This window comes from Streptomyces sp. KL116D, from assembly GCF_030766975.1.
Classification (GTDB): domain Bacteria; phylum Actinomycetota; class Actinomycetes; order Streptomycetales; family Streptomycetaceae; genus Streptomyces; species Streptomyces longispororuber_A.
Genome location: NZ_JASERH010000030.1, coordinates 217,052 through 274,722, shown reverse-complemented (window position 1 = coordinate 274,722; position 57,671 = coordinate 217,052). Strand labels below are relative to the sequence as shown.

Annotated in this window: 38 protein-coding genes (2 of these 38 running past the window's edge); 24 read left to right on the top strand and 14 right to left on the bottom strand. The window is 72.6% G+C overall.

Features of this window, described 5'->3' with window-relative positions; translation table 11 throughout:
- Together tgmA and RBJ77_RS11390 are read right to left on the bottom strand one after the other, a co-directional pair.
- A protein-coding gene (gene tgmA, locus RBJ77_RS11395; RefSeq protein WP_255983191.1) for a putative ATP-grasp-modified RiPP crosses the window boundary here: on the bottom strand, positions 1–53 show its 5' portion. Its footprint begins 139 nt before the window's first position; 53 of the gene's 192 nt are visible here — the first part of the coding sequence; its start codon is at positions 51–53; the stop codon falls past the left edge of the window.
- Positions 54–299: 246 nt separating this feature from the next.
- Complete coding sequence (locus tag RBJ77_RS11390) at positions 300–1,628, bottom strand: 6-phospho-beta-glucosidase (RefSeq protein WP_372344890.1); 1,329 nt, start codon at positions 1,626–1,628, stop codon at positions 300–302.
- Between the two features lie 59 nt (positions 1,629–1,687).
- Here RBJ77_RS11390 and RBJ77_RS11385 point away from each other — a divergent pair, with 59 nt between their 5' ends.
- Positions 1,688–2,512 carry a hypothetical protein gene (locus tag RBJ77_RS11385; protein WP_372344889.1) on the top strand — a complete coding sequence of 275 codons (825 nt, stop codon included), beginning with the start codon at positions 1,688–1,690 and terminating at the stop codon, positions 2,510–2,512.
- Between the two features lie 81 nt (positions 2,513–2,593).
- Complete coding sequence (locus RBJ77_RS11380; protein ID WP_372344888.1) at positions 2,594–3,919, top strand: MFS transporter; 1,326 nt, start codon at positions 2,594–2,596, stop codon at positions 3,917–3,919.
- Between the two features lie 54 nt (positions 3,920–3,973).
- Here RBJ77_RS11380 and RBJ77_RS11375 read toward each other — a convergent pair whose 3' ends face one another.
- On the bottom strand, positions 3,974–4,819 hold the full coding sequence (locus RBJ77_RS11375) for a siderophore-interacting protein (protein ID WP_372344887.1): 846 nt from the start codon (positions 4,817–4,819) through the stop codon (positions 3,974–3,976).
- 9 nt (positions 4,820–4,828) lie between these two features.
- Positions 4,829–5,521: a DUF2470 domain-containing protein gene (locus RBJ77_RS11370; protein WP_372344886.1), complete on the bottom strand. Its 693-nt coding sequence runs from the start codon at positions 5,519–5,521 to the stop codon at positions 4,829–4,831.
- A 284-nt stretch (positions 5,522–5,805) separates the two neighbouring features.
- Here RBJ77_RS11370 and RBJ77_RS11365 point away from each other — a divergent pair, with 284 nt between their 5' ends.
- Positions 5,806–7,329 carry a glycoside hydrolase family 43 protein gene (locus RBJ77_RS11365; protein WP_372344885.1) on the top strand — a complete coding sequence of 508 codons (1,524 nt, stop codon included), beginning with the start codon at positions 5,806–5,808 and terminating at the stop codon, positions 7,327–7,329.
- Here RBJ77_RS11365 and yicI read toward each other — a convergent pair.
- The gene (gene yicI / locus RBJ77_RS11360; protein ID WP_372344884.1) at positions 7,308–9,533 is read right to left on the bottom strand and encodes an alpha-xylosidase; all 2,226 of its coding nucleotides are present in this window, start codon (positions 9,531–9,533) and stop codon (positions 7,308–7,310) included. The two genes, RBJ77_RS11365 and yicI, sit on opposite strands and share 22 nt — an antisense overlap.
- Positions 9,530–12,355 (bottom strand): glycoside hydrolase family 3 C-terminal domain-containing protein, encoded by a 2,826-nt coding sequence (locus RBJ77_RS11355; RefSeq protein ID WP_372344883.1) that lies wholly within the window; start codon positions 12,353–12,355, stop codon positions 9,530–9,532. The genes yicI and RBJ77_RS11355 overlap by 4 nt, the downstream gene beginning before the upstream one ends.
- Positions 12,356–12,565: 210 nt before the next feature.
- Between RBJ77_RS11355 and RBJ77_RS11350 the strand changes: the two genes are divergently transcribed.
- The 6 genes from RBJ77_RS11350 (at position 12,566) to RBJ77_RS11325 (ending at position 21,387) form a co-directional block, all read left to right on the top strand.
- The gene (locus RBJ77_RS11350) at positions 12,566–14,242 is read left to right on the top strand and encodes an extracellular solute-binding protein (RefSeq protein WP_372344882.1); all 1,677 of its coding nucleotides are present in this window, start codon (positions 12,566–12,568) and stop codon (positions 14,240–14,242) included.
- On the top strand, positions 14,242–15,279 hold the full coding sequence (locus tag RBJ77_RS11345) for an ABC transporter permease (protein ID WP_372344881.1): 1,038 nt from the start codon (positions 14,242–14,244) through the stop codon (positions 15,277–15,279). The genes RBJ77_RS11350 and RBJ77_RS11345 overlap by 1 nt, the downstream gene beginning before the upstream one ends.
- Positions 15,276–16,202 carry a carbohydrate ABC transporter permease gene (locus RBJ77_RS11340; RefSeq protein WP_372344880.1) on the top strand — a complete coding sequence of 309 codons (927 nt, stop codon included), beginning with the start codon at positions 15,276–15,278 and terminating at the stop codon, positions 16,200–16,202. The genes RBJ77_RS11345 and RBJ77_RS11340 overlap by 4 nt, the downstream gene beginning before the upstream one ends.
- A 103-nt stretch (positions 16,203–16,305) precedes the next feature.
- Positions 16,306–18,285 carry a beta-galactosidase gene (locus RBJ77_RS11335; RefSeq protein WP_372344879.1) on the top strand — a complete coding sequence of 660 codons (1,980 nt, stop codon included), beginning with the start codon at positions 16,306–16,308 and terminating at the stop codon, positions 18,283–18,285.
- Positions 18,286–18,292: 7 nt separating this feature from the next.
- Positions 18,293–20,632 (top strand): glycoside hydrolase N-terminal domain-containing protein, encoded by a 2,340-nt coding sequence (locus RBJ77_RS11330; RefSeq protein WP_372344936.1) that lies wholly within the window; start codon positions 18,293–18,295, stop codon positions 20,630–20,632.
- A gap of 38 nt (positions 20,633–20,670) precedes the next feature.
- The gene (locus RBJ77_RS11325) at positions 20,671–21,387 is read left to right on the top strand and encodes a hypothetical protein (protein ID WP_372344878.1); all 717 of its coding nucleotides are present in this window, start codon (positions 20,671–20,673) and stop codon (positions 21,385–21,387) included.
- 27 nt (positions 21,388–21,414) lie between these two features.
- Here RBJ77_RS11325 and RBJ77_RS11320 read toward each other — a convergent pair whose 3' ends face one another.
- The 5 genes from RBJ77_RS11320 to fxsT form a co-directional block, all read right to left on the bottom strand.
- Entirely contained in the window at positions 21,415–22,431 is a 1,017-nt protein-coding gene (locus RBJ77_RS11320) for a LacI family DNA-binding transcriptional regulator (protein WP_255976436.1), read from the bottom strand.
- A 201-nt stretch (positions 22,432–22,632) separates the two neighbouring features.
- Positions 22,633–23,553 carry an LLM class F420-dependent oxidoreductase gene (locus RBJ77_RS11315; RefSeq protein ID WP_372344877.1) on the bottom strand — a complete coding sequence of 307 codons (921 nt, stop codon included), beginning with the start codon at positions 23,551–23,553 and terminating at the stop codon, positions 22,633–22,635.
- Between the two features lie 88 nt (positions 23,554–23,641).
- Positions 23,642–23,788, bottom strand: a complete 147-nt coding sequence (locus RBJ77_RS11310) for a hypothetical protein (RefSeq protein ID WP_372344876.1) — start codon at positions 23,786–23,788, stop codon at positions 23,642–23,644.
- 33 nt (positions 23,789–23,821) lie between these two features.
- A complete protein-coding gene (locus RBJ77_RS11305; RefSeq protein ID WP_372344875.1) occupies positions 23,822–24,283 on the bottom strand; it encodes a tetratricopeptide repeat protein in 462 nt (153 codons plus the stop codon).
- A gap of 6 nt (positions 24,284–24,289) precedes the next feature.
- Positions 24,290–26,344 carry an FxSxx-COOH system tetratricopeptide repeat protein gene (gene fxsT, locus RBJ77_RS11300; protein WP_372344874.1) on the bottom strand — a complete coding sequence of 685 codons (2,055 nt, stop codon included), beginning with the start codon at positions 26,342–26,344 and terminating at the stop codon, positions 24,290–24,292.
- Between the two features lie 648 nt (positions 26,345–26,992).
- Between fxsT and RBJ77_RS11295 the strand changes: the two genes are divergently transcribed.
- The 8 genes from RBJ77_RS11295 to RBJ77_RS11260 all read left to right on the top strand — a co-directional run bounded on the left by RBJ77_RS11295 (position 26,993) and on the right by RBJ77_RS11260 (position 41,268).
- The gene (locus RBJ77_RS11295) at positions 26,993–27,721 is read left to right on the top strand and encodes a YoaK family protein (protein ID WP_372344873.1); all 729 of its coding nucleotides are present in this window, start codon (positions 26,993–26,995) and stop codon (positions 27,719–27,721) included.
- 275 nt (positions 27,722–27,996) lie between these two features.
- Positions 27,997–28,224 (top strand): type A2 lantipeptide, encoded by a 228-nt coding sequence (locus tag RBJ77_RS11290; RefSeq protein WP_255977152.1) that lies wholly within the window; start codon positions 27,997–27,999, stop codon positions 28,222–28,224.
- A 142-nt stretch (positions 28,225–28,366) separates the two neighbouring features.
- Complete coding sequence (locus RBJ77_RS11285; protein WP_372344872.1) at positions 28,367–29,167, top strand: DUF2118 domain-containing protein; 801 nt, start codon at positions 28,367–28,369, stop codon at positions 29,165–29,167.
- Positions 29,164–31,392: an NHLP family bacteriocin export ABC transporter peptidase/permease/ATPase subunit gene (locus tag RBJ77_RS11280; protein ID WP_372344871.1), complete on the top strand. Its 2,229-nt coding sequence runs from the start codon at positions 29,164–29,166 to the stop codon at positions 31,390–31,392. Before RBJ77_RS11285 ends, RBJ77_RS11280 begins: the two co-directional genes overlap by 4 nt.
- A 1-nt stretch (position 31,393) precedes the next feature.
- The gene (locus RBJ77_RS11275) at positions 31,394–34,246 is read left to right on the top strand and encodes an NHLP bacteriocin export ABC transporter permease/ATPase subunit (RefSeq protein WP_372344870.1); all 2,853 of its coding nucleotides are present in this window, start codon (positions 31,394–31,396) and stop codon (positions 34,244–34,246) included.
- An 81-nt stretch (positions 34,247–34,327) separates the two neighbouring features.
- On the top strand, positions 34,328–34,999 hold the full coding sequence (locus tag RBJ77_RS11270) for an SLATT domain-containing protein (protein WP_372344869.1): 672 nt from the start codon (positions 34,328–34,330) through the stop codon (positions 34,997–34,999).
- Between the two features lie 28 nt (positions 35,000–35,027).
- On the top strand, positions 35,028–39,200 hold the full coding sequence (locus tag RBJ77_RS11265; RefSeq protein WP_372344868.1) for an FtsK/SpoIIIE domain-containing protein: 4,173 nt from the start codon (positions 35,028–35,030) through the stop codon (positions 39,198–39,200).
- A gap of 58 nt (positions 39,201–39,258) precedes the next feature.
- Positions 39,259–41,268 carry a metallophosphoesterase gene (locus RBJ77_RS11260; RefSeq protein ID WP_372344867.1) on the top strand — a complete coding sequence of 670 codons (2,010 nt, stop codon included), beginning with the start codon at positions 39,259–39,261 and terminating at the stop codon, positions 41,266–41,268.
- A 17-nt stretch (positions 41,269–41,285) separates the two neighbouring features.
- Here the strand turns inward: RBJ77_RS11260 and RBJ77_RS11255 are convergent, their stop codons facing one another.
- Positions 41,286–42,542 carry a hypothetical protein gene (locus RBJ77_RS11255; RefSeq protein WP_372344866.1) on the bottom strand — a complete coding sequence of 419 codons (1,257 nt, stop codon included), beginning with the start codon at positions 42,540–42,542 and terminating at the stop codon, positions 41,286–41,288.
- A 377-nt stretch (positions 42,543–42,919) separates the two neighbouring features.
- Between RBJ77_RS11255 and RBJ77_RS11250 the strand changes: the two genes are divergently transcribed.
- From RBJ77_RS11250 to RBJ77_RS11240, 3 genes are read left to right on the top strand one after another with little or no spacing between them, the layout of a single operon-like run.
- The gene (locus RBJ77_RS11250) at positions 42,920–45,811 is read left to right on the top strand and encodes a peroxidase family protein (protein WP_372344865.1); all 2,892 of its coding nucleotides are present in this window, start codon (positions 42,920–42,922) and stop codon (positions 45,809–45,811) included.
- Positions 45,798–47,192 carry a hypothetical protein gene (locus tag RBJ77_RS11245; RefSeq protein WP_372344864.1) on the top strand — a complete coding sequence of 465 codons (1,395 nt, stop codon included), beginning with the start codon at positions 45,798–45,800 and terminating at the stop codon, positions 47,190–47,192. The genes RBJ77_RS11250 and RBJ77_RS11245 overlap by 14 nt, the downstream gene beginning before the upstream one ends.
- A 58-nt stretch (positions 47,193–47,250) precedes the next feature.
- Positions 47,251–48,387, top strand: coding sequence for a serine hydrolase domain-containing protein (locus RBJ77_RS11240; RefSeq protein WP_372344863.1), 1,137 nt, complete (start codon positions 47,251–47,253; stop codon positions 48,385–48,387).
- Here the strand turns inward: RBJ77_RS11240 and RBJ77_RS11235 are convergent.
- On the bottom strand, positions 48,353–48,841 hold the full coding sequence (locus RBJ77_RS11235; protein ID WP_372344862.1) for a beta-galactosidase: 489 nt from the start codon (positions 48,839–48,841) through the stop codon (positions 48,353–48,355). The two genes, RBJ77_RS11240 and RBJ77_RS11235, sit on opposite strands and share 35 nt — an antisense overlap.
- A gap of 147 nt (positions 48,842–48,988) precedes the next feature.
- Here RBJ77_RS11235 and RBJ77_RS11230 point away from each other — a divergent pair, with 147 nt between their 5' ends.
- Positions 48,989–51,631, top strand: coding sequence for a TIM-barrel domain-containing protein (locus RBJ77_RS11230; protein ID WP_372344861.1), 2,643 nt, complete (start codon positions 48,989–48,991; stop codon positions 51,629–51,631).
- A gap of 61 nt (positions 51,632–51,692) precedes the next feature.
- Here the strand turns inward: RBJ77_RS11230 and RBJ77_RS11225 are convergent, their stop codons facing one another.
- On the bottom strand, positions 51,693–53,351 hold the full coding sequence (locus tag RBJ77_RS11225; RefSeq protein ID WP_372344860.1) for a cytochrome bc complex cytochrome b subunit: 1,659 nt from the start codon (positions 53,349–53,351) through the stop codon (positions 51,693–51,695).
- 112 nt (positions 53,352–53,463) lie between these two features.
- Here RBJ77_RS11225 and RBJ77_RS11220 point away from each other — a divergent pair, with 112 nt between their 5' ends.
- From RBJ77_RS11220 to RBJ77_RS11210, 3 genes are all read left to right on the top strand, one after another.
- On the top strand, positions 53,464–54,702 hold the full coding sequence (locus RBJ77_RS11220; RefSeq protein ID WP_372344859.1) for a CynX/NimT family MFS transporter: 1,239 nt from the start codon (positions 53,464–53,466) through the stop codon (positions 54,700–54,702).
- A 1,105-nt stretch (positions 54,703–55,807) separates the two neighbouring features.
- Complete coding sequence (locus RBJ77_RS11215) at positions 55,808–56,836, top strand: type VII secretion protein (protein WP_372344858.1); 1,029 nt, start codon at positions 55,808–55,810, stop codon at positions 56,834–56,836.
- Between the two features lie 172 nt (positions 56,837–57,008).
- Positions 57,009–57,671, top strand: the 5' portion of a protein-coding gene (locus RBJ77_RS11210) for a class I SAM-dependent methyltransferase (RefSeq protein WP_372344857.1). The gene runs 423 nt beyond the window's last position; 663 of the gene's 1,086 nt are visible here — the first part of the coding sequence; the start codon lies at positions 57,009–57,011; its stop codon lies beyond the right edge, outside the window.

The window sequence follows — 57,671 nt, the reverse complement described above, 5'->3', positions numbered from 1 at the left end:
CTGACCTCTGCCTCTCGCACGGGGCGGGCATAGTTCAGGGCGAACGGTCGCATGAGTACTCCTAGTTGGGGGGCGCACCAAGTCAAGCGCATGGTGACTCTCCGGCGTCACACTCCTAGCGAATTTCTCAGATTCCCTCTGTAGGACGCGTCACACCTGCGGATGAGTTCATTCCGCCACGCTCCGTGATGACACAACGTCAGCAAGGGAAAAGGGGCGGCCCATTGGGCCGCCCCTGCCTATACCTCGCCTTTACGCGCCTTTACAGTTCCTCACACAGTCCTCCACACTCCGAACAGCTATGCGCCCAGGTACGCGAGTCCGGGGTGCGCCGCCACGTACCCGTCGAGGAGCCGGCGGGCCACGGTGACGGAGTCGACGAGCGGATGCAGGGCGAACGCCTTCACGGCGGAGGCCCGCGCTCCGGACTCCGCCGCCGCCAGCACCTCGCGCTCCACGGCCTTCACCGCGGTGACGAGACCGGTGGCGTGGTCCGGCAGCGGGTCGACCGCCACCGGGTGGGCCCCGTTGGCGTCCACCAGGCAGGGCACCTCGATGACGGCGTCCGCGTCGAGGGCCGCGAGGGCGCGCCGGTTGCGGACGTTGAGGATGAGCGTGGCGCGCTCGTCGCGGGCGATGGCCCGCATCAGGGCGAGGGCCACCTTCTCGTAGCCGCCGGACTCCTCCAGGTCGGCGGCGTCCCGCTCGCCCGCGCCGGACGCCTCGCGGTTGTGCGCCATGTACGTGGCCTCGCGCTCGGCGCGGGTGCGGTCCCAACTGGCGTAGGAGGGTGCGGAGTAGAACGCGGACTGCTGCTCGGCGAGGAACGCGCCGCGGGTCCGCTCGGCCTCCTGGTAGGCGCGGACGGTCTCGCGGTTGAAGTAGTAGTAGTGCAGGTACTCGTTCGGGATCGCGCCCAGCGAGCGGAGCCAGTCGGTGCCGAAGAGCCGGCCCTCCTCGAAGGAGCCGAGCAGCGTCTCGTCGGCGAGCAGGCGCGGCAGCTCGTCCCGCCCGGCCACCCGCAATCCTCGAAGCCAGCCGAGGTGGTTGAGGCCGACGTAGTCGATCCACGCGTCCGCCGGGTCGGCGCCGAGCACCCGGGCGACCCGGCGCCCGAGGCCGACCGGCGAGTCGCAGATCCCGATGACCCGGTCGCCCAGGTGCCGGGACATGGCCTCGGTGACCAGGCCCGCCGGATTGGTGAAGTTGATGACCCAGGCGTCGGGGGCCACCGCCTTGACCCGGCGCGCGATGTGCTCGGCGACCGGCACGGTCCGCAGCCCGTACGCGATGCCGCCCGCGCCGACCGTCTCCTGCCCGAGCACCCCCTCCGCGAGGGCGACCCGCTCGTCGGCCGCCCGTCCCGCGAGCCCGCCGACCCGGATCGCCGAGAACACGAAGTCGGCGCCGCGCAGGGCCTCGTCGAGATCGGTCGTGGAGCGCACGGCCGGCGCGTCCGGGACGTCGCCGGCCTGCTCCGCCAGCACCCCGGCGATCGCCTTCAGCCGGTCGGCGTCGGTGTCGTACAGGGTGACCTCGGTGACCCGGCCCGGAGCATGGTCGCCCAGCAGGGCCCCGTACACCAGGGGCACTCGAAATCCGCCACCGCCGAGAATCGTCAGCCTCATGGCCCGATCGTAGGGCAGCCTGGTCCCCGACCCGATCTTCGACCGGCGGAGGACCCCCCATGATGCGACGGACGAGACGCCCCCTCCTCACCCTCGCGGCCGCTCTCGGCGCGCTCACGCTCGGCGTGGGTACGGCGACGGCCGCACCGAGTTGGACCGAGAGCGGTACCGCGTACGTGAACTCACTGACCGGCGGCCAGGGGCTGGCGAGCCGCGCCGACGGTTCGCTGGTGTACCGGGGGCTCGCCTCGATCCCCCTCGACCTGCGGATAGCCGGCTGGTCGCACGTCGGCGACCCGGACGTGGCGGGCGGGTACACCTTCGACGCGTACCAGGGCGGTGACGCGGCGACGCGCAAGATGTACGCGGTGACGGCGCCCGACGGGAAGCGGACCACGTACGAACACGCTCTGGAGCAGGGTGAGTTGCTCAACAACTCGTTCGCGTCCGTGTCGCCCGACGGGCAGTGGCTGGTGTCCGGCGAGTGGGGCACCATGAACCGGCTGCAGGTGTTCCCGACACCCGTGCTCAACGCCTCGGCGCCCGGGCCCGGCGCGAACCTGCCGCAGGCCGGGCAGATCGGCCTCGACCGGCCGGTGGAGGACATCCAGGGCTGCGACTTCACCGACGCCACGCATCTGCTGTGCTCCTCGGACGGCGCCGCGAAGGAGGTGCTGGAGGTGGCGCTCGACCGGCCGCTCGACGGGAAGCCGGTCACGGGCCGGGTCACGAGCGTGTTCGCGGTCCCGCAACGCAGCGTCTGCACGGGCACGTTCGAGACCGAGGGCATCGACTACGACGCGGCGCGCGGCACCCTGCGGGTGGAGATCGTGCCGCCGTCCCCGTGCCTGGTGACGACCGCGGTGATCTCGTACAAGAGGTGAGGGCGGTCTCCTCCCGGAGGTGATGCGGCGGGCGTGACGGGTGAGGTGTGGGGTGCCGGGGTTCGGGGGATGGTCGCGGTCATGACAGATCGCACGTCCCCCTCCCCCGCCTCCCCGGGCTCCCCTGGCTCCCCGTCACCCCACACCTCGGTGGCCGCTCCCCCGCACCGCCCGGTCCGCCAGCTCCTCGCCGCCTCCGTCGGCAACGCCGTGGAGTGGTACGACTGGTACGCGTACACCTTCCTCGCCACGTACATCGCGGCCGAGGTCTTCCCGCGGAGCGCCGACAACTCGCTCGTCCCGCTGCTGTCCACCTTCGCCGTCTTCGCGGTCGGCTTCTTCATGCGGCCGGTGGGCGGGCTGCTGATGGGGGCGGTCGCCGACCGGCACGGCAGGCGTGCCGCGCTGACGGTGACCATCCTGCTGATGGGCGGCAGCAGTCTGCTGGTCGGACTCACCCCGACGTACGCCGCCGTGGGCGTGCTCGCGCCGGTGGTCCTGGTGCTGGCCCGGCTGCTCCAAGGGCTGTCCGTGGGCGGCGAGTTCGCGGCGTCGACGACGTTCCTCGTGGAGTCGGCCGGCCCGGGCCGGCGCGGTCTCTTCTCGTCCTTCCAGTACGTGTCGACGTCCATCGGCCAGCTGATCGCCTCGGGCGTGTCCGCGCTCCTGGTGAGCGTGCTCGGCGACGGGCAGATGGACGGGTGGGGGTGGCGCATACCGTTCCTCGCCGGTGCGCTGCTGAGCCTGGTCGGGTTCTGGATCCGGCAGGGCGCGCAGGAGACGCGGTCCGCGGACCACCACCGCCCCGGCCTCTTCGACGCGCTGCGCCAGTACCCCCGGCAGTCGCTCCTCATCGGCGGCATCACGGCGGGCGGCACACTCGCCTACTACACGTGGACGTCCTACCTGCCGACCTACGCGGAGCTGAACACCGGCATCGACAAGTCCGACGCGCTGCTCGTCGGCACCGTCTCGCTCGGCTTCTTCGCGCTGCTCCAGCCGGTCGGCGGGCTGCTCTCCGACCGGTTCGGACGCAAGCCGCTGCTGCTCTTCTTCGGGCTCGGGTTCGCCCTGCTGAGCGTGCCGCTGCTGCACTCGCTGTCCGGCTCGGTCCTCTCGTTGCTGCTCGTGCAGTGCGGCGGCATGGTGCTGCTGACGGGGTTCACGTCGATCTCCGCGGCGGTCAACGCGGAGGTGTTCCCGGCGCGGGTGCGGGCGGCCGGGATCGGGTTCCCGTACTCGCTGACGGTGGCGCTGTTCGGCGGCACGGCCCCGTACATGGGGACCCTCTTCAAGGAGATCGGGCACAGCGGGCTGTTCCCCTGGTACGTCGCCGCGCTCTGCCTCGTGTCGTCGGCCGTGTACCTGCGGCTCCCGGAGAGCGCCCACCGGGAGCTGGAGCGGTGAGCCCTTCCTGGGTGAGTCCTGGGTGAACCCTTCCTGAGAGAGCCCCTCCTGGTCCTAGTGGGAGCGGCCCGCCTTCCAGTAGCCGCAGAACGTGATGTGGTCCTTGGGTACGCCCTGTTCCACCCAGTGGCGGCGCAGTCCGGTGGCGAGGCCCGATTCGCCGACCACCCAGCCGTAGAACGGCCCGTCGGGCAGCGGCAGCCGGCGGGCCCGCTCCAGGGCGGCCGCGCCGGGGACGGCGGGACCCGTGGCACCGCGCTCGACCCAGACGACCTCGACGCCGGGCGGCGCCGTGAGGTCCTGGCGGTCCTCGGGCGTGGGGACCTCGGCGACGGCGGTGCCGGTGGTGTCGTCGGGCAGCGAGGCGAGCACGCCGGCGAGGGCGGGGAGGCCGGACTCGTCGGCGGCGAGGGCGACGCGGTGGACGCCGTCGGGCGGGTTGAAGCCGATGCCCTCGTCGACGAGGACGACGGCGTCGCCGGGCGCGCAGCCCTGCGCCCACGACGCGGCGGGGCCCGGCGCGGCCGCTTCGGCGTGGTCGTGCAGCACGAAGTCGACGTCCAGTTCGGGGCCTTCGGGTCCGTCGGGGCGGTGGGCGCGCACGGTGTAGTTGCGCAGGACGGGCCGGTCGCCCCTGGGGGCGGTGAGGAGTTTCAGGTAGCTGAGGGTCGTCAGGCGGTCGGGGACCCGGTCGAGGGAGTCGGCGGTGCCCCCCGGCGCGGGCAGGAAGAGCCGGAACCACTGGTCGTGGCCCATCGGGCGGAAGCGGTCGATGTCGCCGCCGCCGAGGGTGACCCGCATGAAGTGCGGCGAGAGGCGGGTGCGCCGCAGGACGTGCAGCCGCAGGGGCGCCGTCGTCTCGGGCTTGACCCGGGTGGTGGTGAGGTTTCCGCGCGACATGACGACTCCTCAGTGGTGGATGTGGGCGGGGTCGAGGAGTTCCTGGATGCGGTGGCCCACGTCGTGCGGGCCCCGCGCCTCGGTGAAGAACGGGACGCGCACGTCGTCGTGGCCCGCCGCGCGCTCCAGCCGCAGCACGAGGCCCTTGCGGTCGAGCCGTACGGGGCGGACCCGTTCGACGCCGGTGAGGCCGTCGGGGCCGTAGAGGTCGGCGAGCTGGACGAGGACGTCGGCGTGGCCGGTGTCGAGGTGGCCGAGGAGTTCCGGTTCGCGGGCGGTCAGCGGGTCGGGGGCCGCGGCGGCCAAGGCGGCCGCGTCGAGGGAGCGCACCGTGTCGTCGTCGGAGAACGCGGCGCGCGCGGGCCGGAAGACGAGGGTGCCGGGCCCCGCGGTGGTGAGGCGGCCGCTGAGGGTGAGGCGGGCCCTGACCCGGTCGCGCACGGCGACGGGGGCCACGTCGGTGAACTCCGCGTAGGCGGCGAGCCCGGAGCCGGGGGCGCCGGCGAGCTGTTCGGTGAGGTGTGGGTCGGCGGGGTCGAGCAGGACGAGCCGGGACGCGGCGTCGACGGCGTGCAGGGCGACGCAGTCGATCCGGTGGTCACCGACGGTCGTGGTGAGCGACAGGGAATCGGCGGCGGCGAGGACCGTCCGTGCGCGCTCGGCGTCGGTGGGCTCCGGGTGTGTGTCTGGGGCGGCGGCCATGCTCACTCCAACTCCTCCACTGCAAGATTAGGTAAGGCTCACCTTACTTAATCCTGGAGTGCGGGAACACCCGGGGTGCGGATCAGGTCGCTTTCGAAGCGCATCGACCAAGAGCAGCGGGACGAGGATGGTTCAACTGACCTACCGCTCAAGCCTTGTCGTGACTTCGCGGCGCTGACTAGCCTCTCCATGATCGAGGCGGGATCACATCTTGATCGAAGCGCTTCGAAACCACGTCGACACCACGACTCCACGACTCCACGACTCCACGGAGAGGTGCCCGCATGTCAGGCGGACCCCCTGTCACTCCCGTCACTCCCGTCACTCCCGTCACCCCGGTGATCCCCGGCTTCCATCCCGACCCGAGCGTCTGCCGGGTGGGCGACGACTACTACCTCGCGTGCTCCAGCTTCGAGTACGTGCCCGGGGTGCCGCTCTTCCACAGCCGCGACCTCGTGCACTGGACGCAGATCGGCAACGTCCTCGACCGGCCGGGCCAGTTGCGGCTGCCCGTGGACTCGCCCTCGTCGGCCGGGGTCTACGCCCCGACGCTGCGCCACCACGACGGCCGGTTCTGGCTGATCGTCACCGTCGTGGGCAGCGGCGGGAACCTGATCGTCACCGCCACCGACCCGGCGGGCCCCTGGTCGGACCCGGTCCTCCTGCCCGGCGTCCCGGGCATCGACCCGGACCTCGCCTGGGACGAGGACGGCACCTGCTGGTGCACGGTCGCCGGGGTGTCGCAGGTGCGCATCGACCCGGTCACCGGCGAGACGTTCGGCCCGCCCCGCCGCCTCTGGTCGGGCACGCCCGGCGCCAAGGCCCCGGAGGCGCCGCACCTGTACCGGATCGGCGCCTACTGGTACCTGCTCATCGCGGAGGGCGGCACCGAGCGCGGGCACGGCGTCTCGGTCGCCCGCGCCCGCACGCCCGAAGGACCCTTCGAGCCGTGCCCGGCCAACCCGGTGCTGAGCCACCGCTCCACGGACGACCCCGTCCAGAACACCGGCCACGCCGATCTGGTGCAGGCGCCCGACGGCTCCTGGTGGCTGGTGTTCCTCGGCGTCCGGCCGGGCGGCGGCACCCCGGGCTGGCACGTGCTCGGCCGGGAGACGTTCCTCGCACCGGTGACGTGGGAGGACGACTGGCCGGTCGTCGGGCCGCTGACCAGTGGTGAGCGGGCGCCCGCCGCGCCGTTCACCGACGACTTCGACGACTCCGTCCTCGGGCCCTGCTGGATCTCGCCCCGCCACCGCTCCCCCGAGCACTGCACCACGAAGGAGCGCCCGGGCCGGCTGACGCTGCGCGCCGTCGGGGAGTCGCTCGACGCCCCCGACGTCGTGTTCGTCGGCCGGCGCCAGCAGGACCTGTCGTGCCGGGTGCGGGTCGGTGTCGATCCGGCGCAAGGGCGCGGCGGACTCGCCGTGCGGCTCGACGAGTCCCACCACTACGAGATCGAGGCGGACGCCGGGGAGGTGCGGGTGCTCGCCCGGATCGGCCCGCTGCGCACCGTGGTGGCGTCCCGGCCCCGGACGGGCGCGGGGCCACTGGTCCTCGGCGTCGACATCACCGCGACCGAGGAGCTGCGGGACCCCCGCACCGGCCCGGACACCCTCACCTTCGGGATCGAGGAGCCGGACGGCACCTTCACGGGGCTCGGCACCCTCGACGGCCGCTATCTGTCGACCGAGGTGGCCGGCGGGTTCACCGGACGCGTCATCGGCATGTATGCCGCGTCCGGCACGGTCCACTTCGACCGGTACGCCTGCACGCCCGGATCCGACCGCTACAACTCCCGCACCTCATAGGGGAGTTCCGTCCCGGTCACCTCGACCGACAGGCCCCCGTCCGCCCCGCCCCGGCGCACCCGGTACGTGGCGCCGGGGGTGCCGTCGTGGTCCGGCACCGTCACCGTCACGTCGGCCGCGTCCGGCGTGACCAGGAGCGTGAGTCCGTCCGGCCAGTCGCCGTCCGGGCGCTGCTCGTCTGCGCCGAGCGGCAGCACCGCGCCGGGCCGCACGTACAGCGGCAGGCTGTCGAAGCCGTGCGTCTCGCGGCGCCAGCAGGGGCCCTGCACCCGCTCCCCGGTGAGCAGCTGCGTCCACGTCCCCTCGGGGAGGTAGAACTCGACGTCGCCGTCCTCCGTGAAGACCGGGGCCACGAGCAGGTCGGGGCCGAGCAGGTACTGGCGGTCGAGGGTGCGGCACGTCGGGTCGTCGGGGAAGTCGAGCAGCATCGGCCGCATCACCGGGACGCCGGTGCGGTGCGCCTCGACCGCGGCGCCGTACAGGTACGGCATGAGGCGGTGCTTGAGGAGCGTGAACTGCCGTGCCACGTCGACCGCTTCCTCGCCGAACTCCCACGGGACGCGGTAGGAGACGTTGCCGTGCAGCCGGCTGTGCGAGGACAGCAGGCCGAAGGCGAGCCAGCGCTTGAAGACGGCCGGGTCGGGGGTGCCCTCGAAGCCGCCGATGTCGTGCGACCAGAAGCCGAACCCGGACAGCGAGAGGGACAGGCCGCCGCGCAGCGACTCGGCCATCGCCGTGAACGAGGCGAAGCAGTCGCCGCCCCAGTGCACCGGGAACTGCTGCCCGCCGGCGGTCGCCGAGCGGGCGAAGACGAGGGCCTCGCCGCTGCCGCGCTCCTTCTCCAGGAGTTCGAAGACGGTGCGGTTGTAGAGGTGCGTGTAGTAGTTGTGCATGCGCTCCGGGTCGGAGCCGTCGTGCCAGACCACGTCGGTGGGCACGCGCTCGCCGAAGTCGGTCTTGAAGCTGTCGACGCCCTGGTCGAGCAGTCCGCGCAGCTTGCCCGCGTACCAGTCGCGGGCGGCCGGGTCGGTGAAGTCGACCAGGGCCATGCCGGGCTGCCACAGGTCCCACTGCCAGATGTCGCCGTTCGGCCGCCGCACCAGGAAGCCCCGGTCGGCGGCCTCGTCGAAGAGGGCGGACTTCTGGGCGATGTACGGGTTGATCCACATGCTGATCCGCAGTCCGCGGGCCTTGAGGCGGGTGAGCATGCCGACCGGGTCGGGGAAGACGTCGGGGTCCCAGGCGAAGTCGGACCACTGGTACTCGCGCATCCAGAAGCAGTCGAAGTGGAAGACGCTGAGCGGGATGGCGCGTTCGGCCATGCCGTCGACGAACGAGGTGACGGTCTCCTCGTCGTACTCCGTGCAGAACGACGTCGTGAGCCACAGCCCGAACGACCAGGCCGGCGGGAGGGCTGGGCGGCCGGTGAGCGCGGTGTAGCGGCGCAGCACGTCCTTCGGGGTGGGCCCGGCCACGACGTGGAACTCGATCGACTGGTCCTCGACGCTGAACTGGAGCTGACCGACGGACTCCGACCCGATCTCGTAGCTGACCTTCCCCGGGTGGTTGACGAGGACGCCGTAGCCGCGCGAGGAGAGGTGGAACGGGACGTTCTTGTAGGCGAGTTCGCTGCTGGTACCGCCGTCGGCCTGCCAGATGTCGACGGTCTGGCCGTTCTTGACGAACGGGGTGAAGCGTTCGCCGAGGCCGTAGACGTGCTCGCCGACGGCGAGGGCCAGCTGGGCGACCATGTGGTGGGCGCCGTCGGGGGTGGTGGCGAAGGCGGTGCCCTTGCGTTCGACCGCGGTCAGTCGCCGGCCCGTTGACGCGTCGAGGATCTCCAGGCCCCACTCCCCCGCCGTGTCCAGGCGCAGGGTGAGCGGGCCGGTGGTCAGCTCGGTGACGGTGCCGTCGCGGGTGACGCGGGCGCCGCTGCCGCCTTCCGTGGGCAGCAGCTCGAAGTCGGGTCCGCGGCGGCGCCTGCCCGCGTGGTGGGTGAAGCGGATGCCGATGACGCCCTCGGCGGGCGAGAAGCAGTCGACCGTGATCAGGGGCGAGTTGAGGGTGTCGCCCCGGTCACGGACGGGCCGGACCGCGGCGTACGCGGTGAAGCGATCCTGGTCGGCCCTGACCTCGCGGACCTCGGTGGCGTAGGTGGCGCTGACGCCTTCGCGCATCAGCCAGAAACCGTCGGTGAACTTCATGCGTCAACCCCTCGCGGGACGAAGGTGAGCCGGGCGATGCGGACGCCGCCGCCGAGCCGGACGCGCAGGTCGCGCACTCCGGTGGCGGTGAAGTCGGCTTCCGCGGTCACGTAGGTGTACGGGCCGCCGGTTGCGGGGACCTCGACGCGGCAGCCGTCGGCCAGTTCGACGGTGCCCTCGCCCGCGGCCTCGACGCGCACCCCGGTCACGCCGTCGGTCCCGAAGTCGCAGGCGCGGTAGAGGAGTTCGCCGGTGCCGGTGACGGCGTCGCCGTGGGTCTTCGTCCGGTCGACGATCTCGGTGCCGTGCTGCTCGTCGTACGCGGCCGCGTCGAGCCCGTCGGCCAGGACCGGCCGGGCGGCCGGTGCGTCGCCCTCGACGGTCAGGCGGGTGGTGAGCCTGATGTCCTCGCAGGAGGCGCCGACGAGGAGTTCGTACGTGCCCGTGGTGACGCTCCACCGGCCGCGCGCGACGTCCCAGTGGCCGAGGTCCGTGACGGGCACGGTGAACGTGACGCGTTCGGACGCGCCGGCCGCGAGGGTGATCCTGCGGTGCGCGAGGAGCTGGCGGCGCGGGCGCGGCACCGGCATGCCGACGGGCCGGACGTACAGCTGCGGGACCTCGTCGGCCGTGCGGTCCCCGGTGTTGGTGACGGTGACGCTCACCTCCAGGGTGCCGGCGTCCTGGCGCACGGACGGGTCGGCGTAGCCGAACGAGGCGTAGGACAGGCCGTGGCCGAACGGGTACAGGGGGGTGCCCTCGAAGTAGAGGTACGTCTGCCGGGAGCCGACGACGTCGTAGTCCAGCAGGTCCGGCAGGTCGGCGTCGGCCGCGTACCAGGTCTGCGGGAGGCGGCCCGCGGGGCTGACGTCGCCCGCGAGGACCCGGGCCAGCGCGCGGCCCGCGGCCTGGCCGCCGTGGGCGGTCCACAGCAGGGCGGGCAGTCCGGCGTGCGCGTCGGGCACGGCGTACGGATAGGCGGAGACCAGGGCGAGGGCCGTGTTCGGGTTGGCGGCCCTGGCCGCGCGCCACAGGCGGTCCTGGTGCGGTGGCAGGTCGAGGGTCGTGCGGTCCTCGGTCTCCCGGCCGTTGATGTGCGGGTCGTTGCCCGCGACGACGATCACGACGTCCGCGTCGGCGGCGGCCCGGGCCACGGCGTCCTCGCCGCGCTCCACGTACTCGATGTCGAAGACGGTGCCGGTCTCGCCGGGGGCGGCAACCTTCACGCCGTCGGCGGCGACAGAGACGTATCCGCCCCTACCCGTGTGCTTGAGGAGGTGCCCGTCCTGGTGCGGTTCGCGCGTGAACGTCTCCTGGACGACCCAGCCGCCCGGCTCGTCGGCCGACGCCCGCACGTACCCGTCGTCCGCGACCGACAGGTAGCGGCCGTCCGGCGCGCGCAGGGTGAGCACGCCGTTCCCCCAGTCGACCAGGGCGAGTTCGGTGCCGTGGCCGGGGTCGGTGGTGAGCGGCGGCAGGTCGGTGCGGCCCGCGAGGAGCGCCGGGTCGAGGGCGCCCTCGGCGCCCCGTGCCGCGTCCTCGGCGGCCGGGGCGTCGGGGACGAGCAGCCGGCCGGCGGCGCAGCGCAGCCGGATCCGGTCGACGCCTTCGGTGTAGCTGACGCGGTCCGTGCCGAACCGCTCGTACAGGCCGTCGAGCGGGGTGGAGCGGTGCAGGAGGGTGCCGCTGTACCAGTCGGTCTTGCACTCGTCGGCGAGCAGGCCGACCAGGGCGATGCGGGTGTCGTCGGCGAGCGGCAGCAGGCCGTCGTTCTTGAGCAGCACGACGGCCTGCTCGGCGGCCTCGGCGGCGAGGGCGCGGTGGGCCTCGGTGTCGAAGTCGCGGACGTCCTCGAAGGGGTCGGTCTCCGCGAACTCGCCGAGCCGGGCCCGGACGTCGAGCTGGCGGCGGACCGCGGTGTCGATGTCGGTCTCGGTGAGCAGCCCCCGGTCGAGGGCGCGCCGGACGCGTCCGGTGATCGTCGACGACTCGGTGCCGTGGTCGGTGAAGCTGTCGACGCCCGCGACGAGCGCGGCGGCGGTGGCCTCCTCGTGGGTGGCGAAGTAGTGCTCGGAGTCGACGAGGTTGCTGGGCGCGCCCGCGTCGGAGCAGACCAGCAGCTCCTGCTCGGTCCAGGTCCTCAACTGCTCGCGCAGGTAGGGCGATACGTGGTTGGGGCGGCCGTTGACCAGGTTGTAGGCGGGCATCACCCCGGCGACGGCGCCGGCCTCGACGGGGCGGCGGAACGCCTTGAGGTCGTACTCGTGCAGGACGCGGGGGCGCACGGACGAGGACGTCGTGTCCCGGTCCGTCTCGTTGTTGTGGGCGAGCCAGTGCTTGAGGACGGGGGCGGTGCGCCAGTACGTGGGGTGGTCGCCGCGCAGGCCGCGGGTGTACGCGGTGGCGATGGCGGCGGTGAGGCACGGGTCCTCGGAGTAGCCCTCCTCGTTCCTGCCCCACAGCGGGTGGCGCAGCAGATTGACCGTGGGCGCCCAGACGTTGAGTCCGACGCGGTCGTCGCGGGCGCGCATGGCGCGGACCTCGGCGGAGACGGCGTCGGCGACGCGGCGGACCAGGTCCTCGTTCCAGGTGGCGCCGAGGCCGACCGCCTGCGGGAAGACGGTGGCCGGGCCCATCCAGGCGACGCCGTGCAGCGCCTCCTGCCCGGTGCGGAACGCGGCGAGTCCGAGCCGCTCGACGCCGGGCGTGAACTGGTGCAGCAGGGCGATGCGTTCGTCGAGGGTGAGCCGGGCCAGGAGCTCGTCGACGCGCTTGTCGTCGGCCGCTGCGACACCGGGGATGAACGGGAGTCTTTCGGTCACGTGCGGGTCCCTTGGCGGAGAGGTTCGGAGAATCTTCGAAGCGCTTCGATGCTCCGTACTCGGGTTGTCAGGTGTCAAGTGGGCGGCAGAGATCACGCGTTCAGGAATTCCGTGCACCGGTCTTGTGAGCGTGGAAGCGCTCCCTTAACCTCGCTGCAACATCGAAGCGCTTCGACAAATGCGCGACGCGTTCCCCGAAGGGTTACCGCAATGACGCCGAACTCGCCCTCCGCCTCCGCTCCCAGCCGGAGAAGTTTCCTCGCCTCGACCGCCGTGGCCGCCGCGGCGGTGGCCGGCGGCGTGCCGCTGCTCACCGCCTGCGGCGGGTCGGAGAACACGGACCGGGAGGGCACCACCTCCGGGAAGGCCGCCGACAAGTTGCTGCCGACGTTCGTCGCCAGCAAGTACGCCGACCCCGACATCGCGTCGAAGAACGGCTCCGCGGCCGGCTACACCAGCAAGGTCGAGCTCTCGGCGCTCGTCGCCTCGGTCGCCAAGCCGCTGGGCACCGGCGCCCCGCTCAAGGTCATGTCGCCGTTCTGGGGCAGCCCGCCGAAGCCCGACTGCACGTACTACACGGCGCTGGACAAGGCGGCCGGCACCAAGATCACCTGGCAGAACCAGGACGGCAACACCTACGGCCAGAAGCTCGGCGCCGTCCTCGCCTCCAGCTCCATACCGGACATGGTGGTCGTGCCGAGCTGGGAGCTGGTCGGCAAGATCTCCAACGCGGTCACCGCGAAGTTCATGGACCTCGGCCCGCACCTCGCGGGCGACAAGGTCAAGAAGTACCCGAACCTCGCGGCCATCCCCTCGGACTCCTGGAAGATGGGCATCTTCGGCGGCGCGCTGCGCGGCATCCCGATGCCGTCCGCGGCCGCGACCTTCAACCCGCCGTACTACCGCAAGGACATCTTCGACAAGAAGGGCTACGAGGTCCCGAAGTCGCCTGACGAGTACCTGAGTTGGGCCAAGGAGGCGACCAGCGCCAAGGCCAAGGTGTACGCCTGCGGCGACATGTCGTGGACCGCCTTCAACATCTTCGGCGTCCGCCCCTCGGGCACCCTCGGCTGGCACATCGGCGACGACGGCAAGCTGACGTACCGGCACGAGGAGCCGGAGTACCTCGAAGCCCTGGAGTGGACCCGCAAGCTGTTCGCCGCGGGCGTCGTGCACCCGGACGACAAGGCGCGCTCCGGCGACGCGGGGCAGCGGTTCGGTGCGGGCCAGATCCTCATGTACAACAACGACATGTCCGCCTGGTACGGGAAGACGGCCGAACAGGCCAAGTCCAACCCGGACTTCGTGATGGAGGCCATGGACCTGTTCGGCGCCGACGGCGGCGACCCGAAGCTGTGGGCGAGCCAGCCCGCCACCATCTGGTCGCTGATCCGCAAGGGCGCCTCGAAGACGACGGTCGAGAACGCGCTCGCGGCGGCGAACTTCGCAGCGGCCCCGTACGGCACCAAGGAACACATGATGGTGAACTACGGCGTCGAGGGCACCCACTACGAAGTCAAGTCCGGCGTCCCGGTCAAGACGGACCAGGGCAACCAGGAGGTCATCAACGCCTGGGTGATGCTGTCCGCCCCCGCCCCCTACTTCGCGCACCCGGACTACCCGGACGTCGCCCGCAAGCAGGTCGAGTGGGAGCAGCGGATGGGCGCCTTCATGAAGAAGACGTCGACGTACGGCATGAACATCGTCGAGCCGACCCGCTACGCGAACCTGGCCAGCCAGTTCGAGCAGCTCGAGATCGACTTCGTGCGCGGCAACAAGAAGCTGTCCGACGTGCAGCAGGCCCTCTCCACCTGGAAGTCCTCCGGCGGCGACAAGCTGCGCGACTGGTACAAGAAGCTCATCGACAAGAACGGCAGCGGCAACTGATGTCTCTCACGGCCGGGAGCCGGCCGGACGGGACGCGTCCCGCGGCGGCCGTCGAGGAACCGACAGCCGCCCTCGTCCCGAAGGCGGCTCCCCACAAGGGCGCGGCGCACAAGGTCCCCTGGCGGGTCCGGCTGCGCCGCGACCGCGCGCTCATCCTGATGACGCTGCCCGCCATCGGGCTGCTCGTGCTCTTCAACTACATCCCGCTGCTCGGCAACGTCGTCGCCTTCCAGGACTACGACCCGTACGCGTCGAGCAACGGCATCACGGCGATCTTCCACAGTCCGTGGCTCGGCGTGGAGCAGTTCTCACGGATGGTGGACGACCCGCTGTTCTGGAGCGCGGTGAAGAACACCATCACCCTGTTCCTGCTCCAGCTGGTGCTGTTCTTCCCGATCCCCATCGCGCTCGCGCTGCTCATCAACAGCGTGATCAGGCCCCGGGTGCGGGCCGTGGCGCAGGCGATCATGTATCTGCCGCACTTCTTCTCGTGGGTGCTCGTGGTCACCGTGTTCCAGCAGGTCTTCGGCGGCGCGGGCATCATCACGCAGACCCTGGAGGACCACGGCTGGAGCGGCTTCGACCTGATGACGAACGCCGATCTGTTCAAGTTCCTGGTCACCGCGCAGTCCGTGTGGAAGGACGCCGGCTGGGGGATCATCGTCTTCCTCGCCGCGCTCGCCGCCGTCTCCACCGACCTGTACGAGGCAGCGGCCATGGACGGCGCGGGCCGCTGGCGCCGGATGTGGCACGTGACGCTGCCGGCGCTGCGCCCGGTGATCGCGCTGCTGCTCGTGCTGCGGGTCGGCGACGCGCTGAGCGTCGGCTTCGAGCAGTTCCTGCTGCAGCGCGACGCGGTCGGCGTGGGGGCCAGCGAAGTCCTCGACACCTATGTGTGGAACGTCGGCATCATGAACGGGGACTTCAGCTACGCGGCCGCGGTCGGCCTGGTCAAGGGCGCCATCGGCGTCTGCCTCGTCCTCGCCGCCAACAAGTTCGCCCATCTGCTCGGCGAGCAGGGGGTGTACAAGAAGTGAGTCTCAACACGCAGTTGATCCGCAGCCTGAAGGCCCCCGCGCGACCGGTGTGGGAGGAGGCGCCGAGCCGGGCGGGACTGTCCGCCAAGAGCGGCTTCCTCGTCCTGTGCTGCCTGGGCGTGCTCGCCCCGCTGTGGATCGTGATCGTCACCAGCCTCTCCCCGAAGCCGGTGATCGACCGGGCCGGCGGACTCGTCGTGCTCCCCGAGGGCATCACGTTCGTCAACTACACGGAGCTGCTCAGCGGCGGCCAGGTCAGCCGGGCGATCCTCGTCTCGCTGGGCGTCACGCTCGTCGGCACCGTCTTCTCGATGGCGGTGTCGGTGCTCGCGGCGTACGGCCTGTCGCGTCCCGGCAGCCTCGGTCACCGGTTCCTGCTGATGGCGCTGATGGCGACGATGTTCTTCGGGGCGGGTCTCATCCCGACGTATCTGCTGGTGCAGTCGCTGGGTCTGACGGACACCTATCTGTCGCTGATCCTGCCGAGCGCGGTGAGCGTCTTCAACATCCTGGTGCTGCGCGGGTTCTTCATGGGGATCTCCCCCGAGCTCACGGAGTCCGCCCGGATCGACGGGGCGAGCGATCTGCGGATCCTGCTGACGATCATCATGCCGCTGTCCCGGGCGGTGCTCGCCGTGATCTCCCTGTTCTACGCGGTCGGGTACTGGAGCGCCTGGTTCAACGCCTCCATCTATCTGAGCGACCAGCAGATGATGCCGCTGCAGAACGTGCTGATCCAGCTCGTCCAGAAGAACACCGAGGCGCCGACCGGCCTCCAGCAGGCGGTCCGCACCGGTCAGCTCTCCACGCTGGGCCTCCAGATGGCGGTGATGGTGCTCGCGCTGATCCCCGTCGCGATCGCCTCCCCCTTCGTCCAGCGCCACTTCAAGAAGGGCATGCTGACCGGCGCCGTCAAGGGCTGACGGTGCCGCTCACCCGACACTCCCGCCGCTCCCGGTGTCGCTCCCTCGGACCGGGCGCGGTGGGCCCCACCTCCCCGTACGTGATCCCCATCGGAGCCGCACCATGATCGCCCCCGACGGCCGCCTCCTCTTCGGCGGCGACTACAACCCCGAGCAGTGGCCCGAGGAGGTGTGGGCCGAGGACGTCCGGCTGATGAAGGAGGCGGGCGTCACCTCGGTGACGCTCGGCGTCTTCTCCTGGGCGCGGCTCGAACCAAGGCCGGGGGTAAGGGAGTTCGGGTGGCTGGACCGGCTGATGGACCTGCTGCACGCACACGGCATCGGCGTCGTGCTCGCCACGCCGACCGCGTCGCCGCCGCCGTGGCTGGGCCGGCTGCACCCGGAGACGCTGCCCCGCGACGAGGACGGGCGGACCGTGTGGTGGGGCTCCCGCCAGCACTTCGCGCACTCCAGCAGCGCCTACCGGCGCTACGCCGCCGCGATCACCGAGGACCTCGCCCGGCGCTACGGCCACCACCCGGCCCTGCGCATGTGGCACGTCAACAACGAGTACTGCACCTTCGACCACGGCGACGAGGCGGCCCGCGCCTTCCGCAGTTGGCTGCGCGCCCGGTACGGGACGCTGGACGCGCTCAACTCGGCCTGGGGCACGGCCTTCTGGAGCCAGCACGCCGACACGTGGGACGACGTGATCCCGCCGCGCCGCGCCCAGTACCTGCGCAACCCGGCCCAGCTCCTCGACTTCCGCCGCTTCACCTCGGACGCGCTCCTGGAGTGCTACGTCGCCGAGCGGGACATCGTGCGCCGGCACTCCCCCGGCCACGTCCCGGTCACCACGAACTTCATGCCGTTCTGGATCGGCCAGGACGGCTGGGCGTGGGCCGGGCAGGAGGACGTCGTCTCGGTCGACATCTATCCGGACCCGCGGGACCCGCTGGGCGGCCAGTACAACGCGATGATCGCCGACCTGACCCGCAGCCAGGCCCGCGGCCCGTGGATGGTGATGGAACAGGCGGCGGGCGCGGTGAACTGGCGGGACGTCAACCGCCCCAAGCCGCGCGGTCTGAACCGGCTGTGGTCGCTGCAGTCCGTGGCGCGCGGCGCCGACGCCGTCTGCTACTTCCAGTGGCGCCAGTCCCGGCAGGGCGCGGAGAAGTTCCACTCGGGGATGCTCGGCCACGCCGGCCCGGACGGCCGGTCGTTCGCCGAGGTGAAGCAGATCGGCGCCGAACTCGCCGCACTGGGACCAGAGGTGACGGGCAGTCGACTGACGGCCGAGGTCGCCGTCCTGCACGACTGGCACTCCTGGTGGGCGGGGAGCCAGGAGGCCAGGCCGTCGACGGAGGTCGGCTACGAGGACGTGGTGCGGGCCTGGCACCGGGCCCTGTGGGAGGCCCACCTCACCACCGATTTCGCCCATCCCGAGCACGACCTGTCAGCGTACGCGATGGTGGTCGTGCCGCAGCTGTACCTGCTCACGGACGCGGCGATCGAGAACCTCCTGGCGTACGCGCGCGGCGGCGGGACCCTGGTGTGCGGGTTCTTCACCGGCGTCGCGGACCCCGACGACCGGGTGCGCCCGGGCGGCATGGACCCCCGGCTGCGCGAGCTGTTCGGCATCCGCACCCTGCACGAGTGGTGGCCGCTCGATCCCCAGGAGACCGTGGACTGCGGGGAGTTCACCGGCACCCTGTGGTCGGAGGAACTCACCGCGGCCGAGGACGCCGAGGTGACCGCGGTGTACCGCGGCGGCGAACTCGACGGACTGCCCGCCGCGCTGCGCCGCGGCCGCGCCCACTACCTCTCCACGCTCCCCGGGCCCCCGGCCCTGCGCTCGCTGCTCGCGGGCGCGGCCGCCGAGGCGGGCGTACGGCCTCCGCTGTCCGGCCTCCCCGCAGGAGTGGAGGCCGTACGCCGTGGCGAGCTGCTGTTCCTGCTGCACCACGGCGCGGGCGAGGTGACGGTCGGCCTGCCGGCCGGCGCCTTCCGCGATCTGCTGACGGGCGAGCCGCGGTCCGATTCCGTGACCCTGGGCCGCTTCGGCGTCGCGGTGCTCGCCCCGGCCGGTCACGGGGAGCGGTGACGCGGTGCTGCCCGAACACCCGCACGGCACCTGGGAGACGACGCCGGCCACCCGCTGGGAGGACGGCTTCCTGAGCGGCAACGGCCGGCACGGTGCCCTCACGTTCGGTGACCCGCACGACGATCGGGTGGTCGTCACCCATCATGCGCTGGTCCGCCCGGACGGACCGCATCCGGGACCGCCCGCCCTCGCCGCCCGGCTCGCCACGCTGCAGGACCAGCTGCTCGCGGGCGACGTGACGGCGGCCGACCGGTTCACGGACGGCAGGCCGTTGCAGTGGGTGCGGGCCTTCCATCCCGCCTTCCAGGTGCGGTTCGTCCGGGACGGCATCGTGTGGCGCGGCTACCGGCGGGCGGTCGACTTCGCGACGGGGGTGGCCGAGGCGCAGTGCGGCGGCTGGCGCTCACGGGTGTTCGTGTCGCGTGCGGACGACGTCGTCGTGCAGTACGTCACCGGTCCCGGGCTCGACGGCGAGCTGTCCCTCGACCACCGGCTGGCCGGGGTGCCGGGCGGGCTCGGGGTCGGCCGCAGCGTCGTCCTCACCCCGCAGGGCGCCCAGTTGACGCTGCGCTGCCGCTATCCGGACAGCGATCTGGCGTACACCGGGGTGACCCTCGCGGTGCTGCACGGCGGCCGCGCCTCGGTGGGCACCACCGGGCTGCGGGTGGCGGACGCGGCCGGGCTGCTGCTCCTGACCCGGGTGCGCCGGCACCTCGGTGAGCTGGACGCGGGCACCGAGGTCGCGAACTTGGCACGCCTGTTGGCGCGTACAGGTGCCGGTGCCGGAGGTGGTGCCGGTGCCGGTACCGGGGGTGGTGCCGGTGCCGGTGCCGGAGACCGCACCGGAGCCGGAGCCGGAGATGCTGCCCGTGCCGGTGTCGGAGACCGTGCCGGCGACGGCGGGGACCGGGCCGCCGACACCTACCGGGAGCTGCTCGCCCGGCACGAGGCCGAGCACCGGGCCGCGTACGAGCGGGTCGCCTTCGACCTGGACGCACCCCGGCCCGAACGCGGCCTGACGGGCACCGAGTTGCTGAGCCGACCGCGCAGCCAGGCCCTCCTGGAGCGGCTGTTCGCGGCGGGCCGCTACCACCTGCTCAGCGCGTCGGGCGCGCTGCCGCCCCGGCTGACCGGCCTGTGGACCGCGGAGTGGGACACCGCGTGGTCCGGCGCGTTCACCACCGACGCCAACCTCAACCTGCAGACCGCGTCGGCCGCGACCTGCGCCCTGCCGGAGGTCACGGAAGCCCTGGGCGCCCTGGTCCAGGGTCAGTTGGCGGACTGGCGGGACAACGCGCGGGACGTCTTCGGCGCCCGCGGCATCGTGGCGCCCGCGCACACCGACGGCGAGTCCGGGCACGCGTACCACTTCCAGCGCGCCTGGCCGATGCACCTGTGGACGGCGGGCGCCGACTGGCTGCTCACCCCGCTGCTGGAGCAGGCCGCGACCACCGGCGAACGACCGGCCTGGCTGGCCGCCGCACTCGCCGAACTCGCCCTGTTCTACGAGGACTTCCTGACCCGGACCGGGCCCGACGGCCGGCTGGTGATCGTGCCGTCGTACTCCCCGGAGAACCGGCCGGGGAACGCGGGCTGGGGCACCCTCAACGCCGCGATGGACATCACCGCGGCCCGGCACGCCCTGCGCACCGCGGCGGCCTGGCACCCGGGCCCCGACGGCATCCGCTGGTCCGCGCTGGCCGACCGGCTGCCGGACCACCGGGTCAACGCGGACGGGGCGCTCGCCGAGTGGGCGTGGCCGGACCTCGACGACCGCTACGACCACCGGCACCTGAGCCATCTGTACGCGGTGTGGCCGCACCACGAGATCAATCCGTACGACACCCCCGGCCTCGCGAAGGCGGCCCACCGGGCGCTGGAGCTGCGCGGCGCCGAGAACCACTCCGCGCACGGCCACCTCCACCACGCGCTGATCGCGGCCCGACTGCGCGACGCACCCAGCGTCGGGCAGGCGCTGCGCCGGGTGCTGACCGGCGACTACTTCCACCGCTCCCTCATGAGCGCGCACTACCCGGGCCGCGACGTCTACAACGCGGACGCCGCCCACACCCTGCCCGCGCTGCTCACCGAGGTGCTCCTCCAGTCGACCGAGGACCGGCTCGTGCTGCTGCCCGCGCTGCCGGCCGACTGGCGGCGGGGCACGGTGCGCGGACTGCGCACCCGGTTCGGCGCGCGCGTCGACCTCACCTGGGGCGGCGGCAGCTGCACGGCCGTCGTGCGCCCGGACCGCGACGCGCACGTCTCCCTCCAGACCCCGGCCGGCGGTGACGGGCGACTGCGCCTGACCGCCGGCGAGGACCGCGAACTCACCCTGAGCACGCGGTAGTTCCCCCGTACCCCCCACCGACCATGGAAAGGGACACCATGGCACCTTCAGTACGGTCGACGCGACGCCGCACCTTCCTCGGCGCCACCCTCGCGGCGGGCGCCGCACTCGCCCTCGCCGCCGCCCCCGCACAGGCGGCCGTCTGGTCCTCGTCCGACCAGTGGGGCAACTACACCACGTCGGACGGCTACATCCTCTACAACAACATCTGGGGCTCCGGCGCGGGCGCCCAGACGATCTGGGCCAACTCCTCGTCGAACTGGGGCGTCCGGGCCGATCACCCGAACACGGGCGGCATCAAGTCCTACCCGAACGCGAAGAAGGTCGTGAACAAGAAGCTCAGTTCACTGACCTCGCTCACCAGCAGCTACAACGTGACGGTGCCGTCGTCGGGCGCGTACAACACGTCGTACGACATCTGGGACAGCGACTACGACCACGAGGTCATGCTCTGGGTGAACTACAACGGCGCGGTCGGCCCGCTCGGCACCTCGCAGGGCAACCTCACCCTCGGCGGCCACACCTGGACCGTGTACAAGGGCAACAACGGCGCCAACGAGGTGTATTCGTTCCTGCGCACGTCGGACTCGACGTCCGGCACGGTGAACATCCTGCCGATCCTGAAGTGGATCAAGGACACCAAGGGCTGGTGGGGCGATGAGACCATCGGTGACGTCCAGTTCGGCTACGAGATCACCTCGTCGTCCGGCGGCCTGGACTTCCGGACCAACAGCTTCAAGGTCTCCAGCAGCTAGCGGCCGGCGCGCCTGAGGACGCGCGGCTCAGACGCCGGCGGGCGCCTGGGCCGCGCTTTCGCGGACCGTCAACTCCGGTGCGAGCAGCACGACTTCCTCGTCCGAGCCGCGTCCCTCGATCTTCGCGATGACCTGCTCGACGGCGCGTCGGCCCATCTCCTGGGCGGGCACCGCGACCGAGGTGAGCGGTACGGAGGCGTGCGCGGCGACCTGGTCGGGGCAGACGGCGACGACCGACACGTCCTCGGGGACGGCGCGGCCCGACTGGCGCAGCAGAGCGAGCAGCGGATCGGTCGCCGCCTCGTTCTGGACCACGAACGCGGAGGTGCCGGGGCGCTCGTCGAAGATCCGGGACAACGTTGCCGACACGGAGGCGTACGAGCCCTCGCACGGACGGTGCAGCAGTCGCAGGCCCAGCTCGTTGCTGCGCTCGCGCAGGCCCGTCAGGGTCCGCTCGGCGAACCCGGTGCGCCGCTCGTACACGGCGGCGGCCTCACCGATGACGGCGACCTCGCGGTGCCCGAGGTCGGCGAGGTGCTGGGCGCAGAGCGCGCCCGCGGCGGCGAAGTCGAGGTCCACGCAGTTCAGCCCGGTGGTGTCGGCGGGCAGTCCGATCAGGACGGCGGGCCGGGACGCGGTGCGCAGCAACGGCAGCCGCTCGTCGTCGAGTTCGACGTCCATCAGGATCATGGCGTCGGCGAGCGCGCTGCCCTCTATGCGGCGCACCGCCTGGGCGCCCTCCTCGCCGGTGAGCAGCAGGATGTCGTAGCCGTGCGTGCGGGCGGCGGTGGCGACGGCCATCGCTATCTCCATCATCACCGGCACGTACATGTCGGTGCGCAGCGGCACCATCAGCGCGATGATGTTCGACTTGCTGCTGGCCAGCGCCCGCGCGCCCGCGTTCGGGTGGTACCCGAGCTGGCGGACGCTGTTCTCGACGCGCTCACGGGTGGCCGCGGAGATGGACCGCTTGCCGCTGAGGACGTAACTCACGGTGCTGGCGGAGACTCCGGCGTGCCGGGCGACCTCTGCGAGCGTGACCATGTCGTTCTCCTGAGCCGGGACGAAGGGACGAAATGCCTCGATCGCGAAGCGCTTCGACGGGGGGCGGACTGCCGTTGGCCGTTCGGAATCCCGACCCTATGGCGCCGGACGGGCACCTGTCCATAACTTCGTCGAAGCGCTTCGACAGGGGTGGCCTGCCGCATCACCGGCTCACAGCCTAGTCAAAGGACGCCCCTGCGGTCAGGCGAGTTCGCCGAGCACCTCCCAGGTCCGCAACCGGGCGTCGTCCCCGGCGATCTCGGTGCCCGACACCACCACGTCGGTGGCGCCCGCGTCGCGGTAGCGGCGGACCGCGTCGGCGAGGTCCTTCTCGTCGCCGACGACGGCGAGGTCGGCCGCGCGCCGGTGTCCCGACTGCTCGATGACGCGCGCGTAGGACGGGATCTGCTCGTAGAACGCGAGGTCCTCGTAGAGCCTGGCGCGCAGCGGTTCCGGGTCCGGCGTGACGACGCCGGGGACGAACGCGACGACGCGCGGCGCGGGTCGTCCCGCCTCCTCGGCGGCCCGGTGCAGCTCGGGCACGATGTGCTCCTCCAGGGCGCGCGGTCCCGCGAGGTAGGGCAGGATCCCGTCGGCGAGGCGTCCGCTGACGCGCAGCGCCTGCGGGCCCATGGCGGCGACGTGGACGGGCACGGTCGGTGCGGCGCCCGGCACCCGGGCGGGCCACGGCGTCCGGGCGGTGATCAGCTCGCCCTCGAAGTCGGCCTCGCCGGTCTCCAGCAGTTGCCGCAGCACGGTGAGGAACTCGCGCAGCCGGGCCACCGGCCGCTCGAAGGGGATGCCGAGTCCGCCCTCGCTGATCAGCTTCGTGCCGACGGCGAGCCCCAGGTGGAACCGGCCGCCGGTGGCCGCCTGCACGGTCTGCGCCTGGCTGGAGACGAGCAGCGGATGCCGGCCGAAGACGGGCAGCGCGGCGGTGCCCAGCTGGATCCCGGGAACGTCGCGGCCGATGACGGCCGCGACCGTCGGCGCGTCGTGGCCGAAGGTCTGGCCGAACCAGAGGGACGCCAGTCCGGACGCCCGGGCCTCGCGGGCCTGCCGGACGGCGTCGTCGAGGGTGAGGTCGGTACCGGTCGTGTCGAGTGTCACTCCCACAGTCATGAACGGGAGAACCGGCGCGGCGGGCCGCCGAATTCCGGGTGCCGTATGAACAGTTCGTGACACGGCACCGGCGGGGCCGGGACGGCGACTACGCCACTCTGCCGTCGCGGTCCGCGGGCTCCTGGCCCGCGAGCCAGGCCACCATCCGGCTGATCCCGGCCGCGTCGCCCGGCGCGAGGAGCAGCCCCGCCCGTGCGTCCTCCCAGTGCTCGGCGTACGCTCCGGGCACGATCACCGGGTCCCGCGGCACCCCGGAATCAGCCTGCCGTCACAGCGGCAGCGGAGCGATGTCGAACTCGATCCGCTGGAGCAGCTGCGCCGCCACGCGCCAGGGGTGCTTGGCGCCCAGGACCCGTGTGAGGCCCTCGACCGCATCAGCCTGCAACGGGTCGGCCCGCGCTGTCTCGTCGAGGCCTCGCAGGTCCAGAGCGAGGTTGGCGGTGCAGGCCAGCGTGAGCGGGTGCTCAGGACCCGCCACCTCGGTCAGCAGCGGCAGTACGACCTCGTCGACGTCACGCGCCGCCGCGAACTCGAGTTGCGCATAGTGGTCGTTGGCCCGGCCCAGGCGCGCGGTCAGCGTGAACGGGTGCCGCTCTCCCACCGTCGCCGTGAACCGCTCGACGGCCTCGACGTCGTGTCGCTCCGCGGCATCGACGTCGCCCAGGGCACGCAACGTGGCCGCCAGGTTGACCAGGGAACTCAGCGTGCTCGCGTGGTTCTCGCCGAACACGGTGCGTTAGCGCGCCACGTTTTCCTCGCCCAGTTCGCGCGACCGTGCCAGGTCGCCGGTGATGCGCCGGTCGACCACGGCGTTCATCTGGGTGGCCAGCGTTTCGCCGTACTCCGTCCCGTACCGCTCGGTGAACCGGACCAGCGTGTCCTCGGTCAGCTCGCGCGCCTCGGCGAAGGCGCCGGCCCGGCGGCGGCACACGGCGAGTTCGCGGGCGGCCTTGTTCGTGGCGGGGTTGTCCGGGCCGAAGCTGCTCACGTACATCTCGTACGTGGATTCTTGGAGGATGTGCGCTCCGCGGTAGTCGCCGGACTCCCGGATGCCGATCGCCAGGCCGTTGAGCGAGTCGAGGGTCAGACCGTTCGTGGGGCCGTAGAGCTGGTCGAACTGGCGGGCCGTCTCCTCGTCGAGGGCGCGCGCCTCGGGGAACGCGCCACAGCACCGCAGGGAGATGCCAAGGCTGTGTGCGGCGTGCAGGGTCTCCGGGGCGTCCGGGCCGAAGAGCCGACGGGCCATCGCCACCGCCTCCTCGTCGAGGGCGCGGGCCTCGCCGAAGTCGCCCCGGTAGCGCTGGGCGATCGCCATCTGCCACATGGAATCGACGAGTTCCTCGTCCGGCACGTGCCCGGCACGGGAGCGCTCGAGCGCCGTCTCGTTGAGCCGCATCGCCTCTTCCAGGCTGCCGAACTGGCACAGCATGAACGCCAGGGACTTGGCCATCCGGATCACCAAGATGTCGTCGTCGCCCGACTGGGCCTGCCAGGCCGTCCAGGCTTCCCTGGCCATGCTCATCGACGTCTCGTGAGCACCCCAGTAATAGAGGAAGTACACGACGTCGTGGATGAAGTCGCGCACCCACGGGTCGGAGCTGCGGACCGCGCCCGACGCCTGCACGTGCGGCAGCAGCACCTGGTAGTCCGGCCACAGTTCGGGTGAGGCGCCCTCGCCCGGCTTGGCCGCCGCGAGGAGTTGGTGGGCGGCCTTGCGCATCCTGGCCTCGGCGGACTCGTCGAGACCGGTCGCCAGCACGTTCTGCAGCAGTCGGTGCATCTGGAGCGTGCCGCGCCTGTGGTCGAGGCGGATCAGCGAGAACCTGCTGAGCTCGCGGGTGGCGCGGGCGAGCAGCACCGGGTCGCGCAGGACCGAGTCGAGTTCGGGGCTGATCTCGACGTTCCGGCCGCCGCGCAGCAGGTTGAGCGGAATCGGCTCGGGCGCCATCAGGGAGCAGATCTCCAGGAGTTGCCGGGCGGCGGGGTGGTTCTCCGCCAGCCGGTCGAGCGAGAGGTTCCACGCTGCCACCACCGGGACCGGATAGTCCGGACTCGGGTCGAGGTCGAGGATCTCCGGACGGCGCCGGGCAAGAAGTTCGAGGTGTTCCGCGACGGGCATGCCGGTAGCGGCGTGCCAGGCTCCGGCCTGCTCGATGGCGAGAGGCAGGTCACCGAGAGCCTCGGCCAGCCTGAAGGCGTCCTCGGAACCGAGGTCGGCGGCCCGGCGCTGGAGCAGGGCGATGGATTCCTCGCGTTCGAAGACGTCGACGCCGAGCGGCGTGGCGACCCGCTCCCAGTCCCGGTTGCGCGAGGTCACGATGATCTTGCCGGGGCCACCGCTGGGGAAGTACGAGCGGACTGCGTCGATGTCCTCCGCGCTGTCAAAGATCAACAGCCAGTTCTCGTACGGCTTTCCGGAACGCAGCGCTTCCCGAACCGCCGGCACCGCAATGTTGGCCTGCGGGCCGGTGTCCAGGCCGAGGCGGCCGGCCAGTTCGGCGAGGGAGGCGAGGATCAGGGACTCGCGTTCCGAGGGGACCCACCAGATCACGTTGTACTCGGTGCTGTGCCGGTACACGTACTCGATCGCGATCTGCGACTTGCCGACACCGCCCATGCCGTGCAGCGCGTGCGGCAGGACGGCGGCCGTCTCCTTCCGCCGCAACTGCTCCTCGACCGCTTCCAGGAGGATCTCGCGTCCCGTGAAGTTGGGATTCTTGGGCGGAACACATCCCATGATCTTCGGCTGACCGCTCCGGACGAAGCGGTGCTCGGGAGTCTTGAGGTCCATGGTCGTGTCAGCCTTCCCAGCATCAGTGTGTTCGGTTGTCCCGGGACTCGCCGTCGACGACACATCGTTTCCTGGTTCGGTGGTGCTCCTCGGTACCAGCCCTTCCCTCCAGGGCCCTTGCTTATTGCTGTTCGCCCCCCCGACCGCCCCACCTTTGTGACGGGCGTGCCACCCCTGATCCCCCCAGGATCCGTGCGGCGCGCGGTTCCCGGTGGCGAGCAGCGCCTCCCGCACCGTCCGCGCATTCGAGGCGGCCGGCCCCGTCGTGATCCCAGTCGACGAGGCCGCCCATCACGCCCCGGCCACCTGATCGGGACCTCCTCGGGGGCGGCACGAGCGCTGCCGGTCCGCCGCGGGCGAGCTCGGCCGGCAGCGGGTCGGTGCCGGCCGCGGCCCAGCCCGGTCCGGGAAACCGCGCTCGTGCGGCAGGATCTTCTTCAGGAGGGCGACCATCTCGGCACGCGGCTCGAGTCCGCGCTCGCTCGTCTCCACTCACCGCCCTTTGCTACCAGGGCACGTTGACGGTGCGCACGGTGTTCGTGGGGCGTCTGTGACGACCGGTACGGGTGATCACTCCGGTCCACCCCCACGCGCGTCACCACGCGCGTCACCCCGCCCCACCCCCTCCCCCCGCCTACCGTCGGACCCATGAACAGACGCGCCCAGATCTCCCTGCTGCTGCTCGCCGGGGCGTCCGGTGCCGTGGACGCGCTCGCGTTCACCGCGCTGGGCACCGTGTTCGCCGGGGTCATGACCGGGAACCTCGTGCTGCTGGGGATCTCCGCGGGGCGGGGGTTCTGGAACGACGTGGGTGCTCCCCTCCTCGCGCTCGGCGGGTACGCCGTCGGGGCGGCGCTCGCCGCTCTCGTGTGCCGGGGGGTGCGTCGGGACGACGGGCGCGGCGTCTGGCCGGGGCGGGTCGTGGGGTGTCTGGCGGCGCAGACCGTGCTGCTCGGCTTCGTCGCGGTCACGGGCGGTGTGCTGGGCGGGGAGCCGTCCGGGGCGTGGCGCGACGTGCTGCTGGTCGTGGCCGCGGTGGCGATGGGCGGGCAGTCCGCGGCGATGGTCGCGGCGGGGACGGGTGCCGCGCCCACCACCTACTTCACCGGGACCCTCACCACGCTGGTGACCGGAACCGTCGACGGATCGGCGCGCGGGGCCGGTCAGTGGTGGGTGGCGGGGCGGCTGTTCGCGGTGGTCGGCGCGGCCGCGGCGGCCGTCGCGCTGTGGCGGGCCGCGGCGCCGTGGGGGTTCGTGCCGCCGGCGGTGCTCACGGCTGCGGCGGTCGTGTGCCAGAAACCTGCACAGCGATTGCGCAGGGCAGTCACGTCGGTTCATGAAAATCCATTGCACAGTCCAGGCAACGGAACCCATTGATGCGCGAGTGTCCCCTTTGGCGAATGCGGACACAACCCGTTCACATTTCCCTCCGTGAAGATTGTGAAGGAGCTGCCACGGCCCCGTGAACAGGCCTGCACCTCCTGGGAATTGACCTCGCACATCCCCCCTGACCGGGGACCTTCCGATTGGCTGTGCGATGCGTCGGCGTGCTTTGATCCTGCGCACCGCAGAACATCACCGGATTTCGGATCCACCGATGTCCGACGCGTTCCGCGTTTATCGAAATACCCATGAGAAGGGCAGCTCACATCATGAACAACACCCCCCAGGTTGAGACCCTCGAGATTTCCGACGCCGAGCTCGACAACGTCTCCGGCGGTCTCGTCGGCGGCCTCGTCGGCCAGGCCACGGCCACCGTCGACGGCATCGCCCCGGTCTCGGGCGTCGTCACCGGCCTCACCGGCACGGTCGAGGGCCTGACCGGCGTGAACACGGGCGCCGTGACGGGCCTGGCCACCGGTCTGGTCGCCGGCCTCTGAGCCGGATCCGACGGATCGTTCCGCCGCTCACCTGACGTGGCGGCGAACCCCGGGCCTCGGGACCCTGACGGGTTCCGGGGCCTACGGGCGCGTCCGGGCCCGGTCGGGTGGCCCGGTTTCGGCAACGTAAGGGAAAGACCGCGTGCAGTTCCGCCAACAGGCCCTGTCCAAGCTGCAGTCGCCGGAGGAGCTCGACCTCCCGGTGCGGCTCGCGCGGCCGCAGGGGCTGCTCGCCCTCGCCGTCACCGTCGTCGTGATGGCGGCGTCCTGCGTGTGGGCGGTGACCGGCTCGGTGTCCTCGACGCTCGACGCGGCCGGCATCCTCACGTACGGCCAGGGCAGTTACGTGCTCCAGACCCCCGTCACGGGACAGGTCACCGGCGTGTACGTGAAGGAGGGGCAGCGGGTCCGCAAGGACGCGCCGCTGCTCAAGGTCCGTACGGAGCAGGGTGACCGGGCGGTGCGCGCCATCGACGCGGGCCGGGTCACGGCGCTCGTCGCACGGATCGGTTCGGTCGTCACGACCGGCTCGGACGTGGCGACGCTGGAGAAGACCGGCTCGGCCGGCGACCCGCTCCTGGCGATGCTGTACGTGCCCGCGACCGGCGCGGCGAACATGCCCGCCGACGCCGCCGTCGACCTGACCGTGCCGGCGGCCCAGCAGTACGGGGTGCTGCGCGGCAGGGTGAAGGCGGTCGGCCGCAGCCCGCAGACGCGGCGGCAGGTCGCCGACTTCCTCGGCGACAGCGAGCTGGCCGGGCAGTTGACCAAGGGCGGGACGCGGGTCCCGGTGCTCGTGGAGCTCACCAAGTCGTCCGCGAGCAGATCCGGTTACGCCTGGTCGTCGGACGGCGGCCCGCCCTACGCCCTCACGTCCATGACCCTCACCTCCGGCGCCGTGCACCTCGCCGAGCAGCGCCCGATCGATTGGCTGCTGCCGTGACCACGACCTCACTGCCGCCCGCGGGACACGGTGGACGCCGGCGGGCCCGGCCCGCTCCCCCGCCGCCCAAGCGGCGCGGGAAGGTCCGCACGCCCACGGTGCTCCAGATGGAGGCCGTCGAGTGCGGCGCCGCCGCTCTGGCGATGGTCCTCGCGCACCACGGCCGGCACGTCCCGCTGGAGGAGCTGCGCATCGCCTGCGGCGTCTCGCGCGACGGCTCGCGGGCGAGCAACCTCCTGAAGGCGGCCCGCAGTTACGGCATGACCGCCAAGGGCATGCAGATGGAACCGGCCGCGCTCGCCGACGTGCAGGGCCCGGCGATCCTGTTCTGGGAGTTCAACCACTACGTCGTCTACGACGGCCCCGGCCGCCGCTTCGGCCGGCGCGGCGTGCACATCAACGACCCGGACAAGGGCCGCCGGTTCGTACCGGCGGAGGACTTCGACACCAGCTTCACCGGGGTCGTGCTCGTCCTGGAGCCGGGGGAGAACTTCCGGACCGGCGGGCGGCGGCCGGGCGTCCTGAAGGCGATGCCCGGGCGGCTGCGCGGTACGACCGGCACCATGCTGGCCGCGCTCCTGGCGAGCCTGCTGCTCGTCGCGGTGGGCGCCGCGGTGCCCGCGCTCAGCCGCACGTACATCGACCTGTTCCTGATAGGTGATCAGACCTCCCTGCTGGGGGCGCTGTTCGCGTCGATGGGTGCGATGGTCGCGCTGACCGGCGCCCTGACCTGGCTGCAACAGGCGAACCTGCTGCGCGGCCGCATCATCTCCTCGACGCTGAGCAGCGCCCGCTTCTTCGGGCATCTGCTGCGGCTGCCCGTCACGTTCTTCGCGCAGCGCAGTCCGGCCGACCTGGTGCAGCGGCTCCAGTCGAACGACGCGGTGTCCGAGACCCTGGCCCGCGATCTGACCGCGGCCGGGGTCGACGGCATCGTGGTCCTCCTGTACGCGGCGCTGCTGTGGACGTACGACCCGCAGCTGACGATGGTCGGCGTCGGCATCGCGCTGCTCAACGTGGTGGCGATGCGGGTCGTCGTGCGGCTGCGCGCGACCCGGACGCAGAAGCTGCGGGCGGACACGGCGCGGCTCACCAACACCGCGTACACCGGGCTTCAGTTGATCGAGACGATGAAGGCCACCGGCGGGGAGAACGGGTACTTCCGGCGGTGGGCGGGGCAGCACGCGACCACCCTGGAGGAGCAGCAGCGGCTCGGTGTGCCGAGTGCCTGGCTGGGCGTCGTCGCGCCGACGCTCGCGACGCTGAACAGCGCGCTGATCCTCTGGATCGGCGGGCTGCGGGCCGTCGAGGGCCATCTGTCGGTGGGTCTCCTGGTCGCGTTCCAGGCGCTCGTCACCCGCTTCACCGCGCCGATCACGCGACTGAACGGGGTCGCGGGCCGCATCCAGGACTTCGCCGCCGACGTGGCCCGGCTCAAGGACGTGGAGAACTTCCCCGTCGACACGCTGTACGCGCGCCCCGAGCAGGTGCAGAGCACGCGCCGGCTGAAGGGGCACGTCGAGCTGTCGGAGATCACCTTCGGCTACAGCCCGCTCGACAAGCCCCTGCTGACCGGCTTCTCCCTGACGGTCGGGCCGGGCCAACAGGTGGCGCTCGTCGGCGGTTCGGGCAGCGGCAAGTCGACGGTGTCCCGGCTGATCTCGGGCCTGTACGCGCCGTGGGAGGGCGTCATCCGGATCGACGGGACGCGGCTGGACGACATCCCGCGCGGCGCGCTCGCGGCGTCGGTGTCCTTCGTCGACCAGGACGTCTTCCTCTTCGAGGGCACGGTCCGCGACAACGTCGCACTGTGGGACCCCTCGATCAGCGACGACGCGGTCACCGACGCGCTGCGCGACGCGAGCCTGTACGACGTGGTGGCGCGGCGGCCCGGCGGCATCCACGGCCGGGTCGAGCAGGACGGGCGGAACTTCTCCGGCGGGCAGCGCCAACGCCTGGAGATCGCACGGGCGTTGGTGCGCCGCCCCAGCATCCTCGTCCTCGACGAGGTGACCAGCGCGCTGGACGCGGAGACCGAGCAGACCGTCATGGACAACATCCGGCGCCGCGGCTGCGCGTGCGTGGTCATCGCGCACCGGCTGAGCACGGTGCGCGACAGCGACGAGATCGTGGTCCTCGACCACGGGCAGGTCGTCGAGCGCGGCCGGCACGAGCGCCTGGTCGCGGCGGGCGGCGCCTATGCCGAACTGGTGAGGGAGCACTGAAGTGACCTACACACAGGCCGAGTTCCCTTCGGCGTCCGCGTCCGACCAGGTGGTGGCCGCGTTCGGCGGCCTCGGCACGCCCGTCGACTGCACGGGCCTGCGCAGCCTGCCACTGGAGGGGCCGCACGTGCTGTGGCTCGTCGTGGACGGCGCGCTCGACCTGTTCGCCGTGGACGCGTACGAGCAGGGGCACTGGCACTTCCTGGGCCGCCTGGAGCCGGGCACGCTGCTGCTCGGCCCCGTCGAGGGCACGCAACACACCCTGGTGGGGCGGCCGTTGGCCGGTTGCGCGGTGCGCCGCATCGCGCTGCGCGAACTGCCGTACACCCCGACGCCCGACCAGGGGGCGTACGGCGGCGGCTACGACATGGCGTGGAGCCTGCTGGAGGAGGCGTTCGCGCTCGGCGTCGGGCGTGGCCAGCGCGTGCTCTTCGAGGCGCCGCTGGACGGGCGCACGGTCGACGCGCACGACCCCGGCCTCGTCGGTGACGACGACGTGCTGTGGCCCCAGCTCTCCCCGGGCAGCGTGCAGTACGGCGCCGCGTTCGCCGCCGACGCCGCGGCCGATCTGCTGGTCGACGCCGCCCTGTGGCAGCGCATGGTGAACCAGCAGTACCGGCTGCTGTCCACGCTCGACCGGTGGATCGAACGCCTGGAGAGCGCGCACGAGGACCGGGCGGCGGCCGGGATCCGGGCGGGCGAGGCCGTCAGGGAGCAGGCCGACCGGACCCTGCTCGACTCCATCGGCGCACCCCGCAGACGCGGCGCGCGCGGCGCGGAGGCCGGGGCCGACGCGACGTACGCGGCCTGCAAGGTGGTGGCGGACGCCGTCGGCATCCGGCTCGTGGAGCCCGGCCGCGGCGGCGCGGTCAGCGACCGGATCGACCCGGTCGAGCAGATCGCGGTGGCGTCCCGGATCCGGACCCGCCCGGTGCGGCTCACCGGCGACTGGTGGCGGCAGGACACGGGCCCGCTGGTCGGCTTCCGGGCCGCGTCCGGGGCGCCGGTCGCGCTGCTGTGGCGGCGCGGCGGCTACGAGGCGGTGACCCCGGGGAGCGGGCCGCGCGAGCGGCGCAGCCGGATCGACGAGGACACCGCGGAGGACTTCGAGGAGCGGGCGGTGCTGCTCTACCGGCCGCTGCCCGAGGGCGAGTTGAGCCCGTGGCGGCTGATGCGGTTCAGCATGCGGCGGATGGGCGGCGACGTGCGCCGGCTGCTGCTCGCGGGTCTGGTGACCGTGGGACTCGGCGCGCTGGTGCCGGTCGCCACGGGCCAGGTGCTCGGCACGTTCGTGCCGAAGGCGCAGACGGACCTCATCACCCAGGTGTCCCTCGCGATCGTCGTCACGAGCGTGGTGTCGGCGGTGTTCATGCTGCTGCAGAACCTGACGGTGCTGCGGGTCGAGGGCCGGGTGGAGAGCGTGCTCCAGCCCGCCGTGTGGGACCGGCTGCTGAGACTGCCGACCCGGTTCTTCGCCGAGCGGTCCACGGGAGAGCTGGCGAGCGCCGCGATGGGCATCAGCGCGATCCGGCGGCTGCTGTCGGGCGTCGGCCCGGTCGTCGTGCAGTCGACGACGATCGGCGCGATGAACCTGGCCCTGCTGCTCCTCTTCAGCGTGCCCCTGGCGCTCGCGGCGCTCGGCATGCTGGTGGTCGTGGCGGGCGTGTTCCTCACGCTCGGGCTGTGGGAACTGCGCTGGCAGCGCCGGCTCGTGAAGCTGGGCAACAAGCTGAACAACCAGGCGTTCCAGACGCTGCGCGGGTTGCCGAAGCTGCGGGTGGCGGGCGCGGAGAGCTTCGCGTACGCGGCGTGGGCGAAGGAGTTCGCGCAGAGCCGGGAGCTGCAGCGGCGCGCGGGCCGCATCAAGAACGTGACGACGGTGCTCAACGCCGTGTATCTGCCGCTGTGTTCGCTGGTGATGTTCATGCTGCTGGCGGGCCCGGCCCGGGGCAGCCTGTCGGCGGCGGCGTTCCTGACGTTCAACACGTCGGTGACGATGCTGCTGACGTCGGTGACCCAGCTGACCGGTGCGCTGATCTCGGCGGCGGCCGTGCTGCCCATGTACGAGCAGATCAAGCCGGTGCTCGACGCGGAGCCCGAGGTGCGCGGCGCCGCGACCCAGCCGGGCGAGCTCACCGGGGCGCTGGAGGCCCGCGGGCTGTCGTACCGGTACGCGGACGACGGCCCGCTGGTCCTCGACGACGTGTCGCTGTCGATCCGGCCGGGCGAGTTCGTGGCCGTGGTCGGCGAGAGCGGCTGCGGCAAGTCGACGCTGCTGCGCCTGCTCATCGGCTTCGACGCGCCGGTCGGCGGCAGTGTCCTGTACGACGGTCAGGACCTCTCGGCGCTCGACCAGGCGGCGGTGCGGCGGCAGTGCGGGGTCGTGCTGCAGAACGCCCAGCCGCTGACCGGGTCGATCCTGGACTGCATCTGCGGCGCCGAGGCGTTCACGCAGGAGGAGGCGTGGGCCGCGGCGGCGATGGCGGGGCTGGCCGAGGACATCAAGCGGATGCCGATGGGCCTGCACACGATGATCTCGGGCGGCGGCGCGATCTCCGGCGGCCAGCGTCAGCGTCTGATGATCGCGCAGGCGCTGATCCGGCGGCCCCGGCTGCTCTTCTTCGACGAGGCGACGAGTGCGCTCGACAACGAGACGCAGCGCATCGTGATCGACAGCACCCGGGCGCTGCACGCCACACGGGTCGTCATCGCGCACCGGCTGTCGACGGTGCTCGACGCGGACCGGGTGATCGTCATGTCGCAGGGGCGCGTCGTCCAGCAGGGCCCGCCGGCCGAACTGCTGGCCGACGCGGGCGGCCGGCTGCACGAACTGGTGCGGCGTCAGATGGCGTGACCGGGTGCACGGCGGGGACAGGGAGCGGCCTGACCGGCTACGCTCACAGTGAGTGAACTCGCCTATGGCCAGGTGGTGTTGATGCTGCTTCGGGGGATCAGCGGTGACACGGGCGGTGACGGGCGCGGCCGCCCACGGGGTGACCTGCGCAGCCGGCCCTTCCCGGCGATCGCGTCGGGCACGGCGCAGGCCAGGCGTGACGCGCTGGTCGCGATCCGCGCGTGGGCCGAGCAGGAGGCCGAGGACGCGATCGACTGGTACCTGCGGGACCGGCGGCTCAAGCGGCGCGGCTCCCGCTTCATCCGCGGGCTGACGATCCTGCTGGCCGTCGCGGGGACGGCCGTGCCGCTGGCGAGCTCGATGAGCGGCGGCCCGCCGCAGGCGCTCGGCTACGTCCTGCTCGCGCTGGCCGCCGGGTGCAAGGGCTTCGACCACTTCTTCGGGCTGTCCGCCGCGTGGATGCGGGACATGGCGGCCGCGCAGGCGCTGCGGACGAGACTGAGCGAGTTCCGGCTGGCGTGGACCCGCGAGGAGCTGCTGTGCGCGGGCGCGGCCGCGGACGGTCCGGCCGGCCCTGACCGGCAGGACCTGGAGCGCCGGATGGAACTGATCAGCGGTCTGGTGACGGCCGTGCACACCCAGGTCGAGGGCGAGACGGCGAACTGGCTCACCGAGTTCAGGGCCAGCGAACAGCAGTTGAAGGACCAGACGACGGTGCCGGGGCCCGCGGGGTTACCGCCTGCGGGGCGCTGAGTCGGGGGAACGGACGGGGGCGAGCGGCATGGGCCGGATCTTCACGGTGATCGCGCCGGACGGCGCGGAGCGGGACGTGGTGGTGGAGGCCGCGGGGGACACTCCGGTGCGCGCGGTGGTGGCCGCGCTGGGGCGGCTGTGCGGGCTCGACGACGTGGCGTACTTCTCGGTGCGCGGGCCGGGGCCTTCGGCGGTCCTCGAACCGCACGACGGGCCGCTGGACGAGTCGCCGCTGCGGGACGGCTGCCGGGTGTGGCTCGGCCGGCCCGCGCCGGCGGTGAAGTCGCCGGGGCCCGACTTCACCGCCCTGCCGCCGGAGCTCCTGACGCCCGGCGGCGACGGCTGCATGATGTTCCGCAGGCCGCCGCGGACCCGCGCCACGGAACTGCCGGCCGTGACCGTGCCGCCGGTGCGGGTGCGCGCCGCCCGCTCGGGGCGGTCCCTGCGGTGGTTCCGCAGCCGGTGGGACGGTGCGGTCAGGACCGCCGCGGAGATCCTGCGGCCGTGGCCGGCGGAGCTGATGAACGGGGCCTTCGGCGAGTCGGCCCGGCTGTGGGAGCGCCGCACCGGCGACAAGGACCACCTGCTGCTGCGCCTCGGCTCCACCGGCGCGGTGGGCACGCCCGTGCCCGTCGCCCTCGATCTGCCGGCCACGGGCGTCCTCGGCGTCGCGGGTCCCACCCAGCCGGCCCGCCGGCTGTGTGCCTGGCTGGTCGCGCAGGTGGCGCTGCTGCACAGCCCCGCCGACGTCGGCCTGCGGGTCCTCACCTCGCCGTCCGGCGCCCCCGACTGGCGGTTCGCCCGCTGGCTGCCGGGCGTGCGCGCCCACGACGGCGCCGGCCGGCCGCGCATCAGCTGCGACAACGTGGGCCACCACCGGCAGATCGCCGAGGCGCTGGCCACGCTCCGCGACCGGCAGCAGCGCGGTCCCGTGCGGTACGCGGACGGGGTGCGCCGCAGTCTGGTGCTCGTGCTGGACGGGGCGCGCTCCCTCACCTCGCTGCCCGGGGTGTCCCAACTGCTGCGCGAGGGGCCCGCGTCGGGGGTGTACGTCATCTGTCTGGGGCCTGACAGCCGTTCGCTGCCGCCGGAGTGCGCGGCCGTCGTCCAGGTCGAGCAGTTCGCGCTGCGGACCGCGGCGGGGTCCCCGGCCGGCACCCGCTTCACCCTCACCCGGCGGGCCCGTGCCGACGTCACCGGTCTCGCCGACCAGGTGTCCGACCGCTGGCTCGACGAGATGGCCAGGGCCGTCGCCCCGCTGCGGGACGCGGCCGCCGAGGAGCTGCGCCCCCAGCCGCACCGGCTGCTCGACCTGCTGGGCCTCGGCACCCCCGACTCCCGGGAGATCGCGGCGCGCTGGGGTGCGTCGCCGCGCGGCACCGAGGTGCTCATCGGCCGCTCGACGCCCACCCCGGTCGCCCTCGATCTGCTCAGGGACGGGCCGCACGCCCTGGTCGCGGGCACCACCGGTTCCGGCAAGACGGAGTTCCTGTGCACGTGGATCGCCTCGCTCGCGGTGGCGAACCGGCCGGACGAGATGACGTTCATGCTCGTCGACCACAAGGGCGGCGCGGCCTTCCGCGGCCTGGTGCGGCTGCCGCACACGGTGGCCGTCGTCAACGACGTGGGGGCGGGTCTCGGGGACCGGGTGCTGGACGGGCTCGGGGCCGAGCTGCGGCGCCGGGAGCGGCGGCTGTTCGAGGCGCACACCAAGGACATCGCCGAGTACGCGGAGCTGCGCTCCCAGGAGCCGGAGAGCCCGGAGGACGCGCTGCGGCCGCTGCCCCGGCTCGTCATCGTCATCGACGAGTTCGCCTCGCTCGCCGCCGAGGAGCCCGGCTTCCTCCAGGGGCTCGTGGAGATCGCCCGGCGGGGCCGCTCCCTCGGCGTGCACCTCGTGTACGCCACGCAGCGGCCGGCGGGCGTCGTCGGGCCGGAGATCCGCGCCCTGACGAATCTGCGGATCGCGCTGCGGCTCATGGACACCGGGGAGAGCCTCGACGTCATCGACGCGCCGGACGCCGCGCACCTGAGCGCCTCGTCGCCCGGCCTCGCCCTGATCAGGACCGGCACCTCCGACCCGCTGCTGGTGCAGAGCGCCCGCGTCGGCGCACCGCACCGGCCGGTGGGGCGGGAGACGGTCGACGTCGACGACGTCGTCCCGTACGGCACCCAGCGGCGGGCCCCGCTGAAGCTGCACGCCGAACCCGACTCGGGCGGCACCACCGATCTCGAACTCCTGGTGGACGCCCTGTGCGAGGCGACGTCGCTGCTCGCCATCCCGGCCCCGCACACGCCGCTGCCGCCGCCGCTGAAGGAGGTCCTCTCCCTCACCGACATCCAGCCGCCCGGCCGCGGCCGGGATCTGGCGCCGCTCGCGTTCGGCCTGGAGGACGCGCCCGAGGAGCAGACGCAGCGCCCGGCGATCCTGGACCTGGCGCGGGACGGCAACCTGCGGATCGTGGGCGCGCCGCGCACGGGCCGCTCGCAGTTCCTGCGCACGCTCGCCGCGGCGGCGGCCCGTCAGCACGGCACGGCCGACGTCCACGTGTACGGGATCGACTGCGGCGACGGCGCGCTGCAGGCGCTCACCGAACTCCCGCACTGCGGCGCCGTCGTGAACCTCGGCAGGCCCGATCACATGGTGCGGCTGCTCGGCATGCTCACCGCCACCGTGCGCAGGCGCCAGGAGGTGCTCTCGCACGGCGGTTTCGCGGGCATCGGCGCCCAGCGGCAGGCCGTGGCGGGACCGCGCCGGATGCACTACCTCCTCGTCCTCCTCGACGGCTGGGAGGAGTTCCTGACCAGCATGGGCTCGACCGACGGCGGCCGGGCGGTGGAGGACCTGTACGCGGTGCTGCGCGGCGGGCCGCAGGTCGGCGTGTGCACGGTCCTCGCGGGCGGTCCGCAGATCCTCAGCACCCGGCGGCTCGTCTCCCTCACCGAGCGGCTCCTGGTGCTGCGGCTGCCGGACCCCGACGGGTACGCCAGCCTCGGGCTCACCCATCAGCGAATCCCTCAGGTGCAGCCCGCGGGGCGGGCGTTGAGCGCGGAGAGCGGGCGGCTGCTGCAGATCGCGACGCTGCCGGGGCCGACGACCCGGCAGGGCCAGACCGACGCGCTCGCCCGGTACGCGGCGGAGGCCCGTCAGCGGGAGACGACGCAGGGGCAGGGCAGCCAGCGCCCGTTCCGGATCGAGGACCTGCCGCTGGTGGCCGACCAGTTCCACGTCGGCACGGGCAAGGGCCGGCCGGTGGGGCGGGAGGCGGAGCTGGCGTGGCTGCGGGACCGGCACGCCACCGGGGCCTCGGTCGCGCTGCTCGGGCCGCGCCGGGCGGGCAAGACCTGGGTGCTGGAGGAGCTGTGGCGGCGGCTGCGCGCGGACGGCGCGACGGCAGTCCGGCCGATCGTGGTGCTGCCCTCCAGCGGCCGCATCGACACGCCCGACGCGCTGGCCCGGCTCCTGGACCGCCGGCTGTCCGGGCCCGGCGCCGCCCAGCGCCTCATCGACAAGGTGCGCAAGCGGTCGGGCTCGGACCGGATGGCGTTCCTGCTCGACGAGATCGGCCGGCTCGTCAACTACGACCCGGGCGTGGTGTCCTGGCTCCGGGATCTGGGGCAGGCCGGGGCCTGGCTCGTCTACACCGGCACCGAGAAGGACTGGCACCAGGTCGTGCACTGGGCGCTGACCGCGCCGGGGTCGAGCTTCGGCAACGACGTGAACGCGCGGGTCCTCGGCCCGCTGGACGACAAGTCGGCGCTGAAGTTCCTCACCGGGACCGCCGAGAACCTCGGGGTGAACATCGCCCCCGACCGGACCGGCCGGGCGGTCCTCGGCCTCGTGGGCACCTGGCCGTTCTACCTCCAGGTCGTCGGGGACGCGGTGGTGCGCGCGGCCCAGGCCAACGAGGTGCGGCCGCTGACCGACGACCGGGCGCTCGCCGAGCTGGTGGAGCAGCGGCTACTCGTCGAGTGGGACCACCACTTCCGGGCGCGCTGGGCGGAGATCGGGCGGGCCGGGCGGGCCGCGCTGCTCGCGGACCCGGGCCGGCTGCCGGTGGACGCGGCCCGCGCGCAGCGCAACGACCTGCGGGAGGTGGGTCTGCTGCGGCACGGCGACACCTGGCTGTCCGACCGGCCGTTCTTCGACTGGATCGGCCACAGCGAGAGCTCGCTGCGGGACGGGGAGTCGCGGCCGTGACCCGGCACACCACGGGATCGCCGCGAACGAAGACGAACGACCTCCGGGACTGACGACCATGAACACTTACCACCCCAACCAGGCCTACGCGCACGACCTCGACATCCGCTTCCCGGGGGAGCACGTCCCGTCGTGGGCCCGCCCCCTGGTGGACGGGCGGCAGCCGAACAGCGCCGCGTGGCTCGTCGTGATGGGGCGGCGCTCCGGCAAGAGCTGGCTGGCCCGGGCGGCGGCGGGCGCGCGGGCCGAGGGCACGGCGCGCCTGGTGGACCTGCGGGCCGGCGAGGCGCTCGTGCGCCGGCAGGGGCTCGGCTGTCTGATCGGCCGCCGCTCGGCTCCCCAACTCCCGCACGGCACCGTGCTGTTCGTCGACGAGCCGGCGCTCTGTCCGGACCGCGGCTCGGGGCCCGGGGTCGATCCGGCCGTGCTCGCCTCGGGGCTGCAGCAGGTGCGGGAGGCCGGGGCGATCCCCGTGGTCCTCGCGACGCCCGGCGAGCACGAGCTGCTGGCCCCGCACCTCGGGGTCGACCACCCCAAGGACGTGCTGCGGCCGCCGCGCCTCGCCCCCGAGGAGTGCGACCGGATGGCGGGCCGGGAGCCGGCCTGGGCGCCGGGCGTGGTGGAGCTGCTCCGGGTGCACTGCCCGGGCTGGCTGCAGACCCCGTTCCTGCTCGAACTGGCCCTGCACACCGCCGAGTCGGAGCCCGCGCTGCGCGAGGACGTGGCGGCCCTGGACCGGGCGGCGTACGAGACGGCCGTGCACCAGCACGCCTATATCGACCAGTGGTTCCACAACGGCCTGTCCCGGCAGGGGCGGGCACGGCTGCGCGCGGACCGGTGGCTGCGGTCCGGGGTGCCGGTGGGCGAGGCCGAGACCGCCGGCGCGGCCGGCGCGGCGGGGCAGCAGCGGGCGGGCGCCGCCGTCCCGGCCGCCGATCCGGTCCTCGCCCGCCACCTGCCCGAGGTGCTCCGCATCCACCACGTGTCCGATCTGCACCACGGCGGCAGCCTGCGGTCGAACGTCGACGCCAAGGACCCCACGGAGGCGGGCCTCAGGCTGGCCGGGCTCACCGGCGCGGGCACCTCGATGGACCAGTACCTGAAGCATCTGCGCCGGCTCGGCGAGCAGGGCCGCGCGCCCCATCTGCTGGTGGTCACCGGGGACCTGGTGAACCGCCCCCACCCGTCCTTCGGCCGGCTCGCCCTGAACTGGCTGCGCAGCGCGGCCAAGGCGCTCGCGGACCATCCCGATCTGCGGCCCGCCGATCCGCGGGTGCTGCTCGTCGGCGGCAACCACGACGTGTCGTGGGACCTGGCGCTCGATCCGCGGCCCGAGGCGCGGCACGAGTGGTTCGCGCAGACCTTCGCCGAGTTCCCGCACCCGGACCTCCAGGAGTCCCGGTACGACCGGCGGCGGCTGTACGTCAGGTATCCGGAGGCGGGGCTGCGGATCGCGCTGCTCGGCTCGGCCGAGTCGGGCGGCGAGGCGGCGCGGGACGAGGACCGGCGCAAACTGGAGGCGGCGCAGGCCGAGTTCGCGGCGACGGACGACGAGGACCGGTTCGGTGCGCTGGTCCTGGACTTCGAGCGGGTCGACCCGGGTGTCGTGTCGCGGGGCGTGCTGGACCGGCTCGGCCCCGAGCCGGGCTACACGACGCTCGCCGCGCTGCACCATCCGCTGTCGCCGGTCCCGGCTGTGGAGATCGCCCCGTACGCGGGGGTGGTGAACGCGGGCCAGGCCAAGCGGGCGCTGGCGGCGGCCGAGACGTCGCTGGTCCTGCACGGCCACACGCACCTGGGCTTCCTGGCCGCCGAGCGGTTCCTCGGGATGCCGCAGGAGTGGACGACGCGGCACGCGGGGGCGCCCGCGCTGGGCAGCGGGGAGACCGACGAACCCAACGGCTACAACGAGGTGTTCGTGGCCCGCGAGGGCGACGCGCACGTCCTCGCGGTGCGCACGGTCCGGCTGGTGGGCGGCGAGTGGGCGCCCTCCCCCGCGATCGCGTTCCGCCCGGGCGCCCCGGCGGAACTCGCCGAGGGACTGCTCTGCCTGGACCGCGAGGACTGACCGCAGGCCGCTGCCGGTCAGCGCACGTCGCCGAACTCGCTCAACACCCCTTCCGGGGCGAGGGCGTTGACGTAGTGGCCGGGTCCGTGGTCCTCGAAGGAGTACTTGAACGGGAGGGAGCGGGTCAGCGCGAGGCGGGCCGCGAAGAAGGCCAGCGGCGCCACCACCGCGAGCCCCGCGAGGCTGTCCATCTGCGGGTAGGGCAGAGCGGGGTCGCGGCGCTCGACCCAGCCCTGCTCGCGGGCCCGGCGCGGCACGGCGACGAGCCGGCGCAGCCGGGGCAGCGGGCCGGTGCCGGTGAGCAGGTCGCCGGGGAGCGAGACGGCCTCGGCGGCGGCGTCGGCGAGTGCGGCGAACGCCGCGTCGACGCCGTGGCGCGGCCTGCGGTAGTGGAACTCCCGGCCGAACGGCGCGTAGGGGCCGACCGGGCGCGGCGGCAGCGCGGGCACCACGTCCCGGTCGTAGATGTAGCGCAGGAGCCGGTCGCGCAGCAGACGGGTCCCGTTGGAGTCGGTCGCCCGCTCGCAGGCGCGCGCGAAGTCGGGCCCGCCGAGCATGGGCTGGCCGAACGTGTAGACGGCGCGCAGCCGGCGGGCGATGTGGGTGTAGCGCGGTTCGTGGACGAGGGTGACCGCCATGAGTGCGGCCATCGCGGCGCCCAGGCTGTGCCCGGTGATGTACAGCGCCTCCAGGCCGTCGCCGTACGTGCCCTCCTCGTGCGGGTCGACGGACTCGCCGCGCACGGCGCGGTCCAGGGCCTGGAGGATCAGGTACCGGGTGGCGCGCATGTTGCGGTAGAAGCCCGCGTGCACCTCGTGGGTGACGCCGTCGAGGTCGACGCGGAGGGTCTCGGGGTGCACGTCGGCGTCGGTGAGGATGCTGATGATGTCCTCGGGCTGGGTGCCGCGGTAGCAGAGGATCGCGACGCGGCGCTCCCGGTCCTGGAGGAGGTAGGCGGCCGAGGAGACGTAGAGGGCGTCGACGCGCTGCTCGAAGACGCGGCAGCGGTTGTCCTCCAGGCCGAGCCGGGTGGCCATCATGGCGACCGTCGCGGCGTCGCAGCCCTGGTCGTACCCGGCGTAGGCGTACGCGGACAGGGTCGCCAGGACGTGCGGGAGCACCCCGTCGGGGTCGGGGTGGATCTTGTCGTCGAGGAGCCGTTCCAGCAGGTCGGGGTAGACGGGAAAGGTCACCCGGCCCGGCTCGACGAACGTCGGTTCCTTCATCGGCCGCAGGTCGGCGAAGCTCGGCCCGTGTTCGGTCTCGTCCCGCATGGGGCACCTCCGGGGCGGCGGGCTGCCGAGTGCACCACCGGCGCCGGACGCCGTCAAGCCGTCGCTGACCGGCCATCGGCGGCGCCGCCGGGAGGGGCGGATGAGGGGCGGGCGGCGCAGGGTGCGGCGCCCGCCTCCCGGCCCCGCCCCGGCCGGCCGGACGCCTGCCGCTGACATGCCCGAATCCCTCTGTCCGTAGGTGAGTTCACGTGTGTGTGCGGAGCCCGGACATGGCGGGAAGCGTCGCTGTGGCGCGTCCGACGGCGCCGATACGGTCGCTGCCCCTCCCCCGTACGGGACAGCCATGTCCGAGGTTCCGAGAGCACGCCCCGCAGCACGACCTCCCGACGTACAGCACACGACAGGGACGGCAACCGATGGCCGAGAGCGAACGTCAGACTCCGTACGAGTCGTCACAGTACGAACGGTACGAGGGCGGAAGTCCCGAGGCCGAGCGCCTCGTGTTCCAGCGCCTCGCCCGTGAACTCATGAAGGTCCAGGTCGCCAACCGGCGGGCCTCCGGCGCGCCCGGCTACGAGCGCGCCTTCCACGCGAAGGCCGCGCTGGGCGTGGAGAACGCCCGGCTGCGCTTCGCCGACGACCTCCCCGCCGCGCTGCGCTGCGGCTTCGCCCAGCCCGGCGCCGAGTATCCGGCGACGGTGCGGCTCTCCAACGCCAGTGGGATGCGCGGCCCGGACGGCGCGCCCGATCTGCACGGCGCGGCCGTGCGGGTCCAGGTCACCGGCGACGAGAGCCACGACCTGCTGGCGACGAGCTTCCCGGTGTCGCACGCCCGCGACGCCCGTGAGTTCGTGGCGTTCGCCAAGGCGATGGCCGGCGCCCGCAGCCCGCTGCAGAAGGCGTTCGGGCTCTTCGTGAAGCTGCCGCTCGCGGTGGGCCTCGGCACGGCGAACCGGATGCGGCGCAACGTCCAGGCCGCCACCCGGCACACCGTCAACAGCCTGGCCCGCGAGACCTATTGGAGCCGGGGCGCGATGCTGTGGGGCGAGGCGGGCCCGGTCCGCTTCCTGCTCCGCCCGGCCGTCGGCGGCGGCGCCGAGCCGCGCCCCGACCGCACGGACCCGGACTTCCTGCACAAGGAGCTCGCCCAGCGGCTCTCCCGCGGCGACGTCGCCTTCGACCTGTGCGTGCAGCGCTACGTCGACGAGCGCCGCACCCCCGTCGAGGACGGCTCCGTCGAGTGGCAGGAGGCGATCACGCCGCCGCTCCCGGTGGCCCGGCTGACCCTGCCCCAGCAGGACGTCACGACGGCCGAGGCCCGCTCGGCGGCGCGCAGGATCGAGGAGCTGGCCTTCAACCCCTGGTTCACCACACCGGAGTTCAGGCCGCTCGGCAACATCAACCGGGCCAGGAAGGTCGCGTACGAGGCGAGCGCGGCGCAGCGCCAGGGTGCGCGCTTCACGACCGAGGAGCCGCTGCGCAACCGCGTCCTCGACGTCCCCGTGGCGTTCGCCTTCCGGGTGCTGAACCGGGTGGTGCCGTGGCACAAACTCCCGCTGGAGGCCAGCCTGTTGAACCTGGTGTTCCTGCGCAAGGTGCTGCGCAGGCTCAACCTCGTCGACACCGATGTGCCCGAGGCGCCGCCGAAGACCCGGTCGGTGCCGGTGCCGGTCGACGAGCGGCTGCGCACCTCACGCTCGTACGACGGCACGTACAACGACCTGTCGGCGCCGAAGATGGGTGCGGTCGGCGCGGCGTTCGGCCGCAACCTGAAGCCGGTGTACCGGCCCGACCTCTTCGACACACCGAACCCGGTGACGGTCAGCCGCCAGCTGCTGACCCGGGAGAGCTTCGTGCCGGCGACGTCCCTGAACGTGCTGGCCGCGGCCTGGATCCAGTTCCAGGTGCACGACTGGGTGAACCACCGCCGCCACAAGGAGGGCGGGAAGACGGTCGAGGTGCCGCTGCCGCCGGGCGGCGGGACCTGGGTGAACCATCCTGACGGGCCCGAAGAGAACGTGATGCGGTTCGCGGAGAACGAGGGCATCGACCTGCCGGGCGACGAGCCGCCGATCCTCTTCGGGAACACCGCCTCGCACTGGTGGGACGGATCCGAGGTGTACGGCGGCGACGAGGACACGGCCCGCCAGCTGCGCGAACCCGACGGCGGCGCACGGCTGTTGCTCGACGGCGGGCACATCCCCATCGACCGCACCGGCATCCCGATCACCGGGTTCAAGGACAACTGGTGGATGGGGCTCAGCGCGATGCACACGCTGTTCGCCCGGGAGCACAACACGGTGTGCGACGCGCTGCGCGCCCAGTATCCGTCGATGAGCGAGGACCGGATCTACCACACGGCCCGGCTGGTGGTCTCCGCGCTGATCGCGAAGATCCACACGGTGGAGTGGACCCCGGCGATCCTCGCGACGAAGGCGATCGACATCGGGCTGCGCACCAACTGGGAGGGGCCGCCGCGCAACTGGCTCAACCAGCTGGGTCTGTGGCTGCTGGAGTCGCACGCGCTGACCGGGATCCCGAAGACGATGCCCGACCACCACGGGGCGCCGTACTCGCTGACCGAGGACTTCGTCACGGTCTACCGGATGCACCCGCTGATCCCCGACGACTACGAGCTGCGCGAGCACCACTTCGGGCAGCGCCTGGAGACCGTCGGCTTCCACGACATCCAGGGCGCGGCCGCCGAGAGCCAGATCCGCAAGACGGGGCTCGCCGACACGCTGTACTCGTTCGGGATCGCGCACCCGGGCGCGATCACGCTGCACAACTACCCGAAGTCGCTGCAGCACTTCCAGCGCGAGGGCGAGATCATCGACCTGTCGGTGGTCGACCTGGTGCGCACCCGGCGGCGCGGCGTGCCGCGCTACAACGACTTCCGCGCGGGCCTGCACAAGGAGCGCATCCGCCGCTTCGAGGACCTGACGCGGGAGCCGGAGACGCTGGCCCGGCTCAAGGAGGTCTACCGCAGCGTCGACGAGATCGACACGGTCGTCGGCCTGTTCGCGGAGAACCCGCCGACCGGCTTCGGCTTCTCCGACACCGCGTTCCGGATCTTCATCCTGATGGCGACGCGGCGGCTGCAGAGCGACCGCTTCCTGACCGTCGACTACCGGCCGGAGATCTACACGCCGCTCGGCATCGACTGGGTGGAGAAGGGCGGCATGAAGTCCGTCGTGCTGCGGCACTGCCCGGAGCTCGCGGGTCTGCTGCCGCGCGAGGCGAGCGCGTTCGCACCGTGGCGGCCGGTGCCGCCGCTGGAGAACGGGGCGTCCCATGGCGACGGCTGAGGGTACGTCAGGACACAAGGGTCTTGACGATCTGCTCGCCCGCCCGTTCCTCAGGACGGTCTGGCGCCGCCGCACCCACCGGGTCTCCCGGGGCGCGTCGGTGCCGGCCGGCTCGATGAGCTACCGCTCGCCGCACAAGGCGGAGCCGCTGAGCGAGCTGGAGGAGGCGGTGCTGATCGCGGTCACCGGCTCCACCGGACTGACCATGCCGGACCGCCCGTTCGAGGACCCGCGGGACGGCAAGCCCATCATGGCCAAGCCGAACCTGACCATGACGGGCCGCACGGCGGGCAGCCCCGACAACGCGCAGGGCACGCACTTCTTCCTGATCAACGACAGCGGCACGTACTTCCTGCGCCGCCTCGACCCCGCCCCGCACGAGCCGTTCGACGCGCGGACGCTCGTCGAACGGGCCAGGAAGACCAAGGTGCGGATCCTCGACCACCGGCTCGACGTCGCCGAGGGCCTGCGCGACTTCCCGGCGTACCTGGACTCGAACCGGTTCCTGTCCAATCTGCCGGGAACGACCGTGCTGTTCCCGGTCGTCGACCTCTCGCACCAGTACATCAACGCCCTGATGTACCTGCTCACCCAGCCGGACGGGGCCCGTCCGACGCTCGTCGACGACCGCAATCTGTACCGTCCGGCGGGCGTGAAGAAGTGGATGGACAACGGCTTCCTGAACAAGGACCTGAAGCTGCCGCTGGGCGCGCTCGGCCCGATGCGCACCCAGATCGAGGCGGACCTGCTGCTGCAGACGGTGATGCTGACGGCGGAGGCGATGGGGCTCGGCGCCTGGATCCACGCGTCGATCAACCCGCAGATCGCCCTGGGCGACCCGAAGTTCCGCAAGGTCTACGGGAACATGCTCGGCTTCACGTTCGTCACGCCGCGCTGGCGGCTCGCCGACCTGTGGCGCTGGCACGTCCCGCTGCCCAGGTACGCGGCGCTGCGCTCGCACCCGGTGAGCCTGGCCGACCCGGCGACGGGCGAGCCGCTGATCGCGGCGGCCTGCCCGCCCGCCCACGCCTCCATGTCGGACGCGGTCGACGCGGTCGTCGAGTCGAAGTTCGGCACGGGCGGCACGTACGGCGACAAGGACGTCTTCACCCGGATCTACAAGGAGGACTACGGCCAGCGCTATCTCGCCGAGGCCAGCGAGTACGACGAGCGCGTCATCGACTGCGCCCGTGACGTCTGTACCTACGTCCTCGCCACGCACCGCCGTTTCCCCGCGCACACGGACGCCATCCACGTGCCGGGGATCTGGCTGCAGGCGCACCACGTGGAGGGCGAGTACTACGAGCGGTTCTTCACGAACGGCCTGACCGACGCGCACCGCGCCCACGACACGCTGTGGGACGGCCGGGCGATGAGTTGAGGGCGGCTTCGGGGTCACCCTTTCCGTACGGATCCGCACGCGATGGAGGGTGACCCCGATGACCGACGCCACATCCCTGCCCGACGTACTCGCCCCGCACGTGACGAAGGGGCCGGTGCCGGGAGCGGTGGCCCTGGTGGCCCGGGGCGACCGGAGCGAGGTGGCGGCCGTCGGGTACGCCGACGCGGAGGGCACGGCGCCGCTGGTGCGCGACTCGATCTTCCGGATCGCGTCGATCACCAAGCCGATCGTGGCGGCGGCCGTGCTGACGCTGGTCGAGGAGGGCCGGATCGCGCTGGACTCCCCGATCGCCCACTGGCTGCCGGAGCTGGCGTCGCCCACCGTGGTCCGCGATCCGGCGGGCCCGGTCGAGGACGTTCTGCCGGCGGTCCGCCCCATCACGGTCCTGGACGTGCTGACGTCCCGGGCGGGCTGGGGCTTCTCGTCGGACTTCTCGCTGCCCGCGCTGCAACCGGTGTTCGCGCTGATGGACCCGTTCGGCCCGCAGCGCGTCCCGGAGCCGGACACCTGGCTGGCGGCGCTGGCCCGGATCCCGCTGCTGCACCAGCCGGGCGAGGCCTGGCTGTACAACACCTGCTCGGACATCCAGGGCGTGCTGATCTCCCGGGTCACCGGCACCTCGCTGCCCGACTTCCTGGCCGAGCGGGTCTTCGAGCCGCTCGGCATGAAGGACACCGGGTTCGAGGTCCCCGCGGCCGAGCGCGGCCGCTTCACCAGTCAGTACAGGCCCACGGCCGACGGGGGCGCCGAGCGCGTCGACACCCCCGACGGCCAGTGGAGCGGCCTGCCCGCGTTCCCCTCCGGCGCGGGCGGGCTGGTCTCCACGGTGGACGACTGGTGGGCGTTCGCCCGGATGCTGCTCGCGGGCGGCGGTCCGGTGCTGTCCGCCGAGTCGGTGCGGATGATGACGACGGACCACCTGACGCTCGCGCAGCGCACCGCGAGCGATCTGTTCACCGAGGGCCAGGGCTGGGGCTGCGGCGGTTCCGTCGACGTGGAGCCGCGCGAGCCGTGGCAGGTGCCGGGCCGCTACGGCTGGGTGGGTGGCAGCGGCACCGCCGCGCACCTCACCCCGTCGACCGGGGCGGTGTCGATCCTGCTGACGCAGTACGCGATGGCCGGACCGACGCCGCCGCGGATCATGCGGGACTTCTGGGCGTACGCGGCGTCCTGAGCGGCGCCGGGGCCGCCGGCGTCCGGACCACTGCCGCGCCCAGCGGCGCGAGGCGGACGGAGCCGTGGAGTTCGGTGCCGGTCAGCAGGTCGGTGCCGGTGGCCGGGGCGTCCTCCGGCGTCGGCCAGGGCCCGGTCGAGCACGTCGCCGACGGCGTCCGGGAGGCCCGCCACTGGAAGGGGAGGACGCCGTCGGCGCCACGCGCCACGGCCTGGAGCGACCAGAGCCGTTGCGGGCCCGGCTTCTTGGGGACGTTGGCGGGCCGCCGGCTCACGGCGGACGGCGCCTGTTCCATCGGCAGCCACGGGGTGCCCTGCTTCAGGGAGCGCATCAGGTCGTAGTTCAGGGCGGCGGTGACGTGGGCGTCGGGGTCGGCCGGGTCCGGACAGGCGTCGTCGGACCGATGAGGGCGTCGGAGCAGAACCGGCCCTCGCCGCGGGTGAGGCCGGCTCATCCCTCTTGCCTCCGCCGTGTCTTTGCCGTCCCGACGTTGACATGAACCTGCGCGAGACGGAATCTTCGTGCGTGAACGTGCGCGCAACTCGCTTTTTTCAAGCACAAGTAAACAACAGTCGGTCGTTCTGAGCGGAGACGCACCCCTATGCGAGAACTGCACCAACGACAGCCGCACCGAAGAGCCCTGATCACCGCCACCGCCGCGCTGGCCCTCGGCGCGGCCCTGCTGGGCGCGCCCGCCCAGGACGCGGGCGCGGCGACCCCCGGCGCCGGCACCCTCGACACCGGCCACCAGAGCGTGACGTGGCAGAGCCCCACGTACGCGACCGGCACCGTCGACGACCCGAAGAAGTGCCCGCCCCTCGCCGACGACCCGGACGGGAAGACCTGCGACCGCTTCGACCTCACCGTGTCGGTGCCGGACGGGTACTGGGACGACAACCCCGAGGGCGGCGTGCCGATCTCGATCGAGTGGGCGAAGCAGCCCAGCGACGACTTCGACATGTACGTCTACGACGACGCGGGCAAGCAGGTGGCGTCCAGCGCGGGCACGGCCGACCCCGAGGCGACCGTCATCCCGAAGGCGAACGGCACGTACCACGTGGTCGTCGTGCCCTACGACGTGCACGACAACTCCTTCGTCGGCAAGGCCTACCTGCCCGAGACGACGGACGCCGGGAACCTCACCGCCTTCCAGGGCGGCGACGGCAGCTACGAGATCGCGGCGGGCGACCTCAAGGCGCGGGCCGACTTCCTGAAGGGCGGTCGACTCCGGCTCCAGGCCGACCCGTCGGGCACGTTCACCGACCCGGCCGGGCAGCAGATCGTGCGCGAACAGCCCGCCGCCGACCGGCACACGACGTCCTTCGACGCGGGCGCCTACTACGGCGTCCGCTCCTCGGCCGCTGTCCTGCGCGTCTACAAGAAGCCGCTGCGCTTCGGCCTCTACAAGGCCGACAACAGGACCCGGATCTGGCAGGAGGACAAGCCGCTGCGCTGGTCGACGGGCGGCATGCGGCAGAGCCTGGAGCGGGCGAAGGACGAGCAGTTCTTCGGCGGCGGCGAACAGAACGGCTCGTTCTCGCACCGCGACAGGACGGTCTACGTCGCCAACAACACCAACTGGAACGAGGGCGGCTACCCCAACTCCCAGCCGTTCTACCTCTCGTCGGCCGGCTACGGCGTCTACCGCAACACCTTCGCCCCCGGCGTCTACGACTTCGGCGCCTCGGTGCACACGGGCCAGCAGGAGCGCCGCCTCGACGCGTACTACTTCCTCGGTGACGCCAAGCAGGTCATCGGCGGGTACACGTCCCTCGTCGGCAAGCCGTTCATGCCGCCGGTCTACGGTCTCGAACCCGGCGACGCCGACTGCTACCTGCACAACGCCAACCAGGGCGAGCGGCACACCCTCGACTCCCTCAAGGTGGCCGACGGCTACGTGGAGAACCAGCTGCCGCTCGGCTGGATGCTCGTCAACGACGGCTACGGCTGCGGCTACGAGAACCTCGCCGAGACCGCCAAGGGCCTCCAGGACCGCGGCGCCCAGCTCGGTCTGTGGACGCAGGACGGCATCGACAAGCTCGCCGACCAGGTGAAGGCGGGCCAGCGCGTCGCCAAACTCGACGTCGCCTGGGTCGGCAACGGCTACGGCATGGCGCTCGACGCCTGCGACAAGGCGAAGGCCGGCATCGAGGACAACAGCGACGCCCGCGGCTTCGTCTGGATGCCGGTGTCCTGGGCGGGCGCCCAGCGCTGCGCGGTCCTGTGGTCCGGCGACCAGAAGCTGTCGTGGGACTTCATCCGCTGGCAGATCCCCACGTACGCGGGCGCCACGCTGTCCGGCATCGCGTACAACACCGGTGACGTGGGCTCCATCTACTCCCACGACGCGAAGATGTACGCGCGCGACCTCCAGGCCAAGACGTTCCTGCCCGCCATCATGACGATGGACGGCTGGGCGAAGGACATCACCACCGGCCAGAAGATCAATCAGCAGCCGTGGGTGGACGGCGAGCCGTACACCTCCATCAACCGCAAGTACCTGCAGCTGCGCGAGCGCCTCCTGCCCTACCTCTACACGCTGGCGAAGCAGGCGGCGGACACCGGCGTCGGCGGCGTGCGCCCGCTGTGGCTGGAGTACCCGGACGACCCGGACACCCTGGGCGCGCAGGCGAAGTACGAGTACCTGGCCGGTGACGACTTCCTCGTCGCGCCCGTCTACCAGGACACGGAGACGCGGGACGGCATCTACCTGCCCAAGGGCACGTGGACGGACTACTGGACGGGCAAGCAGTACGAGGGCCCGACGACGATCGACGGGTACCACGCCCCGATCGACACGCTCCCGCTGTTCGTGAAGTCGGGCGCGATCGTGCCGATGTGGCCGCAGGGCACCACGTCGTGGAAGTCCCGCGACACGTCCCGGCTCGGCTGGGACGTGTACGTGCCGGACCGCGGGCACAGCACGTACACGCTCTACGAGGACGACGGGGTGACCCGCGACTTCAAGAAGGGCGCGTCGGCGACGCAGCGCGTCACGGTCGACACCGGGCGGACCGGTTCCGTGATCGACGTCGGTGCGAGCAAGGGGAGGTACGCGGGCAAGGTCGCCCGGCGCGCCTACACGTTCACGGTGCACGGGACCGGTGCGCCGGACCGGGTGACGGTGAACGGGCGGGCGGTCCCCGCGAGCGACTGGTCGTACGACGAGGAGAAGGACGTCACGACGGTCAGGACGGCGTCCCTGTCCACGGACCGGGCGTTCACGGTCCGGGTGGACCACTAGCGGGACGGGAGCCGCGCGCCCAGGTACGCACGGGACGCGCGGCTCCCTCTCGCCCCCGCCCTCAGTCGACCCGCTCCGACTCGTGCCAGCCCGCGTGCAGCGCCCGGTACTCCTCGGCCGTGGCCTTCGGGACGTACGTCCCCGGCCCGAACATGGCCTTGGCCAGCCGGGCCCGGACGCGCTGGCGCACGGTGAACTTCCTGGCCACCCCGTTCTCGTCGACCCGCGGCCCCAACTCGTAGGCGACGGGCTGCTCATGAGCGTTCAGGGTGTACAGCTCCGCCCGGGTGAGCGGTTCGTGGACCTCGATGTACTCGCCGTGCGGCAGCCGCTTGATCACGCCGGACTCGCGGCCGTGCAGCGCCTTCTCGCGGTCCCGCAGCTGCAGTCCGTTGCAGATCCTCTTGGTGATGATGAACGCGAGCGCGGGCAGCAGGAAGACCCCGACGCGCACCGTCCAGGTGATCGCGTTGATGGACAGGTGGAGATGGGTGGCGACGATGTCGTTGCCCCCGCCGATCAGCAGGATCGCGTACAGCGTCAGCCAGGCGACGCCGATCCCGGTCCGCACCGGCTTGTTGCGCGGCCGGTCGGCGACGTGGTGCTCGCGCCGGTCGCCGGTGATCCACGCCTCCAGGAACGGATACACCGCCATGAAGGAGAGGATCAGCGGGAACAGCGTGAACGGGATGAACACGCCCAGTTGCAACGTGTGCCCCCAGGCGTTGATCTCCCAGCTGGGCATCACCCGGATCAGCCCCTCGGAGAATCCGAGGTACCAGTCGGGCTGGGCGCCGGTCGTGACGAGATCCGTCCGGTACGGGCCGAAGGCCCAGACGGGGTTGATGGTCGCGACCGCCCCCATGAGGGCGAGGACCCCGAAGACGAGGAAGAAGAAGCCGCCCGCCTTGGCGACGTAGATGGGCAGGAACGGCGCCCCGATGACGTTCTTCTCGGTCCGTCCGGGGCCCGCGAACTGGGTGTGCTTGTGGTAGAAGACCAGGATCAGATGGGCCACCACCAGCCCCAGCATGATGCCCGGCAGCAGCAGGATGTGGACCGGATAGAGCCGGGCGATGAAGTCCTCGCCGGGGAATTCGCCGCCGAAGAGGAAGAAGGCGATGTACGTCCCCACGACGGGGATCGACAGGATGGCGCCCTGCGCGAACCGCAGCCCGGTGCCGGAGAGCAGATCGTCGGGCAGCGAGTATCCGGTGAGTCCCGTGACGATGCCGAGGAACAGCAGCATCCAGCCGAACAGCCAGTTGACCTCGCGCGGTTTGCGGAACGCACCCGTGAAGAACACCCGCATCATGTGCACGAGCATTCCGGCGACGAAGACCAGCGCCGCCCAGTGGTGGATCTGCCGGATCAGCAGACCGCCGCGCACTTCCATGCTGATGTCGACCGTCGACTCGTACGCCCGCGTCATGATGATGCCCTTGAGCGGTTCGTAGGAGCCGTTGTAGACGACTTCGGTGGTGCTCGGATCGAAGAAGAGCGTCAGATAGGTGCCGGTGAGGATCAGGATGATGAAGCTGTAGAGACAGATCTCGCCGAACATGAACGACCAGTGGTCCGGAAAGACCTTCCGCATCTGGGACTTGGCGAGCTGGTAGAGCCCGAGCCGGCCGTCCGCCCAGTCGGCGAGCCGCTCACCACCGCCCGGCGGCTTCCCCCGCCGCCCTCCGCCGCCCACGCGCTCGATGTCATCGCTCATGCGACTCCCCCTCAAGGCCGTCGAGGCACAGTCAGGGTAGAGCGGGGCGAGGCACTGCCGACAGACCACCGCGCGAACCGGCGGGCCGGACCCGTCGCTTACGTTGAAGCACATGCCGCACAGCGTTCGACCCTCCGTCGCCCCGTCACCCCCGACCACAGCCCGGGGTGTCGCCGCGCGCCCCGCCGCGGGGGCCCTGCTCGCCGCCGGGCTCCTCCTCATCGCGATGAACCTGCGGCCAGGCGTCGTCTCCGTCTCCCCCGAGCTGGACGCGATACGCCGCTCGACGGGGCTCAGCGGGTCCCTCGCGGGCCTGCTCACCACGCTGCCCATCCTCTGCTTCGGGCTGCTCGCGCCGTTCGCCGCGAAGCTGTCCCGGCGGATCGGGATGACGCGGGCGCTCGGCGCGATGATGGCGCTGCTCACGGTCGGCATCGCCGTACGTCTCGCGCCGGGGCTGCCCGCGCTCTTCGCGGGGACCGTGCTGCTCGGCGCCGCCATCGCCCTGTCGAACGTCCTCGTGCCGAGCGTCATCAAACGCGACTTCCAGCACCGCACCGGCCTGATGATGGGCCTCTACTCGGTGGCCCTGTTCTGCGGCGCCGCCCTCGCCGCCGGTGTCACGGTGCCGCTCGGCGACGCGCTCGGCGCGGGCTGGCGCGGGGCGATCGGAGTGTGGGCGGTGCTCTCGGCGCTCGCGCTCCTGCTGTGGGTGCCGCAGCTGCGCCGGCCCGACCCGACGGCGGCGGCCACCGGGCCCGGGGCGGACTCCCGCACCCCGCTGCGCCGTTCACCGCTCGCCTGGCAGATCACGCTCCTCATGGGCCTGCAGTCCCTGGAGTACTACGCGTGCGCGGCCTGGATCCCCGCGATGCTCACCGACGAGGGCATGTCCAGCACCGGGGCCGGCTGGATGCTGTCCCTGATGAGCCTCGTCGGGATCGCCGGCTCGCTCACCTTCACCGCGCTGGTGGGCCGGGCCGGGCAGCAGGTGGCGTTCGCGCTCACCGGCACCGCCCTGTTCCTCGCCTCCCTCATCGGCCTGATCGTGGCGCCGGTCGGGGGCGCCTACGCCTGGATGCTGATGCAGGGCTTCGGCTCCGGCCTGCTGATCAGCACGGCGCTCGCCGTGATCGTGCTGCGCTCCCCCGACGCGGGGCGCGCCGCCGAGATGTCCGGGATGGCGCAGGGCGTCGGCTATCTGCTCGCCGCCTCGGGCCCGTTCCTGCTCGGCGCGCTGCACGACGCGACGGGCGGCTGGACGGTCCCGCTGACCGTCCTCGCGGTGCTGTGCGTGCCGATGGGGATCGCGGGGGTGGGGGCGGGGCGCCCCCGGCACCTGGACTCCTGACCCCGGCCCGGCCCCGGTGCTCCGTACGGCCAGGGGCTTTGCCACTGTGACCGAAGCGCGGGAGATAGGCTTTCGCGGCCGGTGGTCCGCTGGAGGCCACGGGGCGTACGTGACCTGTAGAGGCTCGATCCGGGGGTCTGCCGATGGAGTTCGAGGTGGAGACGAGGACGACCGGTCGACCCGACCGTCCCGGCACGACTACCGGCCACCGGCCGTGGTGAGCCGCGCGGCGGGCGCGGCGGGCTCCGCGGGTCCCGGTGCGGATGCGGCCGGAGCCGACGGCGTCGGCGCTGGTACGGCGGGTCCGGTCGACGCCGGTGCGGCGGGCGCCGCGGGCCTTGGCGCAGGCGCGTCCGGGACCGCGGGCGTCGGTACCGGCACGGCGAGTGCGGTGGATGGCGGTGCAGATGCGACTGGTGCGGCGAGTTTTGACCCCGGTGCGGCCGATGCCGCAAGTCCCGGTGCGTCTGCGGCCGACGCCGCGAACTCGGCTGCAACCGCGGCGGACGGCCCCGGCCTCGGTGTGAGCGCGGCCGGGGTCCCGGACACGGATGCCGGTGCGGTCGGTGCCGCGCCACGTCCCGCCAAGTCGCCGCTCCCGGTGCGCCGTCCGGACGTCGACCGGCCCAATCCGGGGCGCCGCCGCATCCGTTCGTCGACGTCGGGGGCGCTCGCGAAACGATCCTCCACCTCCCCGTCGACGGCTCCGGGCCCGCTGCCCGGCACCGGCGCGACGGACCGGACCGAACCGGCCCCGGTGGCACCGCGGAACACCCCGGACCCAAGCCCCGCGCCCGCCCCGGACCACGCCCCGGCGGAGCCGACCGCTCCCGAGCCCGTGGACGCAGTCCCTGCCCTCGCGCCCCAGCTCGCCGACCACCCCGAGCAGGCAGCACTCCCCGCCGCACCGCAATCCACCCCAACACCCCCACTCGCACCCCAATCCCCCACCACGCCGCCGCCTCCCGCCCCACTCCACGCAACCCACACCCCACCCCCCACACCCGCACTCCCTCCCCCGCCGCACCACATTCCCCACCAGCCCTACGCACCCCACCCGCCGGCCGCCCCCGCGTCCCCGGCCCGACACACCGCCTCGCACACCATGCCGCTGCCCGAAGTGCCCGCGTCCGTTCCCGGCGGAAACGTCACGTCCGCCCCGGACACGGCCCCGGTGGTCCGGCCCCGGCCGGGGACGCCGAGTCTTCCGTTCCCCGCTCCCGAGTCCGTGCCCACCGTCGATCCGCGCCTCACGCAGGCGCTGGGGAAGCCGGTGCACGGGGACTCCGTGGCGCGGCGGACCGGGCAGTCGATCCGGCGGATGTCGCTGTCCGGGACGAAGGAGAGCCCGGAGGAGACGCGGCTCGCGCGGGAGTTGCAGCTGCCGGTGAGCACGGGCCGGGTCGTCGCCGTGACGTCGATCCGGGGCGGCGTCGGCAAGACCACCACCGCCGCCCTGGTCGCCCGCACCCTGCAACGGTTCCGGCAGGACCCGGTCCTGGCCCTGGAGGCGGACGCCGCACTGGGCACGCTCGCGGTCCGGCTCGGCGCGCAATCGGTGCGCTGGTCGTGCGCCGAACTGGCCCGGATCCTCACGCCGTCCATGCACCTCATGGACATCAGCGGCTACCTCGTCCCGCTGCCCGACGGCGGCTGGCTGCTGCCCGCGAGCCAGGGCCGGGTGGGCCCGCCCCTCGACGTGCCCACCTACCGCACCGTCACGCTGGCGCTGCGCCGCCACTTCGCGGTGACGGTCGTGGACTGCGAGACGCTCCCCGGGGAGGTGGCCAGGACCGCGATGGACACCGCGCACGCCCGCATCGTCGTCGCCCCGATGACCGCCGAGGGCGTCGGCGGCACCCGCGTGGTGCTGGACTGGCTGGCCGGGCTGCCGCACTCCGCCCTGCCGTCGACGATCGTGGCCCTCACCTCGGGCGCGCCCGACCAGCACCTCGACCTGCGGACGGCCACCGCCCACCTGCGGGAGACGGGCGTCGGCGTCGTGCACCTGCCGTACGACCGGCACCTCGCGGGCGGCGGCCCGATCCACACCGACCTGCTGGCCTCGGCCACCCGCGACGCCACCGCACGGCTCGCAGCGGAAGCGGTGCAGCGGGCGGTGCACGTCCGGTGACGCCGCTGAGCCCGGAGGACCCGCCCGCGGCAGGCGACTGCACGCTGGCCGGCCGGATCGGTTCCGGCGGGGTGGGCGTCGTCTGTGCGGCCGAGTCCTCCACCGGGCGCCGGGTGGCGCCGAAGGCGGTGCACCAGCGGTCGAGCCGGTCGTCTCCACCCGCCGCGACGAGGTGTACTCCCTGTCCGACAAGGACCGGCCGACGGCCGTCGACCGCCGCTCGGGCAAGGTCAAGTGGCGTGGCCCCGAGCGCAGTTCACGTGCCACGGCCGAGGGTCCGCCGGGTTTCCTGGCCCTCGTCGACGACGTGGTGGTCAGCGGTTCGAAGGGCCGGCTGACCGCCGTCTCGCCCGACGCCCCGGACGCGAAGCCCCGCGCCGGCACTCCCTGGGGTCTTGGGCGTCCTTGTGGGGAGGCACGCCGCCGGATACCGTTCCGATGTATCAACTCGATATATCGGGGCGGCAGTTGCGGCCACCCGAGGGATGCGGGGAAAGCCATGCGGGCGATCGACTACGACTCGGAGCAGCACCAGGACTACGCGCGTGGCCGGGCGCTGAGCGAGCGGCAGCTCGGGGTGTGGCTGGCCGCCTTCGAGGCGGTGCTGCCGGAGCGGCGTCCGCTGGCGGGCCTCGACGTGGGGTCGGGGACCGGCCGGTTCACCCCTGCGCTGGCCGACGCGTTCGGGCCGGTCATCGGCGTCGAGCCGGCCGCCCGGATGCGCGAGGTCGCCGAGACCCGGTCGCCCCATCCCGACGTGCGCTACGTCGCGGGCAGCGCCGAGGAGATGCCGGTCCCCTCCGCCACCGCGGACTACGTCCTGATGGGCTGGTCC

What these genes read in the sequence shown, in the direction of transcription:
- RBJ77_RS11325 (WP_372344878.1), top strand. Translation starts at nt 20,671, where the DNA reads ATGGCACCTTCAGTACGGTCGACGCGACGCCGCACCTTCCTCGGCGCC.
- RBJ77_RS11345 (WP_372344881.1), top strand. Translation starts at nt 14,242, where the DNA reads ATGTCTCTCACGGCCGGGAGCCGGCCGGACGGGACGCGTCCCGCGGCG.
- RBJ77_RS11380 (WP_372344888.1), top strand. Translation starts at nt 2,594, where the DNA reads ATGACAGATCGCACGTCCCCCTCCCCCGCCTCCCCGGGCTCCCCTGGC.
- RBJ77_RS11365 (WP_372344885.1), top strand. Translation starts at nt 5,806, where the DNA reads ATGTCAGGCGGACCCCCTGTCACTCCCGTCACTCCCGTCACTCCCGTC.
- yicI (WP_372344884.1), bottom strand. Translation starts at nt 9,533, where the DNA reads ATGAAGTTCACCGACGGTTTCTGGCTGATGCGCGAAGGCGTCAGCGCC.
- RBJ77_RS11240 (WP_372344863.1), top strand. Translation starts at nt 47,251, where the DNA reads ATGACCGACGCCACATCCCTGCCCGACGTACTCGCCCCGCACGTGACG.
- RBJ77_RS11270 (WP_372344869.1), top strand. Translation starts at nt 34,328, where the DNA reads ATGCTGCTTCGGGGGATCAGCGGTGACACGGGCGGTGACGGGCGCGGC.
- RBJ77_RS11220 (WP_372344859.1), top strand. Translation starts at nt 53,464, where the DNA reads ATGCCGCACAGCGTTCGACCCTCCGTCGCCCCGTCACCCCCGACCACA.
- RBJ77_RS11315 (WP_372344877.1), bottom strand. Translation starts at nt 23,553, where the DNA reads ATGACTGTGGGAGTGACACTCGACACGACCGGTACCGACCTCACCCTC.
- RBJ77_RS11225 (WP_372344860.1), bottom strand. Translation starts at nt 53,351, where the DNA reads ATGAGCGATGACATCGAGCGCGTGGGCGGCGGAGGGCGGCGGGGGAAG.
- RBJ77_RS11375 (WP_372344887.1), bottom strand. Translation starts at nt 4,819, where the DNA reads ATGTCGCGCGGAAACCTCACCACCACCCGGGTCAAGCCCGAGACGACG.
- fxsT (WP_372344874.1), bottom strand. Translation starts at nt 26,344, where the DNA reads ATGGACCTCAAGACTCCCGAGCACCGCTTCGTCCGGAGCGGTCAGCCG.
- RBJ77_RS11215 (WP_372344858.1), top strand. Translation starts at nt 55,808, where the DNA reads ATGCCGCTGCCCGAAGTGCCCGCGTCCGTTCCCGGCGGAAACGTCACG.
- RBJ77_RS11385 (WP_372344889.1), top strand. Translation starts at nt 1,688, where the DNA reads ATGATGCGACGGACGAGACGCCCCCTCCTCACCCTCGCGGCCGCTCTC.
- RBJ77_RS11295 (WP_372344873.1), top strand. Translation starts at nt 26,993, where the DNA reads ATGAACAGACGCGCCCAGATCTCCCTGCTGCTGCTCGCCGGGGCGTCC.
- RBJ77_RS11245 (WP_372344864.1), top strand. Translation starts at nt 45,798, where the DNA reads ATGGCGACGGCTGAGGGTACGTCAGGACACAAGGGTCTTGACGATCTG.
- RBJ77_RS11230 (WP_372344861.1), top strand. Translation starts at nt 48,989, where the DNA reads ATGCGAGAACTGCACCAACGACAGCCGCACCGAAGAGCCCTGATCACC.
- RBJ77_RS11250 (WP_372344865.1), top strand. Translation starts at nt 42,920, where the DNA reads ATGGCCGAGAGCGAACGTCAGACTCCGTACGAGTCGTCACAGTACGAA.
- RBJ77_RS11290 (WP_255977152.1), top strand. Translation starts at nt 27,997, where the DNA reads ATGAACAACACCCCCCAGGTTGAGACCCTCGAGATTTCCGACGCCGAG.
- RBJ77_RS11370 (WP_372344886.1), bottom strand. Translation starts at nt 5,521, where the DNA reads ATGGCCGCCGCCCCAGACACACACCCGGAGCCCACCGACGCCGAGCGC.
- RBJ77_RS11255 (WP_372344866.1), bottom strand. Translation starts at nt 42,542, where the DNA reads ATGCGGGACGAGACCGAACACGGGCCGAGCTTCGCCGACCTGCGGCCG.
- RBJ77_RS11260 (WP_372344867.1), top strand. Translation starts at nt 39,259, where the DNA reads ATGAACACTTACCACCCCAACCAGGCCTACGCGCACGACCTCGACATC.
- RBJ77_RS11335 (WP_372344879.1), top strand. Translation starts at nt 16,306, where the DNA reads ATGATCGCCCCCGACGGCCGCCTCCTCTTCGGCGGCGACTACAACCCC.
- RBJ77_RS11390 (WP_372344890.1), bottom strand. Translation starts at nt 1,628, where the DNA reads ATGAGGCTGACGATTCTCGGCGGTGGCGGATTTCGAGTGCCCCTGGTG.
- RBJ77_RS11265 (WP_372344868.1), top strand. Translation starts at nt 35,028, where the DNA reads ATGGGCCGGATCTTCACGGTGATCGCGCCGGACGGCGCGGAGCGGGAC.
- RBJ77_RS11350 (WP_372344882.1), top strand. Translation starts at nt 12,566, where the DNA reads ATGACGCCGAACTCGCCCTCCGCCTCCGCTCCCAGCCGGAGAAGTTTC.
- RBJ77_RS11235 (WP_372344862.1), bottom strand. Translation starts at nt 48,841, where the DNA reads ATGAGCCGGCCTCACCCGCGGCGAGGGCCGGTTCTGCTCCGACGCCCT.
- RBJ77_RS11320 (WP_255976436.1), bottom strand. Translation starts at nt 22,431, where the DNA reads ATGGTCACGCTCGCAGAGGTCGCCCGGCACGCCGGAGTCTCCGCCAGC.